A 53,764-nucleotide genomic window follows, 5' to 3' on the forward strand; every position below is an offset into this window, starting at 1 on the left:
AAAAGAAGGAGGGTGAAAATACAGCCTCTAATATGAAATTTTTTTGGCTTTAGAGAAAAATTATGTATTATCGTTCAAATTGTAGCACAGGTACAACATATCTATAATTTTTTGTTTATGCGTCCCTCTAATGCCTAATGATTTTAAATCCACTGTTTCATCAGCTATTTCAGATAAGAACTTTTTCATATCCTCTGCTATTTCCGAATTGAGAACTTGCCTTGTATTGACTGTGATTAACTGTGCTAATCGGAACACATCGTTTTTATGTTTCTTTATATTTTTGCTGTCAACCTGCTCTCCATTCAACTTGCGTTCTTTTAAATCCAGCCACGCTTTCGCCTTAAATGGTATCAGGCAAGTCGGACTTAATACCGGAATGCCTTCAACCATCATTTGTCCAGTTTTTAGCAATTCATAATACGCTTCATTTAGAAGGATTGCCGACAAGCTGGAGATTTCATCGTCTATCGGAAGCGGTGTGAGAACTGCATCATCTTCCAATATAATAAAATCTGGATTTCTGGAAAATATTTCTATCATATATGGATATTCTTTGCTTTTCGGAGATGTGAAACGATAAAACTGTGCATTTCCGGTACTTTTATTCAAATGCTCATATCCTGCTTCCTTGACATACTCCCAAAACTGCCTGCCGAACTCCGCTGTTATGGATTCGGCAATCAATACAATATCTACATCTTTTGTAGCACGAAATGGTAATTCTTCATTTTCCATAATCAAATCACAAGCTGTCCCACCGATGATGACATATTGATTTTCAAAACCCTGAAATCTTTCCTTAAATTTTGTAAATCCGCTGACCATTACTCCTTCAACCTTCTTTCCTGTAATTCATCTACTGCCTCTTCAATTCTCTCATCGTTTGTATCTGCAAAAGACAAAACAATGGAAATATCATCAGCACTGTTATCCTCTGAAAATTGTTTCGGGCTGTATGCCCATAATTCAAGTCTTACCTGCTTATTCGGGTCTATCAATTCATCAGTCAACAAGGTTTTATCATAATCTTTCTCACTAATTGCATAGGTAACAACTCGACTTGGATTTAGCATTGTTTTTTCAGAAAGTGCCGTTTCCCCTGCAAAGACCATATTTTCTGTAACTTGCGTCTTATCTATATATCCTGTTTTTCGAACAGGAGTCGTCAAATATACTTTTGCTTTTTCAAATAATTCATCTCGCTTATATTTTGACTCAATAAACTTATTGACACCGTCTTTTGCTACAAGAAATAAATCCGTCGCTTCTAACTGCTTTACTGCTCTGGTCAAGGTCATTGCTGTAAATGGAAGCACTTTTCCGGCTTCTGAAATATACAATCGCTTTTTCTTACTGTACAGATAAAATAAAAACAACTGCTGCGTGGAGTAAACAAACTTACCTGTCAGCTTTTGGGGTTCTTTCTCATCAGAAAGCATTGTCCCGATGAAAGGAAGAAAGACCTGCTTATCAGTAATAAACGGTATATTATTTTCTATAAGGCTTTTTCTTCGATAATTAGATACCGACGCAAGTTCAAATGCGACTGGTACATTATCAATCTGCTGTATTTTTGTAATCTGTTTTTTCAATGCCGGAAGTGTGGCAAGTTCTTCTGTCGGAGCAAGCATTATACAGCGTCTGTTTCCAATATATGCTGTGTGAAAATCATAACTCCCTGCAATATAAACAGGCAAAGAATCCTGATGATTCCATGCTTCATATTTTATAGAAATCCCGAATACGCTTGTAAGCATATTTCCAATTCTCCTTTTAACTTAATTTTTTTCATTTTAACTTGATCAATGTTAAAAGTCAAGTTTTTGAGTTATTTTAAGTTTATGCAGATAGTTGCACAAACTTTTTTCATAAGCAAAAAGGAGCTACGCACTATAATTGAACTGAACGTACCTGGACTACTGTGTCCAATCTTTTCTTTCAATCCCATTCACTCTCCCAATAATCATACGCATCATCATAACCATCATCGTAATTACCATCGCCGAATTCCTCAGCCCACTCTTCTGCGAAATCGTCTGGATCATCATAATCTGATACATCATATGGGTCAGATGGATATATGATGATGTACTCATAGTAATCGGATTCGCTGGCAAACAAGATATATCTGCCTTCTACAAATCCTATGTAACCATCACCTGTCGGAAATCCTTTCTTCATTGCCAGTTCCTCCATTTCTTTTAGAATTTAATTTTCTTCTTTGATGATTACAGTGTAAGTCAATAGATGGGGTATAAAAACACCACCTAACTATATGAGTTCTTCAAAAAATGCATGTGGAATCTATTTCAAATGTAAAAGAAGGCTCAGATGCCTCTCTCACCTGAGCCAATAATGTTACTCTCTTTGTCACTGCAATTTGTATTATCCTGAAAAATGTTATGCTACATTCTCATCATTACCGATCTGTGGTAAATCATCATCACTTCCGATTACTTTTAATCCAAGCAATGTAAGAGTCACGCCTAAAGTAACCGTTACCACTCCACCGATTGTTTTTATTATCCGCTCGTGAATTTTCTGCTGTTGCAAATACAATTCTGTAATTTTTTCAGCTTCTGCAATCATTTTATCTGAAAGATTTGCCCTTTCTTCCGCTGTTAAATTTTCGTTCTCTAGTTGTTTTGAAAAAGACTCTAGCACAAATTGATGAGCATCCACAGCCTTTTCATATTCCTCTTTATTTGTCGCCAAAATTGTTTCACATATTTGCGTATAATGCTCAATTACTGTTTTTGCAAAATCCACATATATAGGGAATTGTTTTATGACTTCCATTGCTACTTCCTTTTCCATATATGGAATCATAGAAGTAAATTCCATCACTTTTTCTTTACTCAGGTTTCGAAAAGAATCAATTTGCAATGCTTTCTTCACCGCTTCTTCTGAATAGTATTTTTTTCTGATTTTCTTTTCCATACTGTATTCTCCTACTTAGCTTCCTTACGGATGGTTCCTATTTTTTTATCACTCCTCGTGTCTCTTCCGTCTTTATTTCGAATAGTTCCTGGCGGAAGACCATGTTTCTTTTCAAATGTACCCACCCTACAATCGCTTCTTGTTTTTCTCATTTTCTTTTCCTCTCTTTCTATTGATTGTTGTTTGTTTTTCATGATTCAAGTATAATAAACTATATACAACAAATACACGTACAACATGCGGACTTACACATCGGTATTCCTCATGTTTTGTGACATACAGGGAGGTTATTCTCATGGGAAAGCAATCCACCAGGGAAAATAAGACAATTTACCAGATTTGCAGAGAAGAGGCAGGGCTTACAAGATCCGAAGCCAGTGAAAAAATGACTGCAGTCTCCGACTCTAAAATTGAAAAATTTGAATATGAAATGCAGGATCCTACACCTTACGATATCATTCAGATGGCTGACGCTATAAGCGTCCAGATCTTTGCAATTATTTCTGCTCTCATAAATGCGAGATCGGTCACCGATATGTTCCGGAAGTAGAAGTGTCCGATCTGTCAGATATCATTCTTGAGACAATCGCCAGTCTGAATGAGATCAACCCTCTCACCACACGCCTGATCCAGATTGCCCGGGACGGCAAGATCAGTGATGATGAGATGAAAGATTTCGCCTTCATCAGCAAAAAGCTGGATGAAATCTCTCTGGCTGTCGATTCCTTAAATCTCTGGGTAGATAAAACCGCCAACGAACAGGGTCTCAACATTGATCTGCTCAATGCAGAAAAAGAAAAATTGAAGTAAAGCAAAGGCAGCGAACCAACTTATCCATTGATTCACTGCCTGTCTTTTTACATACGCTGTAACTGATTCACGATGTATTCTGTTCTCCGGATTGCTTCATCCACCTGGCGTCTTGCCGTATTGATCCGATCCTGTACCATCCAGTCCACTACAAATCCATCAAAGAAATAGTCGGCAAACGAAAGGAAATCGCCGGTATCAATGTTCAGATTACATGCCATGTTGACATCATCCAATTCTTTACTGAAGTTGCGAAAGTCATATTTCGCCTGCTCCATATTCTGCTTTGCCTGATCCATCTTGGAATGTTTCAGCATCGTAGTAAAAAATCCACCGCCAAATATATCTGCCAGTCCCCAGTTCTTTGCACTGTTCAGGTTTTCTCTGGCTGTTCGCAGACTGTTCAAAGCCCTGTTTCCGGCATTGATTGCTTCTCTTTTTTCTTTTTCTATGTCATACATATGCTCTGATCTCCTTCATCTGATTTATGATTTCGATACGATAAGTCCAATAATCCCACCAATGAGCAGTAGCGGAAATGCGATATAAACCAAACCGCCTACCACCATTCCGATTAATATCACCGGGAAAAATACCACGGTACAAAGCAACTTCAAGATTCCCCAGGATGCTTTCAGTCCAAATATAAAAAACTTGCCTATAAACCAGATCATACAAATTGTAAATAATAACGTTAACATTCTTCTTCTTCTCCTTCTGCCATCTTCTTATACATGGCTATCTGTAGTTATTTTCTTTGATTTATCCGAAACGAAAGCCGATGTATTTCTAATACCTATTTTCTGGCTGAATTCCGGATTTTTATCTATTTTTTCTATCAATCGGATCATTTTTATTCTCTGTTCCGTATTCATCATGCCACCCCGTTTCTTTCTAGCTTCTATCTCTTAATGGTTGTTTTCATTATAACGGAATGATTTTCTTAAATATACATCAGACTTGTTGACTTTCGAATCTCTAATTCTCGAATTTTGAGAAATGCAAAAAGGCTCAGCAGAGACCTTTCTCCCCTGAACCTATACACTTATGGCATTATCTCCGCCTCCGTTCTATCTCCTGATCCAGATATTTCGGAATCGGCTTTCCGGATTTTACTGCAATGGCAATCTGTTTTTCACGCAGTCTCTTGATTACAGATCTTCGCTTCTTAAGTTTTACATTATGATCTGTTCTTACAGTTTCTTTTGCATTCGCCTGTTTTTTCTCATTATTTACCAGGCCATCTACCATATTATAATTGGCTTCTGTTCCGGACTCACGGCTTCTTTCAAAGGTTCCATTCTCATAGAATTTCTGATAATGTTCCAGACGCAGGGTATTCTGTCGTCTAAGCTGATGAACAGGATTTTGTGGAACATGCTGTTGTATATATTCATGGATTTTCTGCCTGGTTTCTTCATCGAATCCCTGTTTACATTCATCAACGATTGTTTTTCCATAAGCATCTAAGATAACACCTCTCGCCTGATTGCCATACTCCTGGTGTTCCATCAGATAGAACTGCTTCCCGTCAATGATCACCGTATCTGCAGCCGCCCAATTTCCTTTCTTCCCATCAATCTGATAATTCTTCGTATCGATCGTGACAAGAGCACCGGAAGTATTCAACCGGATAAATCCGGCAAGATACTGGGGAACGACTTCATCCAGATATCCATGACTTTTTCAGTTTCCTGCATAGACTGAATCGACATCTGCCTGTAATATTCCACACAAATCGGCACGTTTTGTCTGGATGCTTCCTGATACGGCAAGTGCCACAACACTTTTCCCTCTGTATTCTGATCCACACGATAAACTGCAAACTGATTAAGCTTCATAGACATCATCCTCCAGGTTATTCAGATAGTAATTCAGATCCAGCGAGTAGTAATATTTATCTTCGATGGGAAATCACTAAGGAACAGACTGCTTATCTGTATCATAGGATTATAACCTCTGCCGGGTACTCCGCCAGCTCCGTAGAGAAGTATCATTATCATTCTGATTGTCATCGCCATATCAGGGGCAACCTGATACTCATAGCCGGAGTTCTCGCTATTCTGAAATACAGAAATCACGGCATACCTGCTAAAGTAGCTATCATCAGAAATAAAGTCTTAGTGAATGACTTATTCAATTTTCAAGCGAAAAGGCTTCCGTTTTTGCTATCCGGAATGAACCCCTTCACTCATTTGGACAAAGGTGTATGAAATGCACACCCAAAATCGCCCCTTTTGCAAAAATTTCTTGAAAAATTTTTTTTGAACGAATCAGGACCACCCGTCCAACGGGTGGTTTGCTCTAGGGCTATAAGCCCTTGTTACTAGGCTAGCGTCTCAAGGCGCTAGCTTTCTCTTTAGGCTATGGGAATTCTGTTTTCACATTCTTCCCACAGCTCCGTTCAAGCCATATTGCTCTTGACTCGCGCTACCCCTTAAGGGGCATCTACTTAGCATTAACCCTTAAAAGGGTCTTCATATTCTTTTACACTTAACTTATCCATTGCAATATCATGCTTTTCCTGTTCTTGGATATACTTTTTTATTGTTGCTTCATTTAATCCTACTGTGCTAACATAATATCCTTCCGCCCAGAAATGACGATTTCCAAATTTATATTTTAAGTTTGCGTGTTTATCGAATATCATAAGTGCACTTTTTCCTTTTAAATATCCCATAAATGATGATACGCTTATCTTTGGTGGAATACTTACTAACATATGGATATGATCTGGCATTAGATGTCCTTCAATAATTTCAACACCTTTATAACTGCACAATTGCTTTATAATATCTCTAATATCCTCTTTGTATTGATTGTAAATTACTTTTCGTCTATACTTTGGTATGAAGATGATATGATATTTGCACATCCATTTTGTATGTGCGAGTGAATATTCTTTCTTCGCCATAAATTACCTTTCCTTTCTACAATATAGCCTGAACAACTTTATTGTACACGGAAAGGTAATTTTTTTGTATAACAATCAACGCGCACCCGCATAGCGGGTGGTTTATTGTTTCGTCCATCTACATTTTTCGGATCAACGAAAAACTCCAATGGACTCAACAGACTAAAGTCCATAATAGAAAAAGCCCTTTGAGAAAAGATTTCTCCTCTCTCAAAGGGCTTGATAAATGGGAATTTTCAAATTAGTCTTTGCAAATAACCTTTGAACCTTCACCATCAATTACAATTCCCTGACGGTTGTTAATCGGGCATAGATTCAAATCCGAAAACTCAGTCATTATTTTCTCGGTAACTTTCTTAAATGGTGCTGTAAGATAATGCGGAAGAACATAGAAATCAATCAAATCAAGCCCTGCATCATCTTCTTGTGAGTAGTCCTCTGGCTTTTCATCCATTTGCTCGATATATTGGATGCTTGGAGCGCATATAATTGCGCCTGCCGACTCGCCGATCATCAATTTTCCATTTGCCAATTCCTTTTTCAGTAGCCCATCAGTTCCCGTTTTACGGAGCTGGTCCATAAGAAAGAAAGAATTTCCGCCGGTAAAATATATCACATCTGCTTCTTCAAAAACAGACTGTATCGTTGAATAAGCCTCCGTTGAAATATCAATTTCAGTTACGATTGCTCCCAACTTTTTGAATAATTTTCGAGCCGAGCCGACATAACCGGTGTAGCCTTCACGCAGTGAAGCTGTTGGAATAAATGCGACTTTCTTATTTTCAATTTCTTCCTTTATCAGACTTCCCACACTTGAAAAGTGCGAACATAAAAATAGTTTCATCAATATTCTCCTTTATAAATACCAATTTATCTTTTTCTTTCTGAAAATGGGCAATTCCGCAATGGAACTGCCCATATATCTTTAAAATATGCGATTTTTAAGGCTCTGCACTGTTTCAAGCACCATTTGGTGTAAATTTGGTGTATTTGTGTATTTTCAGAGCTTTTTCACAAATGAAGTACATCCCGTTTTGTAAGGTAAAACGGTACTTCTTAATAGAGCTTTGCACCTGCCGGAATATGGTCATCTACCATAAGGAGATGAAGCTTTTCTTCGCCTTCTTCTTCGTGAATAGCGGAGAGGAGCATACCGCAAGAGTCAATACCCATCATAGCACGAGGAGGAAGATTTGTGATAGCGATAAGTGTCTTACCTACAAGCTCTTCCGGCTCGTAATATGCGTGAATACCGCTTAAAATGGTACGGTCTGTGTCTGTTCCGTCATCAAGGGTAAACTGCAACAGCTTCTTTGACTTCGGTACAGCAACGCATTCTTTAACCTTAACTGCTCTGAAATCTGACTTTGAAAATGTATCAAAATCAACATCTTCTTCAAACAAAGGCTTAACTTTCACCTTAGAAAAATCAATTTTCTCAGGCTCTGAATTTGGTGTAGAAACCTCTTTAGAACTTACACCATTTTCGGATTTTACACCACCGATGGACTTCATTGTCGGGAACAGCAGCACATCTCTGATTGCCTCTGCTCCTGTCAGCAACATACACATTCTGTCGATACCGAATCCGATACCACCTGTAGGTGGCATACCGATCTCCAGTGCATTCATGAAGTCTTCATCTGTTGTATTGGCTTCATCATCTCCCTGTGCAAGCAGTTCTTCCTGTGCTTTGAAACGCTCTCTCTGATCGATTGGGTCATTCAGCTCTGAGTAAGCATTCGCCATCTCCCATCCATTCATGAAGAACTCGAAACGCTCTACGTATTCCGGATTCTCCGGTTTCTTCTTTGTCAGTGGAGAGATCTCAACCGGGTGATCCATAACGAATGTCGGCTGAAGCAGGTGCTCCTCTACGAACTCCTCGAAGAAGAGGTTAAGGATATCACCTTTCTTATGTCTCTCTTCAAATTCTACATTATGCTCTTTTGCAAGCTCTCTTGCCTGCTCCAGAGTCTCAACTTCATTCCAGTCAACGCCTGCGTATTTCTTAACTGCATCAACCATTGTGATACGTTCGAACGGTTTACCAAGATCCATCGGGATTCCTTTGTAAACGATCTGTGTTGTTCCAAGGACTTCCTGCGCAACAAAGCGGTACATGTTCTCTGTCAGATCCATCATGCCGTGGTAATCTGTATATGCTTGGTAAAGCTCCATCAAAGTGAACTCTGGGTTATGTCTTGTGTCAAGACCTTCATTACGGAATACACGTCCGATCTCGTATACTTTCTCAAGTCCTCCAACGATCAGTCTCTTCAGGTAAAGCTCAAGAGAGATACGAAGCTTCAGATCCTCGTTCAGGGCGTTGAAATGTGTCTCGAACGGTCTTGCAGCTGCTCCACCTGCATTTGCTACAAGCATTGGTGTCTCAACTTCCATGAATCCTTCTCCGCTTAAGTATTTACGGATCGCTGCAAGGATCTTGGAGCGTTTGATAAATGTATCTTTAGAGTCTGCATTCATGATCAGGTCTACGTATCTCTGACGGTAACGTGTGTCTGTATCTGTCAGGCCGTGGAACTTCTCCGGAAGCATCTGTAAGCTCTTGGAGAGAAGTGTCATCTTCTCAGCGTGGATAGAGATTTCTCCTGTTCTTGTTCTGAAAGCGAATCCTTCAAGTCCGAAGATATCACCGATATCAGATTTCTTGAAATCAGCGTAAGCATCTGTTCCGATTGCATCTCTTGCTACGTATACCTGGATATTTCCCTGTAAATCCTGGATGTTACAGAAAGAAGCTTTTCCCATAACTCTCTTGAACATCATACGTCCTGCGATTGCTACGTGGATCGGACTTGCATCCATGATGCTTCTTCTCTCTTCGTAATCATTCTTAAGAGCCTCTTTTGCCTGCTCTTCATCCATACCTTCTACGTTCGGCTGCTGGTGATCTTTTAAAAGCTCTGCCTCATGTGCCTCATAGAGATCTTTCACTTCGAGTGAATGGTGTGTCTGGTTAAACTTTGTAATCTGGAAAGGGTCTCTTCCGTTCTGCTGCAGTTCTGCAAGTTTCTCACGGCGAACCTTTCTCAGCTGATTCATATCTGGTTCCTGTGTGTTCTTCTGATTCTGTCCCACTGTCTGTTCTCCTTCCGTTTCTATCTGCTCTTACATTGATTTTATATAAGTCAACTTTATACAAATCAACGTAAAACATTCTCTTTTTATATTGTCTTTTTAAGCGAATTCAGACCTCTTAATAGTAAGAGGTCTGTCCTAAGCTGATTATGAACGTTTGATATCAAGTACTTTGTACTGGATAACTCCTGCCTGTGTCTCAACATCAACGACATCATTGATTTTCTTTCCAATCAGTGCGTGACCTACCGGAGACTCGTTGGAGATCTTTCCTTCCAGACTGTTCGCCTCTGTAGAACCAACAATCTTGAACTCCATCTCTTCGTCAAATGTAATGTCGTAAACCTTTACTGCACATCCGACATTGATCTTATCAAGATCAACTTCATCCTCTACTACAACTTCTGCATTCTTCAGGATTGCCTCAAGCTCCTCGATACGGGCTTCGATATCTCTCTGCTCGTCTTTCGCTGCATCATACTCAGCGTTCTCTGAAAGGTCTCCCTGCTCTCTTGCCTCTTTGATCTTACCTGCAACTTCTTTTCTCTTTACTACTTTCAGATTCTCAAGTTCGTCCTCAATTGCCTTTAATCCGGCATAAGTAAGTAATCTTTTTTTTGCCTCTGCCATTGTTCCTGCTTCCTTTCTACTTCCTTACCGTCACTGTCTGCGGCAGTAACGTCTCGTTTCCTATAACATTTACAGATTCTCTGCAAATTATTTTCTGTCTATACTTTTCATGCATTCAAAGTTCCTTCTCTATATTTTGTCTACAGATCTTATCGGTTTCAAAATGCACGACTGCTGTCTTTTTTCACCGACGCCAATGCCCTCATCAGCGTCCGTCCGCAATTTCAATATTATACTCAAACTAGCGCTTTCTGTCAAGTTGAAAGAGCAGTTCTTCCAGTTCCTGATAGGACTCTACGCGGTTGATTTCTTCGCGTAATTTTGCAGAGCCTTTCAGTCCTTTTGTATACCATGCCACATGTTTTCTCATCTCGCGGATACCAATGAATTCACCTTTGTATCTCAGCTGTAATCTGGCATGGCGGAGCATCATATCACGAATCTCTTCCAGACTCGGACGTTCCGGCAGCACGCCTGTCTCTTCATATGTGATCATCTCGGAGAAAATCCATGGATTTCCCTGTGCTCCTCTTGCGATCATGATTCCGTCACATCCTGTCTGTTTCACCAGCTCTTCTGCTTTCTGCGGACTTGTCACATCTCCATTTCCAATTACCGGAATAGAGACCGCCTCTTTCACCTGACGGATGATATCCCAATCTGCCTGTCCGCTGTAATACTGTTCTCTTGTCCTTCCGTGCACGGCTACAGCTGCTGCCCCGGCCTCCTCAATGATCTTCGCGATCTCAACCGCATTAATGCAGCTGTCATCAAATCCTTTTCTTATCTTCACAGTGACCGGCTTATCAATCGCCTTCACCATTGCACTGACAATCTCATAAACCAGCTTCGGGTTCTTCATAAGTGCAGAGCCTTCCCCGTTACGCACAACCTTCGGCACCGGACATCCCATATTAATATCCATGATATCAAACGGACGCTCTTCCACACGTTTTGCCATCTCACTCATAATCTTCGGATCTGATCCAAAAAACTGAAGTGACACCGGCTGTTCATCCGGATGGATCTCCAAAAGTGACTCTGTATTCTTATTATTGTATAAAATCGCTTTTGCGCTGACCATCTCCATACACAAAAGACCTGCTCCCTGTTCTTTGCACAACACACGGAATGGAAGATCTGTCACTCCGGCCATCGGTCCTAAGATGTAGCGGTTTGGCAGCGTCACATTTCCTATTTTCAACTGTTTCATCATATTCTATTCTTTCTAATCTATAACTATTCTTCTTATTTGACTTTAGTATCATAGTAAATAACTGCCGAAAAGTCAACGTACATGATCTGTTCTTTCGCATTCATACAAAAAGTCTGAATAAATCCGGCAATCGCAAGGTTTTTGCAATCCTCCATTTATTCAGACTTTTTTATCTGTCTTTTAATATCTCTTGATTTTTCTTGAAGCTGTCTTCTCAAATTCTTTCTCGCGAATGATCAGACTATAAATCTTTTTATATGCCGGTGCTCCCTGATTATATTCATCAATCAGTTTTTGGAGTTCTGCACGGACTTCCTCTTCTCTTTCAAGTCCCTGCTTTTTTGCGTACTCCTCATCCGGATATATTTCTGCCTCGATCACTCCTTTTGCTTCTCTTACTACTACTTCCTGTACCAGTCTTGAAGAACTTAATTTATTCTCCACTTCTTCCGGTGAGACATTTTCTCCATTCTTTGTAATGATCAGGTTCTTCTTTCGTCCTGTCAAATAGATAAACCTGTCTTCATCTACATATCCAAGATCTCCTGTGCAAAGCCATCCATCTTTCAGTGCGGTTTTTGTTTCTTCCGGCATCTTGTAATATCCTTGCATTACACTGCTTCCACGAACCCACAGTTCTCCATCTACGGTCTTTGCCTCGCAGTTTGGAAGAAGTTGTCCTACTGAATTCTTTTTTACATTCCATGCAACATTTGTACTGATGACCGGTGAACATTCTGTCATTCCATATCCCTGGAGAATCTGGATTCCAAAACGTTCGAACAGCTCAATATACTCCGGATTCAGGTATGCCCCTCCACTGCAGATCGTATGGAACTGAGATCCAAATACTGCTTCTTTTACCACTTTTTCCGGAAGGTCTTTTACGTCTTCTAATTTTTTCGCAAAAGTTTCAATCATAAGCGGTACCATCAGGATCATATTCGGCTTAAATAATTTGATATTTTTCGCCACACGCATCAAAGAGTCGTTGATACAGATAATTGCACCGAGAGAAATTCCTTTCAGGATATCCATACTCAGGCAGTATGCGTGGTGAATCGGTAAAACTGACAGGAGCACATTTCTCTCTGGGAGCTTCATATCCAAACATGTCGCGTTCTCAACGAGATTTCTATGTGTCAGCATCACACCTTTGCTCTTTCCTGTTGTCCCTGATGTGAACATAATCGTACAAAGTTGATCCGGAGTAATCTCTGTTTTTTCTACTCCTGTATCCTCATCTATCGTTTGTTCCATCATTGATTTTTTAAGAGAAAGTATATTGCCCTCATTCGCTTCTTTCTGCATAGAAAGGATGTACTTCAGTTTTGGACACTTTTCTTTCGCTGCTTCGATCACATCTTTACGGATCTCATCCAGAATCAGGATTGTTACATCTGCACGGTCGATAAGTTCACACAGTTCTTCTGCCGGAAGTGACACATCCAACGGTACTGCAACATTTCCGCCGTCCACAATTCCAAAATAGGAAGCAATCCATAGATAAGAAGTCGCACCGATTAATGCGATATGACTTTTTGGATCTCCCAGTTTTTTCAATAATGCTGTTATTCTCTCACTGTCTTCTTTCAACTGTGTGTATGTCTTTGCCGCAATTTCATTTTTTCCTGTTTTGTAACGGATTGCGTCTTCATTTCCAAAACATTTTTCTGCATTTGTAAGAATATCGCGAATTGTTCTATATTCCATTTTCTTTTCCCTCTACTTCAAAGACTCAAGATACGCTACAGCTTCTCCGACTGTTCGGATACCTGCTGCCTTGTCCTGTTCAATTTCCACATCCATCTCATCTTCTATTTCCCCAAGCATGCTCATAAAATCAAAGGATGTGAATCCAAGATCTTCCATAAAACGTGATTCCGGCTTGATATTTTCCTGTTCAATTTCTACATAATTACAAATAATATCTACTAACTGCTCAAACATGATTTTTTCCTTTCCATTCTGTCCTGATCGTGATTCTCAACATGATCCGGATCATCTTTCTTTTATACAAGCTTTATAATTTCTCCAATTGTAAGTTCAGGATTTTCTGCTCCCTTGAACATAATTTTACATAAATAATAATACAGATATTCCAACTCTTCTCTTGAGATTGCTTTTTTCTGATGTTCAAAGTTGAAATCCAATCCATTATCCTCTGGTCGATGCATGACTGTCAGATACATTGCCTGTGTTGTCATTCCATTCGGATACCATTTTGTCTTATATTGAATTCCTCCAAGATCTTCCAGTCCTTTCTCCTGCAATGTCATCGGCTGGTAAGTCAAAGACATCGGCTCATACGTCAGTCCTTTCTGTGGCTGTGGATATGTCCTGGAGCGATATGCGAAATATTCTGTCGGGTCATAATTTGCATGACGGAATAATTCATTCTGCTTATCACGGATTTCATATACTGCATCAATAAACTTCACATCTTCTGAAAATACGGTACGAAACGGGAACGAATGAATTCTTGTTCCACCGGATTTCTTTTCCTTTAATGTAGCTCTTCTGGCAATCGCATTATTGATCGATACATCCTCCTGTCCATTCATTTTCTGGAAGTAAGTACGTAATCCCATCAACAAAAGACATGCCAGAGATACCCGGTACTTTTCACAAAAATCCATCAGACGTTTGGTCGGTTCTGCTTCCAAATGAAAGATATCCAATGCAGAACTCACATCATCTGTCGCATTAAATGCAGAACGAAGCTTTGGATTTTTAAACATTTCCCTCGCTGCATCCAACTTATCTGTTCCATTAACACCGTTATAAACCGGCTCTGATGCTTCAATCAGTTCCCTGAAAAATTCTCTGTCTCGCTGCTGTGCTTTACTTCCGGCTTCATATGCGAGATCCTTCTTTACCTGATCTATGTAAGAACACATATCCTTTGGATATGGGACACCTTCGTATTTTGCATTACAGTACAGCTCAATAATATCCTTCAGAAATGTGATCAGTGACTGGGCATCTACCACCATATGATGTCCGAGGAAATACACTCCGTTGAATCCATCTGAAGTGCGGATCATTTTAATCTTCGTCATCGGTGAATCCTCGAGTGGGAATGGAACTGTTGTCCATTTCTGCATCGTATCAGCTGCCTCTTCCATAGTCACATTGGAGAAATCAACGAACTCTATCTCCCGTTCTTGTCTGTCCTGCTCTGCACTTACAACATACTGATATACATTCCCCTCTTTGTCCTTTGCAAAGCGTATCCGCATCCCTTCATTTCTCTCATATGCTTTGTAAATGGACTCTCGGAGTACATCCCGATCCAGATCTGTGCCAATTGTCAGGCTTGTGCCAATATTCAGTACTGCCGCATTCGGACAAAATGGCAGATAATACAAATGAAATTTTTGCGCTACCGTCAGTGGGTATACAGGATATCCTTTTCTTGTTTTCATCATTCTATGATTCCTCCTATAAATGAATCCATTGCTCCTTCATAAGCTTCTCTGTCTTTATAATAACTTTCGCAGTGTCCTGCCCCGTGGATGATCAGCTTCTGTTTTGGAGATTTACAGTTTTTATAGATTTCTTCCGACATGCTGCACGGAACAAATGTATCTGCGTCTCCATGGATCAAAAGAACCGGAACCTTCGCTTTTCTGACTTCACGGGCAGAATTGCACTCATCCAGTCCGTATCCTGCCTGTCTTTTATTTACCGCATCCACAATCTGTATTATTGGAAACGCCGGAAGATGATACATACTGTGAAGTACATGTGTAAACACTGCCTTGGGCGAAGTAAACGGACAATCTGCAATAATTCCTTTTACCTGCTGCGGCAGATCAAGCCCGCTTGCCATCAATACTGTAGCGCCTCCCATAGAATTACCATGCAGGAGAATCTGAACATTTTCTCCTTCCTGTCCAATCACCCATTCAATCCATCGATATGCATCATAACGGTCCTTACATCCGAATCCAATGTATTTCCCTTCACTTTGCCCATGCGATCTCTGATCGACAAGAAGAACGTTATAACCACGCTTCAAATAATAATTTGAAATACTTCCATAATCTGCAAGCCCCTGACTCGTGTAGCCATGAAAACAGATCACTGCTTTTTTGCATTTCTTTTCTTCGACATTTCCTGCTCCCTGGAAATACGTTCCATGAAGCTTCAAACTGTCTTCCGACCGGATCCAGACATCTTCATGAGGCTGCTCCATCATCCACTCCCTGCATTCCTTCATCTTTGAGAAATACTGATCCCAGTCTACCCCGGACATCTTCATCGTGCGTTCTGTCTTTACGTTATAACGCATCATTGTTCTTCTGTAAAAGTATGCACTTCCACCTGCCTCTGCTGATACGATTCCCACCAGACCTGCAAGTGCAAGAAGTTTTCCGTAATGCATCATCTTTTTCACCTTTGCTTCCTTTTTACAGTTATTTCTGTTTCTGTGTTTTCTTTATTGCATTCTGTTCTGCTTTTCTGCTATCAATCAGTTTTTTCAGATACAAAGCTTTGTCAATGTTACCTTCTACTTTCAATTTTCCCAGTGTTACTGCCAGAACCGGATCCAGCTTTCCCTCGTTGATCTTAAATAATGTCTCTGCCGAACAAGTAAAAATCGCATCTCTGTCATAATACTCGTATGGTTCCACATACAGCTTTCCCTCTTTTACCTCTGCATAAAAGATTCCCTCTGCTTCTCCTGTTACATTGAACTGATATGCAAGATGTTCATTCACAGTACTTACGTCTGCTTCCATCATCATCCCTTTTACTTTTGAAAACATGTCTGCGTATGTCATTTTTCTCTCCCTTTCCTTTTCAGTCCTTCATTTTTCGACCGGTGGTCGATTTGCTATGTTTTTAATCTATCACTTTTTCGACTCACGGTCAATTATCTATTTCAGACAATCTTTTGTTTCAAAGTGTCCTTTTTTTGTCCTCTTTTTTATTTCTATTTTATTGGTTCTTCCGACTTTATTGTGCTATACTTAAAAGGATATCGGTCAATTCCCATAATCTGGAACTGGCCAAATATACTTACGAATATACGAGGCGGACTTCTATGCCAAAACAATTAAAATACGATAAGATTCTAGATGCTCTTCAAAAGCTTCTGGAAACCAAAGAACTTTCTAATATCTCTGTCAGTGAGATTGCTCAGACTGCTGAAATTGGAAAAGGAAGTATTTATTATTATTTTTCTTCCAAAGATGCAATTCTTGAAGCACTGGTAGAACGCAATTATGAAGCTCCAATAACAACAGCAAGACATCTTGCAGAGCAAAGAGAGATTTCACCTTTCACACGCATGGCTCTGATCTTTCAGGCTTGCCGAAATTCCTCTGCGGCTTTTTTAAAGACCCAGCCATCAACTACAAAGGCTGCACCGGAGCGGGCTTTTCTTCATCAAAAGTACATGAATCATCTCATCGTTTCACTCAAGCCGGTTCTTGCTTCCATTATTGAACAAGGGATTGCACAGGATTTAATCCGCTGTGCTGACCCTGTTTCTCTTGCTGAAATCGTACTGATTGTACTGACTGTTAAGATGGATAACACCTTAGTACCTTCAACAGCAGATGAGATTGAACAGACAATCTCTGCTCTTGTCTCTCTTTTGGAAAAAGGAACTGAGAATCCTGCGGGATCGCTAAACTTTCTGATGGCACAGCTGTAAGCAGTTTTCTGTTCGCGGCACCTGCATTACACAACATATCCCACCATTTTGAATCGCTGACGGTGATATGATAAATCATGAGACGAAAGGAGTGTTTTTATGATTATTCGTCCTGTTTTTAATATATTATTGCTCCCTGATATTACTTATTTTTTTAAACGTGATTTCTTTCCGGGGGCTGCTGCAGACCAGATTGAAGTCGGTACAGATATTCTGTTTCCATTTTTGAAAAATGAAGTGGATGAGACTACTGTTACTATAGATGATATTTACCCGGTCGGTATGTCTGCGAGAGTCGAATCCATCGGTGATGATGACAGCATCCAGATTCGTACATTAGAACGTGTCAGTCTTGACGATATTGAGCTGGATGAGAACGGACAGATTACAGCTACAGCTTCCATTCGCCCGGAAGTAGATGATCTTCCCTTAGAAGAAGAGAAGCAGACTTTCACAAACCTGCGGAACGCGCTTCTGAAATTTGTTCAGAATTATCAGTGGGGGATCTGGGCAAGAAGCTACATTATCCAGAGAAAGAATATCTATGACCTTGGTTCTGCTCTTTCAGATTATCTGAACATTACTTCCGAAGAAAAATATGCAATTGTTGAGACAGATTCCCGCCGTGAACGCTGTGAATTGATTGAGAATGCGATCAAGGAATTCATGGAAGTGGCCAAAGTTTCTTCTGAAGCACAGGAGGCACAGAAAGGTGACCAGGAGCAGCTGTACAGAGAGGCTGCAATTAAGAAGCAGATTGATTACCTTCAGAAAGAATTAGATGAGATGCACCCGGAAAACATTTCCGATGTCCGTGCTTTTGAAAAAAAGATCCAGGAATCCGGCATGAACGAAGATGCCCGTAAGGAAGCGGACAAAGTCCTGAATCGTATGAAGCAGGAAGGAAAAGACAGCCATGAATATGGGCTTCTCTATGACTATCTTGATTTTGTCACCAGTCTTTCCTGGAAGCATCCGGAATTTACACCGATTGATTTAAACCGGGCAGAAGAGATTCTTGATGAAGATCATTATGGACTTAAGAAAGTCAAAGAACGTATCATCCAGCAGATTGCTGTTATGGCACTGAACCGGAAACAGTATGGTTCCATCCTCCTTTTTGTCGGTGCGCCTGGCACCGGTAAGACAAGTATCGGACAGAGTATTGCCCGTGCGTTAAACCGCGAATATGTCCGCATCAGTCTCGGCGGTATCCGAGATGAAGCTGAGATCCGCGGTCACAGAAGGACTTATATCGGCGCTATGCCGGGACGGATCATGGAAGGGCTTAAACGCAGCGGCGTTTCCAATCCTGTTGTAGTTCTTGATGAAGTAGATAAGCTTGCGAAAGATTATGGCGGAGATCCGGCAAGTGCATTGCTTGAGGTGCTTGACCCGGAGCAGAACAGTACATTTACAGACCATTATATGAATGTTCCATATGACTTATCCAATGTTCTGTTCGTCTGCACAGCAAATTCTACAGATACGATTCCTGAACCGCTTCTGAACCGTATGGAAGTGATCGATTTTCCAGGATATACGGCGGTGGAAAAATTCCATATTGCCAGAAAGCACTTACTTCCAAAGGCCATGGACGCTATGGGAATCCAGAAGAAAATGTTAAAGATAACGGATGGTGCATTGCGCAAGGTCATTGAAGATTATACGATGGAATCCGGAGTCCGTGGACTTAAGAAACAGATTGATATGCTTTGTCGTTCCGCTGCTGTGCGTCTTGTAAAAGAAGAGGGGCAGACTCTGACAGTAAATAAATCGAATCTGAAAGACTATCTCGGCCGTAAGAAACTGCATCATGACCAGAAATTAACTTCCACACAGCCTGGTGTTGTCACCGGACTTGCATGGACACAGGCAGGCGGTGAGATTCTGTTTATAGAGACAAAGCTGACAGAAGGGAAAGGAAAGGTGATCATCACCGGACAGCTTGGAGATGTCATGAAAGAATCTGTACAGATTGCACTGACACTTGTGAAGTCTCTTTATCCTAAAGAAAGCAAGGTTTTCCAGGATCATGATCTGCACATTCATGTGCCAGAAGGAGCTGTTCCAAAAGATGGTCCATCTGCCGGCATTACATTAACCACAGCACTTGCTTCCCTTGTTACCGGAAAGGCTGTCAGCCCGGATTACGCCATGACCGGTGAAGTTTCCCTCCGCGGAGGTGTACTTCCGATCGGTGGGCTTCCTGAGAAACTGATGGCTGCCCAGAGGGCCGGTATTTCAAAAGTACTGATTCCTTTTGACAACGCAGATGATCTCGAAGATGTAGCTGCGGAAGTAAAGGATAAGCTGAAAATCACTCCGGTGAAAAAGGTAAGAGACGTTCTGAAGTTATTGCTCGGATAAAAAGTGATCTATCGTTAAACGGAAACTATGAGAAACAAAAGCCCATAGCAGGAATTCTGATAAGTTCAACAAACTTATCATTCAGATTCCGCCATGGGCTTTGTTCTAATTTAAAAATCCGACAGATAAACCATACTCTATTTATCTAACTATTTATTCCTCTGTCTCTTCTTCCATCTCTTCTCCGAGATAGAATACTTTGTAAAACATTTCAAGAGACTTGAAAAGCTCTTCCTTTGTGTTCTGCAGCTCTTTGATCTTCAGTACACTTCCAATCTCATCGAATGAGAAATCACCCTCGTTGTGCTCTACTTTCAACTCAAGGTTTCCATTCTCATCAAACACCAGCAGGAGAACTCCTCCAACATCCGCTGTATACAACACACACATGATCTGCAGTTCCTGTTTCACTGCTTCCGGAAGAGATTCAAATTCCGGGTTCAGATAATATTTCTGCTCATAGGAGCTGGCCGCACACAATACCATTTCTTCATCCATAATTTTTACACCTTATATCACTGCCCACAGTTTCTGTAAACAGTACTTACCTTTCCATATTTTCCACATTCACTGCATAATCCCGATGACTTATTCACATTCCGTAGGTCTTATCCACCTGGTTATACATATCCATATACGCCGCGCACCGAAACTTCTCCGGCATACACCGCCTCTTCGGTTCCATCTTCTTTCCGAACAATCAATTCCCCTGTCTGATTGATTCCAAGTGCGTAAGCATTGTACTGTTCTTTCGCGCCAAGAATCCGGACCTCACGATCTTTATTTACCAGCAATTCACTGTAACGTTCTTTCAGACCGGACAGATCTCCGTGTTCAAGGAAAACCGTGTAATCCTGTTCAAAGCGTTTCATCACTGCCGCAATCAACGGTGCTCTCTTTACCACATGTCCACATTCCAGTCTGAGTGATGTCGCTGTCTCACGGATTTCCTCAGGGAACTCTGTCAGGTTCACATTGATCCCTACACCAATCGTTACATGATTAATGTAATCGATCTGAGTGCTCATCTCTGTCAGGATTCCGACGAGCTTCTTTCCATTAATGATAATATCATTTGGCCACTTGATCTTTACATCCGGGTTTCCACAGGAATCTCCGCAATCCATGATTCCCTCTGCTACACTTAATGCCATCACAAGCGTCAGCATCGGCGCCTGATCCGGTTCAATCTCCGGACGAAGCAACAAGGACATGTAAATGCTTGAACCTGACGGTGAATCCCAGGAACGGCCCCTTCTCCCTCTTCCGGCTGTCTGCTTATCTGCTACCGCAAGTGTACCTTCCGGTGCACCTTCATCTCCCATCTGCTTGATTCTCAGATTTGTAGAATCTACCGAATCGTAATAAATGATGTTTCTTCCGGCCCACTGCGTATCCATCAGGCTATCAAGCTCTTCTTTCGTCATCACATCCGGACTATCTACAATATGATAACCTTTATTCCGCACAGCTTCAACCTGATATCCTTCTTCCTGCAGCTGACGGATCACCTTCCAGACTGCAGTTCTTGACACCCCGAACTTTTCACAAAGCTGCTGGCCTGACACATATCCGTCCGCTTCCCTCAATAATTTTAATATTTCAGCTTTCATTCTAATTCCACCTCTCATCAGACCTTTATACAAAAGAAAGGTGTCTGTCCCATCTCTGGAATAACAGACACCTTCTGCTCATTCTTATTTTCCACAGAAGCCGGTCTGATCTTCAACTCATTTATCATACCAAACTTCTGCTGATTTCTCAAGTTCATCAAATACATTGCGCGTTACTGTTCACACGATGTGCGATTACGTTCTCTTAGAACTCACCAAGTGTTGCAACCATTACCGCCTTGATCGTATGCATTCTGTTCTCTGCCTCATCGAATACTTTGGACTGTGCAGACTCAAATACTTCGTCTGTTACTTCCATATCTTCGATTCCGAAACGCTGTCCCATCTCTGCTCCGATCTTTGTCTTCAGGTCATGGAATGCCGGCAGGCAATGCAGGAAAATAGCTGTATCTTTTGCATTTGCCATAACTTCTTTTGTTACCTTATATGGTGAAAGTTCTTTGATTCTCTTCTCCCATACTTCATCCGGCTCGCCCATGGATACCCATACATCTGTATAGATAACATCTGCGTCCTTTGTTCCTTCTTTTACATCTTCTGTCAGAGTAATTGTTGCTCCGGACTGTGCAGCATAACCTTTGCAAGTTTCAACAAGCTCTTCGTTCGGGAAATATTCTTTTGTTGTACATGCTACGAAATGCATTCCAAGCTTAGAGCATGCGATCATCAGGGAATTGCCCATGTTAAATCTTGCATCTCCCATGTATACAAGCTTGCGGCCTTTGAGTTCTCCGAAATTCTCACGGATTGTCAGCATATCTGCCAGCATCTGTGTCGGATGATATTCGTTTGTCAGACCGTTCCATACCGGTACTCCTGCATATTTCGCAAGGTCTTCTACAATTTCCTGACCGAATCCACGATATTCGATTCCGTCATACATTCTTCCAAGTACACGGGCTGTATCTTCGATGCTCTCTTTCTTTCCAATCTGAGAACCTGATGGATCAAGATAAGTTGTTCCCATTCCCATATCATGCGCTGCCACTTCGAATGCACAACGTGTTCTTGTACTTGTCTTCTCAAAGATCAGTGCAATGTTCTTGCCATGATAATGATCCACCGGTACTCCGTTTTTCTTCTTCTCTTTGAGGTCTGCTGCCAGGTCAAGCAGGTATGTAATCTCCTCTGGTGTAAAATCCTTCAGTGTCAGAAAATTTCTTCCTTTTAAATCCATTGTTCTCGTCCTTTCTATTCTATAACTATATGAATCAGAACCCTCTCTGTCCTTCTCTTCTTCATATCTTTGAATCTACATTGTAACCGATGAATTTAGTATACTACATCCATGTATAAAAATGCAACTAAAACTTTATTTTACTCTGTTTTATACATATTTATTCAGTACTTATACATTCTTTTATGCATTTTTATTATTTCTTTCTTCTTTGTCTTCCTGCTTCGAACATCAGAACCGCCGCTGCCACTGCCGCATTTAAGGATTCTGCCTCGCCTTCCATTGGGATACGGATGAGACAATCCGCGCAGTCTGCAACTTCATCACGAAGTCCGTTCCCCTCATTTCCGATCAGAAATGCACAACCAGTTGTATAATCTTCCTCGTCGTATGCATTTTCTCCACGCAAATGTGCTGCGTAAGTTTTAATGCCCTCCTTCTGCAGATCTTTGATCTTCTCCGGAAGATCTTCCACATAGAGGAACGGCATGCGGAATACAGCCCCCATCGTGGAACGAATCACCTTTGGATTGTAGACGTCCACGCAATCTTTGCTCAATAAGATTCCGGTTACACCTGCTGCCTCAGCTGTTCTGAAAATAGTTCCGAGATTTCCCGGATCCTGCAGATTATCCAACACAACCAAGTGCGGTGCCTTCTGATTTTTCACCTGCATCAGGTCATTCATCGTATAATTGAGTCTCTTCACAATCGCCAGAATTCCCTGCGGTGTCTTTGTATCTGACACGTAAGCGAACACAGTATCCGTCAGAAGCTCGACCGGCGCCTGTAATTTCTCTAAAAATTCTTTATTCTTCTTTGCAAAGCTTTCTGAAGCATATACTTTCTCAATTCGTTCCGCCGGAATCTCTTCTGTCATTCTTGGTCCTTCCACGAGAAAGATTCCTTTTTCATCTCTTAAGCGGCTCTTCTTCTGCAGCTTCGCCAGTTCTTTGATCTGTGCATTCGATGTACTTGTTATCATAATCTATTTCTCCAATTTTCCAATCTTTTCGAGTACTTTATTTGCTCCAACCAAAATCAATAGTGCATTCTCCGGAAGCGGCATCTGTGGATTAAACTCTACATTAACATTTCCGTCCTGCATGATTCCTACAACTGTAACTCCATATTTCGTACGTATACCCAGTTCTGCCATACTGTGATTGATCCACGGTTTTGGAACAGCGATCTCAACCATACTGTAATCATTTGACAGTTCAATCCAGTCTGTGAATTCTGTTGCCAGAAGGCTTTTGGCAACCCGGCTGCCCATCTCAATCTCAGGATATACAACAGTATCTGCCCCTACTTTCTTCAATATAGTTCCCTGTAACTTATTCTTTGCTTTGGCAACAACCATTGGAATTCCTATTTCTTTACAAAGCAGAGTCGCCATGATCCCTGCTTCAAGATTCTCCGCAACTCCAATAATTGCTCCGTCCAAATTCCTTGTTCCAAGTGTACTCAATGCCTCTTTCTCTGTAATATCTGCTGTGATTGCATAGGTCACCCTATCCGCGATTTCCTGGATCGTCTCCCGTGATTTATCTACAACGATCACATCGCATCCCATATTCTCAAGTGTCAAGGCCACACTCCGGCCAAAGCTACCAAGCCCCAGAACTGCAAACTGCTTTCTCATCGTTTTCTCCTTCTCATATACTGTTCCTTGTTTTTATCGCGTATCTCTTGTTTTCTCTTTTATCTTTTCTTAGCCAACCATAATCTTCGCTTCCGGCAAAGTACGGAACTGATTCTTCTTATCCACATGACCGGAAAATATAAGTGCCATCGTCATTGGTCCGATTCGTCCAATATACATCATGAGCATCAGAACGACATGACTGATATCACTAAGCACTGGCGTCAGATCCGCTGTCAGACCAACCGTTGCCATCGCAGATGTCGCCTCAAACATCAGATCAAGGACTTTCTGCTGTGGCTCGATCACTGTCATCACCGTCACCCCAAACAGCCAGAAGACAAATGTCACAAGTGTGATTGTTATCCCTACTCTTATAATTTCGAATGTAATTTTTCTTCCATAACATTCCGTATCTTTGTTTCCTCTCAAGACAGAAATTGCTGTAAGCAAGAGAACAGCAACTGTTGTTGTCTTGATACCACCTGCAGTTCCTGCCGGTGAACCACCGATGATCATCAGCATGCTGGCCAGTAGCTTCGAACCATTCGTAAGGCCTGACTGAGATACGCTGGCAAATCCTGCCGTTCTCGTCGTCACAGACTGGAAAAAAGCCGCCTGGAATTTCCCTGCAGCGTTCAATGTTCCCATCGTTGCCGGATTATGATGTTCTAACAAATAGAATCCCACAGTTCCCAAAGTAAGAAGGAACAACGTCATTGTCAAGACGATTTTACTCTGCAGACTCAGTCTTGTGATCGTTCTTCCGACTGGCCGTTTTCCCTTGGACTGTATTGTCATCTTTATATTCTTCGCAAGATCGATCCATACCGGATAACCAAGACCGCTGAGAATGACAAGCATTGTTGTCGTAATTGTGATCACCGGTGTATTGACATATCTCGTAAAGCTTGAATCTCCAAGAATATCTACACCCGCATTACAAAATGCAGAGATTGAGTGAAACACGGAATAGAAGATTCCTTTCGCAACACCATACTCTGGAATAAACTGAAATGAATATCCGATTGCGCCAATTCCTTCTACAAGAAATGTTCCCCACAATACTCTTTCAATAAACCGGATCATTCCTTGAAGTGTGGACAGACCATAGGCTTCTTGAATGACAACTCGTTCCTTCATATTTATTCTTTTTCCAACCAGAATTAAAAATGCAGTTGTACATGCAATGATTCCAAGTCCGCCGATCTGGATCAGAATAAGCAGGATCACTTTTCCTGCCACTGTAAATTGCGCAGCCGGCACAACTGTCACCAATCCTGTCACGCAGACACATGTTACAGCTGTGAACAGTGCATCGATATAACGAATCGGCTGATGATTTGAAAATGGAAGCCATAAGAGCAGACTGCCAAGCAGAATCACGCCAAAGAATCCGATTGATATGATCCTCACTGTATTCCATTTTGCTCTTCGTGCTTTTCTCCTGTCTTCATCTATATAAAATCCATACATGCCTATCTTTCCTCGCTCTCACATGACAATTATTAAACACCATGTTACCACTCCCTTTAATCATCTGCAAGTAAAAGCTGATAAAACGAAAGATACGCCGCTCTGATTCATCCTCAGAACAGCGTATCCTTCGTTTGGCGGTTTATTTAAAATTATTATATAGTTTGAATCATTTTTAGTGATCTGTAGACTCGATTTCTCCATCGAATCCCGCATCTTTTATCATTTTCATTGTGTCATCGATTCCCTGACCTCCGGCTGTCAGATAACCTGATGCAAAGATAGAATCAACAACTTTGAAAAGTTCCGGTTCCAATCCCTTGAAATAAACTTCTCTTCCTGCTGCACAGCGGATATCGGACTTTGGAATCATCAGTCTTGCCAGACAAAGAACTTTCAAGCAATACTCCGGTGTCAGCTCTGAGATATCACGATCTGCCAGTCTTGTTCCCGGAATCGGAAGTAAGAAATTGATCGGAACCGATTCCGGATTGATCTCGCGAAGATCCATCAGCATATCAACGATATCTTCCTTACTCTCACCCATTCCAACAATTCCACCACTGCAGATCTCGAATCCAAGACTCTGAAGCATCTTGATATTATTCACACGCTGATCATAAGTATGTGTTGTACAGATCTCCGGATAGAAAGAACGGCTGCTGTTCAGGTTATGGTTGATACGGTCCAATCCGGCATCTTTCAGGATTCTTGCCTGCTTCTCTGTCAGGAAGCCGATGGAGCAGCAGATCTGTGTATCTTTCTTCTTCATCTCGCGGATACGGTCTGCAAGATCTTCAATCTCCTCATCTGAGAATCCGATTCCACTCAATCCGATACAATGTCTTGCAAGATGTTTCTCATCTACCAGATCATTATCACCATAAAGCTTTTCATCTGATACTCTCTTATACTTCTCAATCTCTGCCTGAGAATCCTTGGACTGTGCACAGTAAGCACAGTTCTGTGTACAGTTTCCACTACGAACATTTGTCAGAAGCTGAACGCTTACTTTCTTCCCTTTGTATTTTGTACGAAGTGCATAAGCACACTCCATCAGACTGTCCATCTCCTCCTCTGGAAGATTCAGCACTTCAACTGCTTCTTCTCTTGTAAGCGGACATTCTTCATCCCAATTTTTCAGTAATGTATGAATTGATCTGTTTGACATGGTATATTTCCCTTTCTTCTGCTTCTATGATATGAGTCTCAAAAGTAATTTTTGTCATTCAACCGGATTACTCCATTGCTATGTAATTCCCGCAATCCTCAAATATCTCCAATGCATCTTCTGCATTATTATTCTGTTGATCTTATTTACAACATATGAAAATAGTATAGCCATGTCTTTTTCGATTGTCAACCTTTTCTTCATTCAAGTTGACATCTTTATTATTTCTAGAACAAAGAATGTGCCTTGCACATTCTTGCGCCTGCGGCGGTCGCTTGCGACATCTACATTGTACGCCGCAGTGCGCATCCTTAGCGGAGCGTTTTTTGTATATTAGGAAAGCACTTTCCTAATATACAAAAAAGAACCCCACCATTCACTGGCAGAGTCCTCTCTTTCTTCTTATACTTTAAATCTGTATCCCACACCCCAGATTGTCTCAATATACTGTGGATGTGAAGTATCATACTCAATCTTCTCACGGATCTTCTTAATATGTACTGTAACAGTTGCAATGTCTCCGATTGACTCCATATCCCAGATCTCACGGAAAAGCTCTTCTTTACTATACACATGATTCGGATGCCCTGCAAGGAAAGTTAAAAGGTCAAATTCTTTCGTTGTGAAAGACTTCTCTTCTCCATTCACCCAGACACGACGTGCTGTCTTATCGATCTTCAATCCACGGATCTCAATCACTTCATTCTGCTCTACAGTACTTCCGATCAGTCTCTCATATCTTGCAAGATGTGCTTTCACACGGGCTACAAGCTCACTTGGACTAAACGGCTTTGTCATATAATCATCTGCGCCAAGTCCAAGCCCACGAATCTTGTCAATATCATCTTTCTTCGCTGAAACCATAATGATCGGCGTATTCTTCTGGCTGCGGATCTGACGACAGATCTCAAATCCATCTACTCCCGGAAGCATCAGATCCAGAATAATCAGATCAAATTCTCCTTCGAGTCCTTTCTTAAGTCCTATCTCTCCATCATTTGCAACCTCGACTTCAAAGCCACTCAGTTCCAGATAATCTTTCTCAAGATCTGCAATGCTTTCTTCATCTTCTACGATTAAAATACGTTTACTCATCTTCTACGGGTACCTCCTGATATTTTCTTATTACAAAATACATCGTGGTTCCAACGCCCTCTTCGCTGGTTGCCCAGATCTTTCCTCCGTGCTCTTCCACAATCTTCTTCACGATAGAAAGACCGATGCCGCTTCCTCCCTTAGAAGAGTTTCTTGAAGCATCTGTCCGGTAGAAACGGTCAAAGATATTCGGCAGATCCTTTGCCGCAATGCCCTTTCCGTTATCTCCCAGTTCTACCTGAATAAAGTCTCCCACGTCCTTTACATCCATCGTAATCTTCACCTTCGGCTTATCTGTGTATTTGATAGAATTTGATACGATGTTATTGATGACTCTTCGAAGCTGCTCCGGATCTACGATCACCTTACTGTCCTCTTCCATAAAGTTCCTGTAGATAAATTCAGCTCCCTTTGATTCCAGTTCTACACTTAAATCCTCCGCACAATCTGCAAAATATCCCTTCGCAGAGATTGTTGTGAAATTATACGGAATTCGATTCGTATCGATCTTTGAATAAAGCGTCAGTTCATTGATCAGAAGATTCATCTCATTAGCTTTATTATAAATGGTTCTGATGTATCTGTCCATCTTTTCCGGCGTATCTGCTACGCCATCCATGATTCCTTCCACATAACCTTTGATCGCTGTGATCGGAGTCTTCAGGTCATGTGAAATGTTACTGATGAGTTCCTTATTCTCTCTGTCAAATGCGACCTTCTCTTCCGCCTGTGCTTTCAGTCTGAGACGCATTTCTTCAAAGTCCTGACAGAGTTGTCCAATCTCGTCATTTGATTCTGCCTTGATCTCAAAGTCAAGATTACCCTCTTTGATATTGCGTGCAGCTCTCTGAAGTTTCTCCAGCGGGACCGATACCGATCTGTAGATCCACAAGATTAGAAATGCTGTCGTAAGGACAACTGCGATCAGATACAGCTGCTGTATCTCTGCCCCTCTTCCCGGAACAAATGCATGCATTGCGATCAGTGCAAATGTTACAGGAAAGATCATAACGACTACAAAAGCAATAATCAGTTTGGTACGTAATTTCATAGAAGCATCTCCTTTCCGTATTGAAAAAGGTGCCTGACACTTTATGACGGGTGTCAGGCACCTTCCGGTGCTTGTATCAGATATTTCTATCTTACAGATATTTCTTTAAATCGTCAACCTTGTCCAGCTTCTCCCATGGAAGATCCAGGTCGTTGCGTCCAAAATGTCCGTAAGCTGCTGTCTGTTTGTAGATCGGTCTTCTCAGATCCAGCATCTTGATGATTCCTGCCGGACGGAAATCAAAGTTCTCACGAAGGATCTCAACCAGTTTTGTATCAGAAAGTTTTCCTGTTCCGAATGTATCAACTGCGATAGATGTCGGCTGTGCAACACCGATTGCATAAGAAAGCTGAATCTCACATTTCTTAGCAAGTCCTGCTGCTACAACATTCTTTGCTGCATAACGTGCTGCATAAGCTGCAGAACGGTCTACCTTTGTACAGTCCTTTCCGGAGAAAGCACCGCCACCGTGACGAGCCATTCCACCGTAAGTGTCAACGATGATCTTACGTCCTGTCAGTCCGCTGTCTCCGTGTGGTCCACCGATTACAAAACGTCCTGTCGGATTTATGAAGAACTTAGTCTCTTCGTCTACGAGTTCTGCCGGAATAATCTCATCGAATACATATTTCTTAATATCTTCATGAATCTGCTCCTGAGTCACATCCGGGTCATGCTGTGTAGAAAGAACAACTGCATCCAGACGCTTTACAGAACCGTCTTCGTTGTACTCTACTGTAACCTGTGTCTTTCCATCCGGACGAAGGTAAGTAAGCGTTCCGTCTTTACGAACCTTTGTCAGCTGAAGAGCAAGCTTATGAGCCATTGCAACCGGGTATGGCATATATTCTTCTGTCTCGTCAGAAGCATAACCGAACATCATACCCTGGTCTCCTGCTCCGATCGCTTCGATGTCTTCATCTGACATCTTGTTCTCTTTCGCCTCAAGTGCCTTGTCTACTCCGAGTGCGATATCTGCTGACTGCTCATCCAGTGTTGTGATCACGCCACATGTATCAGCGTCAAATCCATATTTTCCTCTTGTATATCCGATCTCGCGAACTGTGTCACGAACGATCTTCTGGATATCTACATATGCCTGTGTTGTAATCTCTCCCATAACCATTACAAGACCTGTTGTACAGCATGTCTCACATGCTACACGGCTCATCGGGTCCTGTCTCATCAGCTCATCAAGAATTGCATCTGAGATCTGGTCACACATCTTATCCGGATGTCCCTCAGTTACTGATTCTGATGTAAATAAAATCTTTTCTCTTTCCATATCTGTTCTGCTCCTTTCCGATTGCTGTCCCCACAGCAATATCTCACTTTCTCTCGCTTGTGCTGTCTTCATTTGCTTACCTTGCCAATAATGAAAACAGCCCGCATCAAGCGGACTGTCAGTTTATCTTAACAATCCTCTTATTGTTCGAAATAACTCGCTCAGGTTGGCACCTTCCTATTACGAGGGGTTGCCGCAGCTTCTTAGATCCTTTGTATCTCCACTGCTCTGAATAAGAGAAAGTATCATTTATTTAATTTTGTTTCGTATCAGACTATACAACACCTTGTTGATTATGTCAATACCGTTTTCTGAAGTTGATAAAACTTTTATATTTCTATGATTCTGCATCAACATCTTTCAACTCAGTGATCACACCTGTATCATCAATTGTAATATTCGGTGAAATCTCCTGCAAGTGATCAAAAAGTGCTCTCTGGGATTCTGCATTATTCAGATACTGTGTCTGGCTGTCTTTCTGCTCACACGGCATGAAAGACATCTGTTTCAGTCCTTCTGATGTAATCTCAAGATTCAGAAGTCCCGTATATTTTGTCTCATCATTAAACCAGAAATCTCCTAGACTGTATACAATAGGTCCATCCTCTGTGTACTCAATTCCCTGAAGTACGTGCGGATGACCTCCGATCACGATATCTGCTCCTGACTTCAGGAATTCTTTTCCATGCTCTGTCTGCGTCGAATTGTACATATCCTCATCTTCTGTTCCCCAATGAACATATGCGATCAGATAATCACATTCTTTTGATGCATCAGCGATCACCTGATTATACTCTGTTGTGTCGTAAGATGCAAGAATACCTGTCGTTGAATCTGTTGCTTCCGGTGTAAATTTATACTGTTCTCCCTCGGAAGCTGCCACAAATCCGATCTTAATTCCATTGATAATATAATAAGTCGGCTGCTTTGCCTCATCCAGATTCGTTCCGCCTCCTACATGATTGATCTTCGCCTGATCCAACAGATCAATCGTATCATCCATCGCATCTGCACCATAATCATAAATGTGATTATTCGCAATTGAAACAATATCTGTCCCCATCTGTTCCAGCAACTTCATACGTTCCGGTTTTGCACGGAATACATAATACTTATCCTCCAGCGGGGTTCCACGGTCACTGACACAATATTCATGATTCAGGAAGAAAAGATCTGCTGCATTTGTCTGATCCAGAATTGTCTTGGAAATGCATTTTGACAAGTCATTTACCGTATCATAATAATCAAGAACATATCCGTCTTCCTCCAGACAGAGGTCTCCTGCTGCCGTAATCTGCACAGTTCCGTTCTCTGCTGCCTTCTTCTCATAGATATGATTCTTCGCAGCGGTAGCTTCATCCTTTAATTTTCCTTCGTATGTATCTGACAGAACATGCAAAGTTGCTCCAAAGGAATCATAAATATCCTGCGCTGTTATCTTTTTATTCTTCTGATAGACCAGAAATAAATCATCCATCTCTTCAGAATGGTTCTTTTCCAGCCATTTCGTAAATGCTGTAACATCCGATTTTTCCGCTGACATTCCATTATCCGTCAGGAAAGTGTTGTAGCAATCATTCAGCGATTCATTCATCTGTGCAATTTCCTGTTCCAGCTGTTTTTTCTGTTCTGCTGCCAATTTCTTTTTCTTAGCCACATTGACTGCAAAGGCTGCCAGCGCTATGATTATGCACAACAAAATACAGCCGGAAATCGTCATTCTTCGTCTGAGCTGTCTGATCCTCTTTTGTTTGATTTCTTCTCTCTGTCTTTTTCTCCGTTCTTCTGCCTGTTCAAATTCATTCATCGTTTGTTGCTCCTGCTGTTTTCTTATTGATATCCCGCTACTGTTTCATTCGGCCTGCCTGATCATCCATTACGCCATAGTTCCTGACACATAAACTGAAAACAGGTATCAGACTTTCGTTCCGACACCTGCATACATTCTCACATCATATTTCTTCGGATTCTGTCTGTATCGGCTCGCTGCCGGCCGCAGCTTGTTGTAAACAGTAACCTCGGTTTAGCCAACTTTTAATTTGAATTTCTGAATCTCTTTTTCACTGGACACTTTCTCGATGATTCCACCCAGACTTCTGAGTTTCTCTTCAAAGCGTTCGTATCCTCTCTGGATATAAACAATATCATCTACGATCGTAATTCCTTCTGTTGCGAGTCCTGCGATGCAAAGCGCAGCTCCTGCACGAAGATCCGGCGCACTGACTCTTGCTGCCGTAAATTTCTCAACACCTTCGATTGTTGCTGAATTACCTTCAACTTTGATATTCGCACCCATACGTGCCAGCTCATCTAAATATTTAAAACGATTCTCAAAGATACTTTCTGTGATCGTACTTGTTCCCTTTGCAAGTGCAAGCACAACACCGATCTGTGGCTGCATATCTGTCGGATATCCCGGATATGGTAATGTCTTCACCTGTGTACTTGTCAGACGTCCCTTAGCCACTACGCGGACTGCATCATCAAATTCTTCTACTTCACATCCGATATCTACCAACTTGGAGATCGTTGCATCTAAATGCTTCGGAATCACATTGAGCACTGTCACATCTCCGCGTGTTGCCGCAGCGGCAAACATAAATGTTCCTGCTTCGATCTGATCCGGAATAATGGAGTACTCTGCCTTGTGCAGGGACTTCACTCCACGGATCTTGATCACGTCTGTTCCTGCACCACGGATATTTGCTCCCATGCTGTTCAGGAAGTTCGCTACATCTACAACGTGTGGCTCTTTCGCTACATTCTCCATGATCGTGAGACCGTCAGCCATAGCTGCTGCCATCATCACATTGATCGTCGCACCTACAGTTACAACATCAAAATAAAGATGTGTTCCCTTCAGCTCTTCCGCCTCTGCAACAATCTTACCATACTCAATGTCTACATCTGCTCCAAGTGCACGGAATCCTTTCAGATGCTGATCGATCGGTCTGCTTCCGATATTGCATCCTCCCGGAAGTGCTACTTCTGCTCTCTTGTATTTTCCAAGAAGTGCACCTAACAAATAATAAGACGCTCTGATCTTCTTGATGTAGTCATAATCAATACTGAAATCTCCGATTGTATTTCCATTGATCTTTACTGTATGTCTGTCAATTCTCTGTACCATTGCACCGATTCCCTCGATTGCCTCCAGCATGACATTAATGTCATTCACATCCGGAAGATTCTCAATCAAAACCGGTTCATCTGCCATGATTGCAGCTGCAAGAATTCCAAGTGCCGCATTCTTAGCTCCGCCGATTTCAACTTCCCCAACCAGCGGATTACCACCCTTAATAATATATTGCTCCATTTTGCACCTCAATTGTCCGATTCTGTATTACTTCCCACAGATTCTGTGTTCAGTAACGATTTATTCTTGTGTCTTTGTCTATACGAAAAGAATTTTCTACCTTAATTACAATATAATCCATACATAACTATAACACAAAATCTTTCATTGTGGAATCCCCTTTTTCTATGACGGTAATATTCACGCTTTATTTTGAGAGTAATCCTCAATAACATCAAGTACATTTTCTATTGTTTCTTCAATCTGACAGCCTTCTTCACTGATTGTCACATCTGCATACTTCTCAAAAAGGACTTTTCGCTCGTCATACAGGTCTTTTAATGTCTGACCGTCCTTCAAAACAACTCCTCTTCTTTGAGGATTCCTGATCCTTCTCTTTATTGTCTGATAAGAAGCATGAAGATATACAACAATTCCGATTTCTTTGAAATGTTTCATTGCTTCCTCGCAATAGACGACACTTCCGCCCGGAGAAATAACCGCATTTTCTGCCTTTATATCACGATTTACCTGATTTTCGATTTTTAAAAACCCATCATCACCGACTTCTGCTATAATTTCACGCAGAAGCTTTCCTTCTTGTTCCTGAATCAGAAGATCTGAATCTATGAAACCTTTTCCAAGTCTTTTTGCTACTACAATACCAACTGTACTTTTTCCGACAGCCGGCATACCGATAAATATAAGATTACTTTTCATTTGTATCTGTTCCCTTCTTCTGAATCCGTTTCTTTCGTTGTAATCTGAATGATTATATCACAGATTTTCCTGGCAATGAACAATAACTGTAAATTTTTTGTTTCCTTTTTCTCTGTTCGCCCCTGCGTCGGTAGATTTCCTGATACAACAGGACTTCCGCCAGATTTCTTAACATCCGTTCTTCCCCGGCAAACATTTTCTCCTGTTTTTTTACATTTTCGCAAATTCTGTTGCACATGATGCGTAGCTGCAATTTATCCGGATAAACATCAAACATCACACTCCCCGTGTATTCCATCCTGTCACATTCCTCTTCGACATAAGGCAGTATTCTCTTTGGAAGATCCGGATATAGGCTTTTCATATACTCCAGGTCTGTCCTTTCCGCTTTCTCATCATATTCTGTCTGTATCGGATAGGCCATATAATAAGGCAATTTCTGGTACATGTTGCTCACTCCCACTGACAGTAACTATATAACTACTATATGATCTTCCTTACTCAACTGTTACTTTCACACAGATTCTTCATTTTACGATCAAAAAGAAAAAGAAGTCCTGACTTTTCCGCCGGACTTCCTTGCCTGTAATTTCATTATTCACTTTCTCTTAAGATTCTGAGAATCTCCAGTCTGGTCTCCCCAACGCCGATCACATCTTCTCTCTGAATCTCTGTCGGACGATCTACCAGAATTCCGTTCAGGTATGTTCCGTTCTTGGAACCATCATCCATCAGATACAAACAGTCACCTCTCTGTATGATCACACAATGCTGCTTGGATACTCTTCCATCCTCATGCAGTGGCAGATACTTCTCATAATTGTCATTCCGCTTTGCTCTTCCGATTCCTACTTCGTCATAGAATATGAAGCTATACTTCTGCCATGTATCCAGATCTTCCAGGATAATCTTCCACTGTCTTCTCTTTTTAGAAGAACGCTTCGCTGAATCCATAGAACCGTTCTGCCCTGAACTGCGTCTCTTCTTTCCCTGCGGCTGATCCTCTTCTGGATCATATCCCTGATCTGCCTTGTTACGCTTTCCTTTCTTGGACTGCTTTCTCCGCTCTGCGTCCTGTGCCTTATTCTTTTTTACACTTATAAATGTACTGCAAAGAAGTGCGATACTCCCTAAAATCAGCAGTACCATAATCGCCCAATACCACATATACATTATCACTCCTATCTGAATCTTAATCGTACTATATTTTTACGTTCTCGGCAAGCATAACATGTATCTTTTTGTCGAATTTTGTGATAAAATAAGTAGAAACCGAGAAAATAAGTGATTTTTAGAAGAGGTAATATCATGGAAAGAAATGAATTGTGCTGGTGCGGCAGCGGCAAAAAATATAAGAAATGCCATATGCCGATTGAAGAAAAGATAATGATGCATGCTGAACGTGGTGAGATTGTTCCGACACGTAAGATTTTAAAAACTCCATTCCAGATTGAAAAGATCAGAAAAAGTGCTGAGCTTAATACAGCGATCCTGGATGAAGTAGCAAGACAGATCCACATTGGAATGAGCACGCAGGAGATCGATGACATCGTATATCGTTTCACAAAAGAACACGGTGGTATCCCGGCTCCGCTTAATTATCAGGGATTCCCAAAGAGCGTGTGTACTTCTATTAACAACGAGATCTGCCATGGTATCCCGGATGAGAATATCATTCTGGAAGAAGGCGATATTATCAATGTTGACGTATCCACTATTCTTGACGGATATTTTTCTGATGCATCCCGTATGTTCAAGATGGGAAAAGTATCTGAACGTGCAGAGCGCATCGTCCGCGTCACAGAAGAGTGTGTGAAGCTTGGACTTGAGGCTGCGAAGCCTTGGGGACATTTAGGTGATATCGCAGATGCGATCAATACACATGCCCGTGCAAATGGATACTCTGTCGTAGAAGATATCGGTGGACATGGAGTCGGACTGGAATTCCATGAGGATCCTTTTGTCAGCTATGTGACACCAAAGGGAAGTGAGATGCTTCTCGTTCCAGGGATGATGTTCACAATCGAACCTATGATCAACGAAGGTAGTCCTGACTTTTTCGTAGATGAGGATAATGACTGGACTGTTTATACAATGGATGATGGTCTTTCTGCTCAGATTGAGTATATGGTGCTTATCACTGAAAATGGTGCAGAAGTTCTTACAAAATAATAATAGTAACAACCAGGGGATGAACAGATGTTAAAACTGCTCATCCCCTGGTTTTATTATTCTCGTATAATACTCTTTCTTTATCTGCAAGATACCGTTTCATTTCTTACGGCATCAGTCTCAATGCTTCTGCCGGCTTTAATATGATTGCTGAATGAGATCCCATATTCAGGACAATCTCTCCATCTTGTACGATATACTCGTCATATTCTGTCGTATAACCGTTTTCATAAGAGTAGATCAGTCGTTTCATCCGTCCTTCCATCTCTACCCCCGCATACCATACCGGTACGGTCACTGTACGAAGTTCATCACTGTTATTCACAACAACGACAATCTGTTCATCCGCTTCAAATCTTCCATAGGCCAGCAGATTTTCATCCGAAGCCAATAGCTTGATAGAACCCTTTTTCAATGGCTTCTCTTCCTTGTGGATACGGATCACTTCTTTGTGGAATGCCTGAAGTTCTTTGTCTTCGTTCCCCCATGGGAAAGTTCTCCGGTTATCCGGATCAGTGAATCCACAAAGTCCTGCCTCATCACCATAATAAATTGTCGGCGCACCGATCCAGGTCATCTGCATAATAACCGCTTCTCGTAAGATTGCCTTATTCACATCCTTTTCAGCTGCTTCTGTTCCAAGCTGTGCCACGCGTCCTGCCTTGTGGTTCGTACGTGTCAGGAAACGAGAATGGTCATGGTTGGAAAGTTCATTCATTGCCACCTGAAGAGATGGTGTCAGCATACTTGCCATAAAATGACGCATCGCTCCGACAAAGTTATCAGCATTTCCACACAGATCCTGACGATATTCATCACTATGCTTCTCCATACCAGTCAAAAACCAGGTCAGCGGTTCCATAAATGCGTCATAATTCATAACGCTGTCCCACTCATCTCCCTGGAGCCAGTCCTGCGGATCTCCATAATGTTCTGCTAATATAATTGCATCCGGATTCGCATCCTTAACTTCCTTTCGGAATCGCTTCCAGAAGATATGGTTGTATTCATTACTGAATCCAAGGTCCGCCGCAACATCAAGACGCCATCCGTCTACGTTATACGGCGGTGATACCCATTTTCTTCCGATATCCATAATGTACTGCTCAAGCTGTGGTGAATCCTCATAATCGAGCTTTGGCAGTGTATCATGTCCCCACCAGCCATCATATGTTCCGTTATAAGGCCAGAGCTCATTTCTCGCATCATGGAACAGGAAAAAGCTGTTATATGGACTTTCTTTACTTACATATGCTCCCTTCGGATAGTCCGGCTGCGGCTCATAGATACGTTCTCTGTCCATCCATTTATTAAAAGAACCACAATGATTGAATACACCATCCAGAATTACACGCATTCCACGCTTATGCATCTCTTCTACCAGTTTGATAAACAGCTGATTACTTGCCTCAAGGTTACGGATATCTCCTGTGCGTTGCTGATACTTTGTCGCATGGATATTATCCTTTGCACCTACCGGAAGTACTTCTCCGTCATCCACAACAATCTTTCCATAATGCGGATCTATGTAATCATAATCCTGAATATCATACTTATGATTCGACGGAGAAACAAACAACGGATTGAAGTAAATAACTTCAACTCCAAGATCCTGCAGATAATCCAGCTTATCTAAAACACCCTGTAAATCCCCGCCGTAAAAATTACGGATATCCATTGCTTCCGGTGCCTGATTCCAGTCCTTCACCTTGCGGCTCGGTGCCCCAATATAAATATATTCATTATCCTCTACATCATTTGTCGGATCTCCATTACAAAAACGATCAACGAAGATCTGGTACATCACAGCACCTTTCGCCCACTCTGGTGTCTTAAATCCCGGCGAAATAATAAAATCGTAATAGTTTTCTTTTTTCCCTGTTATTCCATACCTACTATAAAAACAGATCTCTGCTCCCTGCTTGATTTCAAAACAATATCTTAAGATATCCTTACCAAGCTGATACTCGATCTCGTAAAAGTCAAATTCACCATCCGTACGTGTCTTCCACATAGGATACTCCTGTTCTCCGATGTGCAGTTTCACTTCATCAACATCATTGTGTGCCGTACGAAATCGCAACACTACTTTTTCATTTATCTCAGGCTCTGCCGGACAGACATAATCACCTGTACCGTCACAAAACAGTGCTTCTCTATTCACCTGTTTAGCCTCCTTTAACTCAATTCTTAAAACTATCTAAAATAAGAACACCCCCGGCCAACACGGGATTGCCCGCCGGCAGAGGGTATCTTATCCTAAATACATATAATGACTACTATCCTTCAACCTCACTGTCTGCAAACAGTGCTTCGAATTCACTTCTTGTTATCTTTTCCTTCTCAAGAAGCAGTTGTGCACACTTCTCGAGTACCGGATGATACTCCTGAATAAGTGTACGCGCTTTCAAATAACACTCATCAATAATACGTTTCACTTCTTCATCAATCGTTCCGGCCACTTTTTCGCCATACCCTCTTGATGTATGACCGAAATCACGTCCAATGAATACTTCATCGCTGTCATTATCATAATTGATCAGTCCCAGTCTTTCAGACATACCGAACTTCGTGATCATTGATTTTGCAATTGCTGTCGCCTGCTTGATATCCTGGGAAGCTCCCGTTGTGATATCATCAAAAATCTCTTCTTCTGCAACACGTCCGCCAAGGGAAACTGTAATTTCCTGAAGCATATGTCCCTTTGTATTGAACATATCATCCTTCTCCGGAAGCGGCATCGTATATCCGCCGGCTCCACCTGTCGGAATGATAGATACGCTGTAAACCGGTCCCACATCCGGAAGCAGATGGAACAAGATCGCGTGTCCGGCTTCATGATAAGCCGTGATCCTGCGTTCCTTCTCAGAAACGATACGGCTCTTCTTCTCCGGACCGATTCCGACCTTCACAAATGCATGACGGATATCAGACTGTTGAATGTACACCCGGTTCTCCTTCGCCGCCAGAATTGCAGCCTCATTGAGAAGATTCTCAAGATCTGCTCCTGAAAATCCTGCCGTTGTCTGGGCAATCTGCTTCAGATCCACATCATCTCCAAGCGGCTTATTTCTCGCATGAACTTTCAGAATCTCTTCTCTGCCGCCTACATCCGGACGTCCGACAATAACATCACGGTCAAATCTTCCCGGTCTTAAGATTGCAGGATCCAGAATATCCTTACGGTTTGTCGCTGCCATTACGATAATGCCTTCATTTACACCAAATCCATCCATCTCTACAAGGAGCTGGTTCAGGGTCTGCTCGCGCTCATCATGTCCACCTCCAAGACCGCTTCCACGGCGTCTTGCAACTGCATCGATCTCATCAATAAATATGATACATGGTGCGTTCTTTTTCGCATCCTGGAACAGATCACGGACACGGGAAGCACCCACGCCAACAAACATCTCAACAAAATCTGAACCCGAAATGCTGAAAAATGGTACTCCTGCCTCACCGGCCACAGCCTTTGCAAGAAGTGTCTTACCGGTTCCCGGAGGTCCTTCTAAAAGAACACCTTTCGGGATACGTGCTCCAACCTGGATGTATTTCTTCGGATCTTTCAGAAATCTACGATTTCTTCCAGTTCTTCCTTCTCTTCTCTCAATCCTGCAACATCACGAAATGTAACCTTGATCTCATTCTTCGTGCTCATCTTTGCGCGGCTCTTTCCAAAGTTCATCGCCTTTGAATTCCCCCCGCCATTCTGACGGCTCATCAGGAAAAAGATCAGAAATACTCCACCAAGTGTGATCAGCATCGGAACTACAACTGTTGTCAACATGGAATCCTTCGGTACATCCGAAAGCCTGTACTCCACCTGATTCTCTGTCAGAAGCTTCTCTACCTGCTCAACATCTGACACATTCACTTTCCTTGTATTACCATCATCTTTCAATGTAACAGAGACAGTTCCTGTCGGAACTGCACTGTTCTGATTGATGTAGACATCAGAAACATTTTTTTCCTGTACTGCAGAGACAAAGGAGGTATATGTCATCTCCTGCTGATGCATCTGAAGCTGGTTCGCCATCCACAGAACCACAACAAGGATCACAACAAAACTGATGATCGTTGCCCCACTCAGACCTCTGCTTTTTCTGTCATTATTCAATTTATTATTGCTTCCTTTCTATTCTGCGACTTCTACTACTCCGATGTATGGAAGATTTCTATACTTCTGTGCATAATCCAGTCCGTATCCAACTACGAACTCATCCGGAATCTCAAATCCTGTCCAGTCTACGTGCACATCTTTCACGCGGCGGTCTGGTTTATCAAGTAAGGTGCAAAGACGGAGACTTGCCGGTTTTCTCTGACGAAGTACATCCATCAGATAATACAGTGTATTACCGGAATCAATGATATCCTCCACGATCAATACTTCCTTATTCTCAATAGACTCATCCAGATCTTTCGCAAGTCTTACAACACCACTGGATTTTGTTCCGTCTCCATAGCTTCCAACACACATAAAGTCCATAGATACCGGAACTGTGATTCTCTTTGCAAGTTCACACATAAAGAATACTCCACCTTTCAGAACACAGATCAGATGGATCTGCTTTCCTTCATACTCTTTACTGATCTTTTCTCCGAGTTCACGGATTCTTGCATCTACTTCTTCCTCTGTAATTAACACTTTAATCTTCTCAGCCATTGTTCTATTCCTCCATAATCTTTATCTTAAGAATCTTTTTCGTCTGGTCTCCCACCTGGTAGTACGAACTCATCCTTCTGCCCGGAATCCATACGATGTGGCTTCCCTCTGCGATCAGAAGCTGTCTGTCCCGTTCTTCTTGCGGAATCTTCTCATCAATAAAGTAACTCTTCAGCTTCTTTTTCTTTCCTTCCCCATCAATTGTAAAATAATCTCCGGGTCGTCTGTATCTCACACAGAGACTGCTTTTTATTATATCATAATCAAAGCATTTCGTGTAGCTTTTTTGTGGTATCTCTTTTGCTGAATTCTTCTCATTTTCACCGCTGATTGTACAGCAGATTTTCAAATTTGTTCCCGGGATCTGTGTTTCTCCCGGAATCTGAAGCTGTAGAACAAAATCACTCTCTTCTTTTCTTTTCTCTTTCTGATGTACAGATGTAACTTTTTTATCACCTTTTGTAAGCAGAACTCCCTCATACATTCTTTTGGCTGTAACACTATACGGAAGATCAATCTGCCGTCCTGTCTGCCGTTCAAACAGTTGCAGTACCGCCAGGATATGCCTGCTTTCAATATCTTTCTGTGCCCCTGCCACTTCACTTACTGATCTTTGGATCAGTAATTTCTTTATCACAGGATCAAGCTGTTTCATTTCCTCTGCCTTGAGAAATATTTCTTTCCTGCTTTGAAGTCCGTCTGTCTGTTCTGCACAGATATTCCATGCCTGATCTGTCTGTTTTTCCAGATATTCATAGATTTCTTCTGCCTGTTCACTGAGCTTCACAAAATGTTCTATCGTCCTTGTATTAACCTGTTCTTCTAATGTTGGAATCACATGATGACGAATCCGGTTCCTTGTGTATTCATCTTCCTGATTCGTTTCGTCAACACAATATCTGATATCACAATCTTTCAACCACTGTTCAATCTCTTCCCTGGACAAGTCCAGAAGTGGGCGGATCCATTTTCCATACACTGGTCTTATCCCACACAATCCACGAAGCCCGGTTCCTCTTGCCATATTAAGAAGCATTGTTTCTGCATTGTCATTACTATGATGCGCTGTTGCAATCTTTGTCCCGCCCTGTTCTCTACAGAGTTGTTCAAATGCCTGTCTTCGCACATATCTGCCTGCTTCCTCCAATGATTCTTTCCGCTTTTTTGCAATTAATTCCACATTTTCATGAAATGCAAAAAAAGGAACCTGCATTTTATGACAAAGCATTTCCACATATGCCTCATCCTGTGCAGCCTCCTCTCCGCGCAGTTCATGATTCACATGGCAGACAAGCACCTGGAATCCCAGCTTTTCCTGCAATGAACAAAGTGCCATCAGCAGACATACAGAGTCTGCGCCACCCGATACACCTATGACAATCCTGTCTCCTTTTTCTATCATATGATATTGTCTGATATAGCTTTCAATCTTTTCTAATCTTTTATCCATCATACCTCAACTATACGTTAACGGTTACTTCTATGTCAATGGCTACTTTCTGCATTTCCACAAAGCTGCAACCAAAACTGACATATCATCCTCCGGTTCTTTTCCTGTCCAGTTAAGTACCTGCTGTAAAATGTGTCTGGCCAGTTCCTTTGGATTTCGTATTTCCGTTCCTTTTATGATTGTTTCAAGAAGGAAGTCCTGCTCTCCTACCGGAAGTGCATCCAGCACTCCGTCTGTCAGCATGATCACATACGTCCCATCCGTCAACTGCCGTTTCACTGAATCTATTTCAAGTGAATTCATCACTCCGATTGGCAGGCTTGTCGATGTCAGATGCTCAATCTGATCCTTCTTCGAATAAAAGTTGAGGATGCGCCTGCCTTGATCAATTCGCATTCCCCTGTATACAGATCAAACACTGTAAGGTCGATCGTAGAGTAATGGATTTCTTCTCTTCCGCAGACCAGTGTTGTATTGATCATCTGGATCGCAGTCTTTTCCGGGAATCCCGCTTCCAGAAGTTCTTCGAGAAGTTCTATCACAAGTGTGCTTTCCCGACAGGCAGCCTGCCCACATCCCATGCCATCTGACAATGCAACTCCCCTTTTACCACCCGGAAGATCCATCATCGTGAAACTGTCCCCTGAAATATTACTGCAGCCTTTTCCGATTCTTGCTATCCCGGACATTGTGTAATAGGATGGTCCTTCTCGGAAGACCACTGTTGTATAATCCGTTCCGATCAGCTGCGCTCCCTCTTTTCCCGGAATCAATCTTCTTCCTGTCAGATTACTCAGAGTCCCTGCCAGACTTTTCACCGGAATCTTTTCCGATTTCCAGGTACGCATCGTCAGATGCAATTCATATTTTCCTTCTCCATTCACAAGAAAATGCATGGAAAGTACACGTATTCCTTTTCTCTTTAATTGAGATAAGATCCGTTTCCCCAACCTTTCATCTGTAAATATGCTGTCTTCCAGATTTTTCGCCACATTTTGTAGCATATCTGCAAATAGATCAAGCTGGGCTGCACATCCTTCCCGGCTTCTTGCGATACGATTGATCCAGATCATATTTTGTCTTGCTTCGTGAAAACTGTCAAGCATCCCCCGATAAAACCGCGGAGCCATAATGCAGCGCTGCATCAGTTTTCTTTTTGTCTCTGCATCCAGTTCATTTCCATACTGATCCACTGCTGCAAGAATCTCGTATCCCATCTGATACATCTGAATATAGTTTTCACCCCAGCACCAACTGTTTTTCTCACATTTTTCACACACTTCTTCTCTTACGCAGGCAAACATTTCATCAATCTCTTCTTCTGAGAATGTCTGCTTTTTTTCTTCTAACTTCAAAAATGTTTTCGCTAACTGTTTTAATGAAACTGCAAACTTATCAATCTGTTCCACATACGGACTGCTATGTAATACCTGTCCATTTTCCATTTCCATCCCCCCTCGTTACTCAAACTGTGAGAAACACGCTCCGCAAGTTTCTCAAGTTATCACGACAGTCTCCAAGGTCTCGTGCAGGCACGGACTTTGGCTCGTTGTTCGCGTAAAAAAAGAAAAACTCCAGGAGAACTTTCTCTCCCGGAGTTATCTTTCGTAAAATTCTGTATCCGTCTTTCACTGGCTTTGCAGATTCGGTTACTATTCACTTGATTGGTTTAAACACAATTTCATTCGGATCAACAAGATTCAGCTTATCTTCTGCGATCTCTTTCATGTAATCATCTGTCTGTACATACTGCTCGTATTCTTTGATCTCTTCTGCTCTTGCCTGCTCACTTTTAATCCGTGTCTTCAGTTCTGCTTCCTGCTGTTTATACGCTGTATTCTTTGCATGAAGCTTTACTGCATTCACTCCCAGCACACCGGAAAGAAGACACAATACTGACAAAATCATAAGAACGCTTCTTTTGTACGGACTCGGACGTCTCTGCTTTGTATGGCTGCGCCGTCCAGTCACTCTTTTTTTCTTTGCCATCTAAAATTCACCCTAAAATAATACACTCTTAACGTTACCGGGAAATCCATCCTGCCTTCACTGACGGAGTCTTCCCTATAAACTTCCCAATTATCAACATTCTATCTGTTTTTTCTAATAATTTCAAGGTTTTTCCTTGTTTTTTTGTGTATTTTTTCTCCAGACGCAATCAGTTTCTGAATAACGGCAACGCCAAATACAAGACCTAGTAGAAAATACCATCTGATACTACCATACATAGTTGCATATATCTGTGAGAAAATATATGCACTCATAAATATCCAGTAGAACAGATCCTCAATTCCTTTCACCAGATTATTATGTATTATCATTTTCCTTAAGAAAATCAGGATCTCGTACCCAGCCCGGACATTCACACCTGTGAGACAGGCACAGAAGAAAACAAGCAGTTCTTTTTTTATATTTAGCATCTTCTTTCTTCCTCACTTGAACATCTTTGTCCAAAAGCTTTCTTCCTGTTTCTTTGCCTGTGAAATATTAGAATATGAAACACTGTCTATTGTTCCCGACAAATCTACTTCTCCCTTTTCCACACTGAGGCGGTTCACATGCAAGTCTGTTCCTTTTACTAACAGCATTCCCTGCTCTGTTTCCAGAAGAATCTCATTCAGATCAAAAGACAATACATCCAGAACACCTGTCACCATACTTGTCTTCCGGTTATTAACCACCAGCTTATGAGCCTTTACAGTCTTTTGCTGTTCCTCCATCCGCTGCACCTCCCTCTTCTCTGGCATACTCCACAGTATATTACTGGAATCAGATAACAGTTCCCTGTACTTTTCTATATATATGTCAGAGCTTTTATACTTATTCCTGACAGATAAGGGTTTTATATATGTGCGTCCAAAGATGCTTTATCGTATAGCATACAGAAAGGCAGGGAATATCTCACTTTTTAAAATATTCCCTGCCTTTCTAAGATTACTGAAAACAATAACCATTGATCGACTTATACATTCCTGTTGTCTGACAGACTTTACAGGTATTTAAATAAGTCCTTTGCTTCTTCTTTTTTTGTTGTCTCCTGCAGTTCAAGAACCTCAACCTTAACGGTTCTCGTTCCAAACTGAATCTCGATCACATCTCCCGGCTTTACCTTCACAGATGCTTTCGCCGTCTTTCCATTCACCAGCACACGTCCTGCATCACAGGCTTCGTTTGCTACAGTTCTTCGCTTGATCAGACGGGAGACTTTTAAAAACTTATCCAGTCTCATATATTCTTCTACAAAATCCCCTGAACTAGTTGATAGCGTCCTTTAATGCTTTTCCAGCTTTGAATTTAGGAGCCTTGCAAGCTGCAATTGTCATAGTTTTTCCTGTCTGTGGGTTTCTTCCTTCTCTTGCTGCTCTCTCGCTGACTTCAAATGTACCAAATCCAACAAGCTGTACTTTATCTCCTGCTTTCAGCTGCTCTGTTACAACATCAACAAATGCCTTTAATGCTTTCTCGGAATCTTTCTTGGAAATCTCTGCCTTTTCAGCTACTGCTGCAATAAATTCTGTTTTGTTCATGGATTATGTCCTCCTTTATTGTACTCAAATACAATTCTATTCCTAGTTTTATTTATTCAGGTTACAAGTCTGCACGATAACTTGCCTCAAACCCTTATGTACTGTTATAACGGTTTCCCTGTTGTTTGTCAAGATAAATCCACATTTTCCGCGGTTTGCGGAGCTTTTTTTATTCGAAGACCTCTCTCAAAAATACTTCTTTCTCCTTCGTCTGCTCTACTGCTGTCTGCAGCTTCTCTACACTCTTTTCCGGAAGCCATGCTTTATTTGATCTGGAATAAGCACTTGCTGTCTTCCAGAACTTTTCCGGATAGGCCAGTCGAAGGCAAAGATACTCTCTTTCATCTGGTTTTAATTGCCGTACGCTTTCATATGCTTCTAATATATTTTGTCCTGTTTTTTGTTTCCAATGGTATTTTTCCATTACTTTTCTCAAAAGGTAATATAGATCATCTACTTGTATTCCGATTCTCATCCGCTCAAAGTTTGTTATCACCTCATTTTCCGGAAGGATCATGACATTATGATAATTATAATCTCCATGAAGCATTTTCCTTTCCCGTATACTTCTTTCATATAGATTCCGACAACCAGACCGTTCTATCTGCTCTGTCACCTTTTCTGCCTGCCATGCAATTTCTTCATAATGCTTCAGATAATAGGATTCGAATTCATTTTTTGCAACCCGTTTTCTGATAAATGACCGCACTTTTTTCATTTCCCTGTTACGACGTTTCATTTCTTCCAATGGATTTTTACTTAACAATGGTGACAACTTTGTCCAGTCAATTTTCTTTTCTTCACAAACTGACTGCGGTGTATTCTGTGGGATTTCCTGCACCTCTTCTTTCTGGAATTTCTGAAATATTTCTTTCTCCTGCAAGTCCGGCTCATACCACTGAAATCCCAGATGAAGCTCTCCCAGTTTTCTTGCTGCCCGGAAAATATCTTCCTCTCTCTTCAGATTGCACTCTTCCCCCGGATACCATTTTTTCATCAAATATCTTGTTCCATCTCTGGAATTCTGAACTAGATTCCCTTCTTTACTGAACACAGGTGTATCCACCAGATATCCCTGCTTTTCTAATCGGTTTAAAATAAGATACAATAAAGGGACGCGCCTCTCCGAGATCTTTGTCTCTTTCAGAAGCATCGTCCCTTCTTTTGTATCGCAATAAAATGCACCTCTGATCCGCCGGGTGCTATTCACTTCAAGTTCGTACTTTTCCAGTACTTCCATCTCATATTCTCTCATGGCTGCCCCCTGTCCCATTGACCTGGATTGTTATTCTTTTCCAGTTACCAGACTTTTTACTGTCGGTTTTAACAGCAACCGACAACGATTTCTTTCTAATGTATGAAAGGGACAACCTGAGTATTCTCTTTTTCTTCCGGCATTTCCTACTTTTCTTTTTCCATTTTTTCTTTCACGTACTTACAGAGATTCTCTTTCGTATTCCGTTCCGGATCATCCAGCACATATTCCAGCAGTTCACTGAGCATTGCACCGAGTTCGCGTCCCGGCTTCATCCCCAGTTCCATCAATTCTCTTCCACTCACTGCAAGCTGTCGAAGAGTCACGCACTGATTCTCCATCAGGATCTGTTTGTAAAGATTTCTTATCTCTACGATATTTTCAATCTTTTCCCTTCTCATGTAAGTGCTTTGTGATTTTGCATCTGCAAGACGCACTGCGAGATAGTATGGGAATAATTCGACACCAATCCGATTCATTGCACGACGTACATTCGCCGGTGTTGCTTCCATCCGGTAATCATGATAGCAGACCAGCTTCGTTACAATGCGAATCGTCTCATTGTCAAATTTTAACCGCTTCAAAACTGTACGGGCAATTTTCTCGCTTTCCAGAGCATGTCCTTTGAAATGATCGTTTCCTTTCTCATCTGTTGTCTTCATTGCCGGTTTTCCCATATCATGGAACAACATTGTAAGACGAAGGTATTTATCTCTCTTCACATGCTTCAATGTATGAAGTGTATGCTCTGCCACATCGTACTTATGATGTATTGTATTCTGTTTTACTCCTACCATGGCATCCCATTCTGGAAGAACCACCTTTGTAATTCCAAGTTCACAGGCATCCTGAATGCGTTCCGGATGTGGAGACGTCAGAAGTTTCACAAGCTCTGTCTGAATACGTTCTGCACTGATATTCTTAAGGTTTGGTGCAAGCTCCTTCACTGCTTTGGCAGTATCAGGTTCAATCGGGAAATCCAGCTGTGCTGAGAAGCGTACCGCACGAAGGATACGAAGTGCATCTTCTGAAAATCTTTCCCTCGGATCTCCAACGCAACGGATCAGATGATGATTCAAATCCTGCATTCCACCAAACACATCTACCAGCCGGACATCATCATTATATGCCATCGCATTGATCGTAAAATCTCTTCTGCGAAGATCTTCTTCCAGACAATTGGTAAAGCGGACTTCCTTCGGATGACGGCTATCCTCATAAGCACCGTCAATTCTGTAAGTCGTCACCTCATAACTGTCTTTGCCAATCATTACTGTAACTGTTCCGTGTTCTATTCCTGTATCAACCGTCCGGCGAAATATTTCCTTGATTGCTTCTGGTTTTGCCGACGTTGTGATATCCCAGTCCTGCGGTTTTCTCGCCAAAATAGAATCTCTCACGCAGCCACCTACTGCAAATGCATCATATCCTGCAAGTTGCAGATTATTAATGATAAATAATACCTTCTTTGGTAATTCTATCTTCATTTACTACTTCCTTCCTATATTAGTAAAAGTTACCTTTTTCTCTCTATCAACAGATTAATATTATAACTGTTCTTTCTTGTTGTCTCAACTATTTTAGCACAGTTTTTCTTCTTTTATCAGCATAAAATCAAAAGGATTTCCATGAAATAGAAAACAGGCAAACTCTCTTCTATTGAAAGTTTGCCTGCTCATAATAAAGTTCTCTACTCCATCTCTCTTAAAAATGTGCTGAATCTCACTCCGTCCTCTGCCGCATCTGCCAGATTCACACAGCTGTTTCCGATTCTCTCCACGTTATGTAGAATCTCATTAAATGCAGCCGTAAGTCCTGCCTTACATTTTCCTTTGTGTACACGTTTAATATGTCCTTTTCGAATATCTCCGTCCATCTTACGGATCTTTTCTTTCATCTTGACAAGATTTTCAGCCTCATTTGCCTCTTCGTTATTAACCATTTTCATGACCATATTGTACATTTCACTGACAAGTTCCATGCTCTTCTGTATATCCTTTGATGCTTCTTGTGAGAACTGTACTCTTTCTTCTTTTGCACTCTTCTTGTCCTTTTTCACAAGCTTTTCTGTCTGCATGGAAACAGCGACATTTTTCGTAAGTTCACTGATTCTGTCAATATCGATCAATACATACTGAGCTCTGCAGCTCTTGCTGCCTGCTGCTCTGTCATAACTCCAGCCGCTGCCATTTCTGCAAGATAATCTGTGATTTTTCCTGTAAGCTCAGTTGTCACTTCTCTGCTCTTTACAAATTCTTCAACAGAAGCACCATCTCCACTATCAATCTTTTCTGCTGCCTTTTTCAGCATCAACCCAACCTGTTCTCCACAATTCATCACCTCTCTTACAGCCATCTGTAATGCTACTGTCGGCTGACTGATCAGTTTGTTATCAAGAAATTTTGGCTGCACTGCATTGACTTCTTTCACTTCTCCGTCCGGGATCAGACGCATTACGATTTTCACCATAACTCCAATAAGCGGTACCCAGATCAGCGTCATCACAAGGTTGAAAAATGTATGCGTATTCGCAATCTGTCTCGAAATCACTTCAATCTCCGGTCCCTTAGGGGAAATATACTGGATAAACGCTGCCAGTGGTTTTACGAACCAGATAAACAGGAAGCATCCTGAAATATTAAAGATACAGTGTGCAAGTGCTGTTCTCTTCGCATCCTTTGGCTGACCGATACTTGCCAGAAGCGCTGTGATCGTTGTTCCGATATTGTCACCGAAAAGAATCGGAATTGCACCGGCCAGACCAATAATACTTGTCACGCCATCTGCACCCGGCTGAGCTGCAAAGTTCTGGAGTACTGCGATTGTTGCACTAGAGCTCTGCACCACAACAGTCATTAATGCACCAACAGCAACTCCAAGGATTGGAATATCTGCCACTTTGCCGATCAGCTCTGTGAAAATAGGGCTTGATGCTAATGGTTTCATAACAGATCCCATTGTCTCGATTCCAAGGAACAATAAACCAAATGCAAAAATAGTCATTCCGACATTTTTCACACGTTCTGATTTAGAAATAAAATATACGATAAATCCAATAAAAATGATTGCATAAATGTAGTCACTCAACTTAAATGCAATCAGCTGTGCTGTCATTGTTGTACCGATATTGGCACCAAAAATAATAGAAATTGCCTGTGGCAGTGTCATCAGTCCTGCACTTACAAAACCAATCGCCATAACCGTCGTTGCACTTGAACTTTGCAGTACGGCTGTAACAAGCATTCCCGCAAGTGCTCCCATTACAGGATTTCTCGTTAAAAGTGACAGGATTTTCTTCATTTTTTCTCCTGCCGCTTTCTGAAGACATTCACTCATCATGTTCATTCCATAGATAAAAACCGCCAGGCCACCAAGCAGCCCGAAAACAATCTGTATGTTTTCCTTCATTTTTCTTCCTCCAGATCCTCTCTCATGTCTGTTTTCAATTACAAATCACTGTCTTGCATCTGTTTTTCAAACGCAGTGTTTTTTTCTTCTTTACATATCCGAGATTATCATGGCTTTATAAAAAACTCTGTGAAGTTATGTTAAATCTATGTTAAATAGCGAATATTTTATTAAAGTTCCATTTAATTTAATGGATGAAATGTTAAATTTTCTATTTGGCATGAAAGGTTATTCACATAACAGGCAGAAAAAAAGAGTGTTATCCACACATTTTGCTTTCATGTGTGGATAACACTCTAAAACTTCTTTAATATTATTACAGTTCGCAGTTGTTTACTGTTCTTGGGAACGGAATGACGTCACGGATATTGGACATTCCTGTCAGATACATTACGCATCTCTCGAATCCAAGTCCGAATCCTGCATGTCTTGTAGAACCATATTTTCTCAGATCCAAGTAGAATCCATAATCTTCTTCCTTAAGTCCAAGTTCCTTCATTCTTCCAAGAAGCTTGTCATAATCATCCTCTCTCTGGCTTCCTCCGATGATCTCTCCGATTCCCGGTACAAGACAGTCTACAGCTGCTACTGTCTTGCCATCTTCGTTCATCTTCATATAGAAAGCTTTGATCTCCTTCGGATAATCTGTAACGAATACAGGACGTTTGTATACCTGCTCTGTCAGATAGCGCTCATGCTCTGTCTGAAGGTCGCATCCCCAGGATACTTTATAATCAAACTTATCATTGTTTTTCTCAAGGATCTTTACTGCCTCTGTGTATGTTACACGTGCAAAGTCAGAGTTCACTACATTATGAAGTCTGTCAAGAAGTCCTTTATCAACGAAAGAGTTGAAGAAGTTCATCTCTTCCGGTGCATTCTCAAGTACATAGTTGATCACATACTTCAACATAGCCTCAGCCAGTTCCATATCATCTTCAAGATCTGCAAATGCGATCTCCGGCTCGATCATCCAGAACTCTGCCGCATGTCTTGTTGTATTAGAATTCTCTGCACGGAATGTTGGTCCAAATGTATAAATATTGCGGAATGCCTGTGCATAAGTCTCACCATTAAGCTGACCGCTTACTGTAAGGCTTGTCTCTTTCCCAAAGAAATCCTGTGTATAATCTACAGTTCCATCCTCATTCTTCGGAACGTTGTCCATATCCAGTGTTGTAACACGGAACATCTCTCCTGCACCCTCACAGTCACTTCCTGTGATCAGCGGAGTGTGTACATATACAAATCCTCTGTCCTGGAAGAACTGGTGAATCGCATATGCTGCCAGAGAACGAACTCTGAATACAGCCTGGAATGTATTTGTTCTCGGACGGAGATGAGAAATTGTTCTAAGATACTCAAAGCTGTGACGCTTCTTCTGCAGTGGATAATCCGGTGCGGATGCTCCTTCGATCACAACCTCTTCTGCCTGGATCTCAAATGGCTGCTTAGCCTGTGGTGTTGCTACCAGTGTACCCTTAACAATGATTGCTGCTCCTACATTCAGCTTGGAAACCTCAGCGAAGTTCTCCATCTTATCATGATATACAATCTGTAATGTATCAAAATAAGATCCATCATTCAATACGATAAATCCGAATGTCTTAGAATCTCGAATACTTCGAATCCAGCCCCCAACTGTTACCTCTTTGTCCAGATATGCCTCTCTGTTCTTAAATAACTCACGAATTGTTGTCAGTTCCATACCATTTACTCCTTCAAATAATTCTTCTATCTTTTTCTATTATCAGAATCTTCAAACAGATGCCTCCCGGCAGTCTTAACAGTTATTATAACACTCCAGGAGCGCAGAGTAAATAAGAAACAACTGATATCGCTTTGTATTTCATCTATTTTCTCAGTTTTTCCAGTTCTGCCCTCAACCGGATCAGTTCCTTTTCTGCCTCCTCAGCACGTTTTCTTTCAGCTCCATCTCTGCTTTCAGCGATTCTTTCTCCGCTTTCGCCTCCTGCATCTCTGCTTTCAGTGTTTCCCTTTCCTGCTTTATTGCTTTTACTTTTTCCCTTTCCTCTCCAAGTGCCTCGTCCAACTCATCAATCATTAGTTTTACTGTATTACGATCCAATATTTCCAGTTCTTTTGAAAACATCCCCATCATCCTTTCGCTGTTCCGGCAGATGTTATAGATTTCTTCATAAATGTCTCTGAATTCAGAATTTTGTTCCAATAATTTTATAATCATATCGGGATCATCCTCTTTAAGAAATACGAGCCATTCTTCTAATCTACCGTCTATTTTTCTGCCTTCATTGTGAATGATGTTATCAAAAATGTCAAGGCAAATAAACGTGTACTCCTGCAAAAGATTCAGTTCTATTCCTGAATCACTTTGTTGCTGAAACCGATGAATATAAATGTCCTTTGAAAAACTTTTGAAAACACTATTACTTTTTTCAAATAGAACTATCGTATATACCTTTTTTATGTCTCGATAATGAAATTTTTTTCCTAATTCTCTTCTTACTCTTTTATATTGTCTTAATAACATATCAGCTGAATAACATGCGCTACGCTCCCCTGGAAAAAGATATCCGATTTTTTGCACTTCGACATTTGCAATACTTCCATCTTCAAATTGTACAACTATATCCATTACAAGCAATGAACTTTCAGCTGCAATTCTTGCCGATTCATTTGGCAATACTTTTAGAATTTTCACTGTCCTTCCGAGAACTGTTGAGAGAAAATCATTTAATCGTTCTGGTCGCGTATCCGGATTCATGACTGCCTTAAAGAATGTATCATAAAGTACCTTTACTCCCTTTACACCTGTACAAATATCAAGATATTCTTCTTGATTCTCTTCTTCCCAGCTTTCAAATTGACTCCATAATTCATCGTTATCACGCAATTCATTTAAAATTTCTTTTCTTGTTCTGATTATAGGAAAATAGCGTTGAAGTTTATTTTTCATATAGTGTTTCTCCTTCTGTTTTTTACTCCCGGCCAGAAGTAGATATAGAATAATTTGATGCACTTGAAATTTCAATGTGTTTTTTTGTTCGTAACTCATCTTTTTTTGTTGATAAAATGAGGATATCTTTTTTCTACACAAAACTAATA

56 protein-coding genes, 1 pseudogene and 1 riboswitch are annotated in these 53,764 nt (G+C 41.4%); of the genes and pseudogenes, 5 read left to right on the forward strand and 52 right to left on the reverse strand.

Annotated features, from left to right (window positions below; genetic code table 11):
* Window positions 1-60: 60 nt before the first annotated feature.
* From DXB52_RS07170 to DXB52_RS07185, 4 genes are all read right to left on the reverse strand, one after another.
* Window positions 61-828: a hypothetical protein gene (locus DXB52_RS07170; protein ID WP_118106851.1), complete on the reverse strand. Its 768-nt coding sequence runs from the start codon at window positions 826-828 to the stop codon at window positions 61-63.
* Window positions 828-1,760, reverse strand: coding sequence for a MarR family transcriptional regulator (locus DXB52_RS07175; protein WP_117542036.1), 933 nt, complete (start codon window positions 1,758-1,760; stop codon window positions 828-830). The genes DXB52_RS07170 and DXB52_RS07175 overlap by 1 nt, the downstream gene beginning before the upstream one ends.
* 181 nt (window positions 1,761-1,941) lie before the next feature.
* Window positions 1,942-2,184, reverse strand: a complete 243-nt coding sequence (locus tag DXB52_RS07180; protein WP_118106852.1) for a hypothetical protein — start codon at window positions 2,182-2,184, stop codon at window positions 1,942-1,944.
* Window positions 2,185-2,403: 219 nt separating this feature from the next.
* Window positions 2,404-2,943: a hypothetical protein gene (locus DXB52_RS07185; protein ID WP_118106853.1), complete on the reverse strand. Its 540-nt coding sequence runs from the start codon at window positions 2,941-2,943 to the stop codon at window positions 2,404-2,406.
* Window positions 2,944-3,238: 295 nt separating this feature from the next.
* On the opposite strand from DXB52_RS07185, the gene DXB52_RS16895 reads away from it, so the two are divergent.
* A complete protein-coding gene (locus tag DXB52_RS16895; protein ID WP_472520020.1) occupies window positions 3,239-3,493 on the forward strand; it encodes a hypothetical protein in 255 nt (84 codons plus the stop codon).
* A 2-nt stretch (window positions 3,494-3,495) separates the two neighbouring features.
* Window positions 3,496-3,753: a hypothetical protein gene (locus DXB52_RS16900; RefSeq protein WP_472520021.1), complete on the forward strand. Its 258-nt coding sequence runs from the start codon at window positions 3,496-3,498 to the stop codon at window positions 3,751-3,753.
* A gap of 47 nt (window positions 3,754-3,800) precedes the next feature.
* Here the strand turns inward: DXB52_RS16900 and DXB52_RS07200 are convergent, their stop codons facing one another.
* From DXB52_RS07200 to DXB52_RS07265, 16 genes are all read right to left on the reverse strand, one after another.
* Entirely contained in the window at window positions 3,801-4,214 is a 414-nt protein-coding gene (locus DXB52_RS07200) for a hypothetical protein (protein ID WP_118106854.1), read from the reverse strand.
* A 24-nt stretch (window positions 4,215-4,238) separates the two neighbouring features.
* The gene (locus tag DXB52_RS07205) at window positions 4,239-4,454 is read right to left on the reverse strand and encodes a hypothetical protein (RefSeq protein WP_117542031.1); all 216 of its coding nucleotides are present in this window, start codon (window positions 4,452-4,454) and stop codon (window positions 4,239-4,241) included.
* A 352-nt stretch (window positions 4,455-4,806) separates the two neighbouring features.
* A complete protein-coding gene (locus tag DXB52_RS07210) occupies window positions 4,807-5,382 on the reverse strand; it encodes a DUF4316 domain-containing protein (protein ID WP_242987791.1) in 576 nt (191 codons plus the stop codon).
* Entirely contained in the window at window positions 5,379-5,594 is a 216-nt protein-coding gene (locus DXB52_RS16905; RefSeq protein WP_242987789.1) for a hypothetical protein, read from the reverse strand. The genes DXB52_RS07210 and DXB52_RS16905 overlap by 4 nt, the downstream gene beginning before the upstream one ends.
* Window positions 5,595-5,627: 33 nt before the next feature.
* Window positions 5,628-5,834, reverse strand: coding sequence for a hypothetical protein (locus DXB52_RS07215; protein ID WP_117570131.1), 207 nt, complete (start codon window positions 5,832-5,834; stop codon window positions 5,628-5,630).
* Between the two features lie 377 nt (window positions 5,835-6,211).
* Window positions 6,212-6,667 carry an IS200/IS605 family transposase gene (gene tnpA, locus DXB52_RS07220; protein ID WP_117541486.1) on the reverse strand — a complete coding sequence of 152 codons (456 nt, stop codon included), beginning with the start codon at window positions 6,665-6,667 and terminating at the stop codon, window positions 6,212-6,214.
* Between the two features lie 241 nt (window positions 6,668-6,908).
* Entirely contained in the window at window positions 6,909-7,511 is a 603-nt protein-coding gene (locus tag DXB52_RS07225) for a Type 1 glutamine amidotransferase-like domain-containing protein (protein ID WP_055271744.1), read from the reverse strand.
* Between the two features lie 212 nt (window positions 7,512-7,723).
* Window positions 7,724-9,733, reverse strand: coding sequence for a lysine--tRNA ligase (gene lysS, locus DXB52_RS07230; RefSeq protein ID WP_472520025.1), 2,010 nt, complete (start codon window positions 9,731-9,733; stop codon window positions 7,724-7,726).
* A 183-nt stretch (window positions 9,734-9,916) separates the two neighbouring features.
* Complete coding sequence (greA, locus tag DXB52_RS07235) at window positions 9,917-10,399, reverse strand: transcription elongation factor GreA (RefSeq protein ID WP_117541483.1); 483 nt, start codon at window positions 10,397-10,399, stop codon at window positions 9,917-9,919.
* A gap of 241 nt (window positions 10,400-10,640) precedes the next feature.
* Window positions 10,641-11,612, reverse strand: a complete 972-nt coding sequence (gene dusB / locus DXB52_RS07240; RefSeq protein ID WP_118106867.1) for a tRNA dihydrouridine synthase DusB — start codon at window positions 11,610-11,612, stop codon at window positions 10,641-10,643.
* Between the two features lie 35 nt (window positions 11,613-11,647).
* Window positions 11,648-11,770 (reverse strand): hypothetical protein, encoded by a 123-nt coding sequence (locus tag DXB52_RS16910; protein WP_264466804.1) that lies wholly within the window; start codon window positions 11,768-11,770, stop codon window positions 11,648-11,650.
* 25 nt (window positions 11,771-11,795) lie between these two features.
* Window positions 11,796-13,328 carry an AMP-binding protein gene (locus DXB52_RS07245; protein ID WP_118106856.1) on the reverse strand — a complete coding sequence of 511 codons (1,533 nt, stop codon included), beginning with the start codon at window positions 13,326-13,328 and terminating at the stop codon, window positions 11,796-11,798.
* Window positions 13,329-13,340: 12 nt separating this feature from the next.
* The gene (locus tag DXB52_RS07250; protein ID WP_117961486.1) at window positions 13,341-13,565 is read right to left on the reverse strand and encodes an acyl carrier protein; all 225 of its coding nucleotides are present in this window, start codon (window positions 13,563-13,565) and stop codon (window positions 13,341-13,343) included.
* Between the two features lie 62 nt (window positions 13,566-13,627).
* Entirely contained in the window at window positions 13,628-15,046 is a 1,419-nt protein-coding gene (locus DXB52_RS07255) for a condensation domain-containing protein (protein ID WP_330580973.1), read from the reverse strand.
* Window positions 15,043-16,008, reverse strand: coding sequence for an alpha/beta hydrolase (locus tag DXB52_RS07260; RefSeq protein ID WP_270370545.1), 966 nt, complete (start codon window positions 16,006-16,008; stop codon window positions 15,043-15,045). The genes DXB52_RS07255 and DXB52_RS07260 overlap by 4 nt, the downstream gene beginning before the upstream one ends.
* 28 nt (window positions 16,009-16,036) lie before the next feature.
* A complete protein-coding gene (locus tag DXB52_RS07265; protein WP_015530007.1) occupies window positions 16,037-16,405 on the reverse strand; it encodes an SCP2 sterol-binding domain-containing protein in 369 nt (122 codons plus the stop codon).
* A gap of 263 nt (window positions 16,406-16,668) precedes the next feature.
* Between DXB52_RS07265 and DXB52_RS07270 the strand changes: the two genes are divergently transcribed.
* Window positions 16,669-17,283, forward strand: coding sequence for a TetR/AcrR family transcriptional regulator (locus DXB52_RS07270; protein ID WP_117579232.1), 615 nt, complete (start codon window positions 16,669-16,671; stop codon window positions 17,281-17,283).
* A 99-nt stretch (window positions 17,284-17,382) separates the two neighbouring features.
* Window positions 17,383-19,653, forward strand: coding sequence for an endopeptidase La (gene lon / locus DXB52_RS07275; protein ID WP_118106857.1), 2,271 nt, complete (start codon window positions 17,383-17,385; stop codon window positions 19,651-19,653).
* A 153-nt stretch (window positions 19,654-19,806) separates the two neighbouring features.
* On the opposite strand, the gene DXB52_RS07280 is transcribed toward lon, so the two are convergent.
* The 15 genes from DXB52_RS07280 to DXB52_RS07350 form a co-directional block, all read right to left on the reverse strand.
* Window positions 19,807-20,151, reverse strand: coding sequence for a DUF6145 family protein (locus DXB52_RS07280; RefSeq protein ID WP_117541476.1), 345 nt, complete (start codon window positions 20,149-20,151; stop codon window positions 19,807-19,809).
* Between the two features lie 122 nt (window positions 20,152-20,273).
* Window positions 20,274-21,266 (reverse strand): biotin--[acetyl-CoA-carboxylase] ligase, encoded by a 993-nt coding sequence (locus tag DXB52_RS07285; protein ID WP_118106858.1) that lies wholly within the window; start codon window positions 21,264-21,266, stop codon window positions 20,274-20,276.
* 205 nt (window positions 21,267-21,471) lie between these two features.
* Window positions 21,472-22,464 carry an ornithine carbamoyltransferase gene (gene argF, locus DXB52_RS07290; protein ID WP_015530001.1) on the reverse strand — a complete coding sequence of 331 codons (993 nt, stop codon included), beginning with the start codon at window positions 22,462-22,464 and terminating at the stop codon, window positions 21,472-21,474.
* 196 nt (window positions 22,465-22,660) lie between these two features.
* Window positions 22,661-23,449: a 23S rRNA (guanosine(2251)-2'-O)-methyltransferase RlmB gene (rlmB, locus tag DXB52_RS07295; RefSeq protein ID WP_118106859.1), complete on the reverse strand. Its 789-nt coding sequence runs from the start codon at window positions 23,447-23,449 to the stop codon at window positions 22,661-22,663.
* A 3-nt stretch (window positions 23,450-23,452) separates the two neighbouring features.
* Window positions 23,453-24,109 carry a potassium channel family protein gene (locus tag DXB52_RS07300; protein WP_117825193.1) on the reverse strand — a complete coding sequence of 219 codons (657 nt, stop codon included), beginning with the start codon at window positions 24,107-24,109 and terminating at the stop codon, window positions 23,453-23,455.
* A 69-nt stretch (window positions 24,110-24,178) separates the two neighbouring features.
* Window positions 24,179-25,585, reverse strand: coding sequence for a TrkH family potassium uptake protein (locus tag DXB52_RS07305; protein ID WP_117825191.1), 1,407 nt, complete (start codon window positions 25,583-25,585; stop codon window positions 24,179-24,181).
* Between the two features lie 175 nt (window positions 25,586-25,760).
* Entirely contained in the window at window positions 25,761-26,756 is a 996-nt protein-coding gene (gene bioB / locus DXB52_RS07310; RefSeq protein ID WP_118106860.1) for a biotin synthase BioB, read from the reverse strand.
* A 402-nt stretch (window positions 26,757-27,158) separates the two neighbouring features.
* Window positions 27,159-27,851: a response regulator transcription factor gene (locus DXB52_RS07315; protein ID WP_118106861.1), complete on the reverse strand. Its 693-nt coding sequence runs from the start codon at window positions 27,849-27,851 to the stop codon at window positions 27,159-27,161.
* Window positions 27,844-28,902: a sensor histidine kinase gene (locus DXB52_RS07320; protein ID WP_117579227.1), complete on the reverse strand. Its 1,059-nt coding sequence runs from the start codon at window positions 28,900-28,902 to the stop codon at window positions 27,844-27,846. The genes DXB52_RS07315 and DXB52_RS07320 overlap by 8 nt, the downstream gene beginning before the upstream one ends.
* Window positions 28,903-28,993: 91 nt before the next feature.
* On the reverse strand, window positions 28,994-30,187 hold the full coding sequence (gene metK / locus DXB52_RS07325; RefSeq protein WP_117541490.1) for a methionine adenosyltransferase: 1,194 nt from the start codon (window positions 30,185-30,187) through the stop codon (window positions 28,994-28,996).
* Between the two features lie 137 nt (window positions 30,188-30,324).
* Window positions 30,325-30,426: riboswitch (SAM riboswitch) on the reverse strand.
* Window positions 30,427-30,524: 98 nt separating this feature from the next.
* A complete protein-coding gene (locus tag DXB52_RS07330) occupies window positions 30,525-31,994 on the reverse strand; it encodes a CapA family protein (RefSeq protein WP_117568797.1) in 1,470 nt (489 codons plus the stop codon).
* Between the two features lie 216 nt (window positions 31,995-32,210).
* Window positions 32,211-33,503, reverse strand: coding sequence for a UDP-N-acetylglucosamine 1-carboxyvinyltransferase (locus DXB52_RS07335; RefSeq protein WP_054752850.1), 1,293 nt, complete (start codon window positions 33,501-33,503; stop codon window positions 32,211-32,213).
* A 180-nt stretch (window positions 33,504-33,683) separates the two neighbouring features.
* Window positions 33,684-34,202, reverse strand: coding sequence for a shikimate kinase (locus tag DXB52_RS07340; protein ID WP_118106862.1), 519 nt, complete (start codon window positions 34,200-34,202; stop codon window positions 33,684-33,686).
* A 52-nt stretch (window positions 34,203-34,254) separates the two neighbouring features.
* Window positions 34,255-34,650, reverse strand: coding sequence for a hypothetical protein (locus DXB52_RS07345; RefSeq protein WP_117541458.1), 396 nt, complete (start codon window positions 34,648-34,650; stop codon window positions 34,255-34,257).
* A gap of 146 nt (window positions 34,651-34,796) precedes the next feature.
* The gene (locus tag DXB52_RS07350; protein ID WP_117568795.1) at window positions 34,797-35,369 is read right to left on the reverse strand and encodes an FHA domain-containing protein; all 573 of its coding nucleotides are present in this window, start codon (window positions 35,367-35,369) and stop codon (window positions 34,797-34,799) included.
* Window positions 35,370-35,510: 141 nt separating this feature from the next.
* Between DXB52_RS07350 and DXB52_RS07355 the strand changes: the two genes are divergently transcribed.
* Window positions 35,511-36,374, forward strand: a complete 864-nt coding sequence (locus tag DXB52_RS07355; protein ID WP_117579224.1) for a methionyl aminopeptidase — start codon at window positions 35,511-35,513, stop codon at window positions 36,372-36,374.
* Window positions 36,375-36,480: 106 nt separating this feature from the next.
* On the opposite strand, the gene DXB52_RS07360 is transcribed toward DXB52_RS07355, so the two are convergent.
* From DXB52_RS07360 to DXB52_RS07430, 17 genes and pseudogenes are all read right to left on the reverse strand, one after another.
* Window positions 36,481-38,538 carry a glycoside hydrolase family 13 protein gene (locus tag DXB52_RS07360; RefSeq protein ID WP_118106863.1) on the reverse strand — a complete coding sequence of 686 codons (2,058 nt, stop codon included), beginning with the start codon at window positions 38,536-38,538 and terminating at the stop codon, window positions 36,481-36,483.
* Between the two features lie 115 nt (window positions 38,539-38,653).
* A complete protein-coding gene (ftsH, locus tag DXB52_RS07365) occupies window positions 38,654-39,985 on the reverse strand; it encodes an ATP-dependent zinc metalloprotease FtsH (RefSeq protein WP_472520026.1) in 1,332 nt (443 codons plus the stop codon).
* A complete protein-coding gene (locus tag DXB52_RS16915; RefSeq protein WP_472520022.1) occupies window positions 39,940-40,491 on the reverse strand; it encodes an ATP-dependent metallopeptidase FtsH/Yme1/Tma family protein in 552 nt (183 codons plus the stop codon). Before DXB52_RS16915 ends, ftsH begins: the two co-directional genes overlap by 46 nt.
* Before the next feature lie 18 nt (window positions 40,492-40,509).
* A complete protein-coding gene (gene hpt / locus DXB52_RS07370) occupies window positions 40,510-41,037 on the reverse strand; it encodes a hypoxanthine phosphoribosyltransferase (RefSeq protein WP_117498539.1) in 528 nt (175 codons plus the stop codon).
* A gap of 4 nt (window positions 41,038-41,041) precedes the next feature.
* Window positions 41,042-42,490 carry a tRNA lysidine(34) synthetase TilS gene (gene tilS / locus DXB52_RS07375; protein WP_118106864.1) on the reverse strand — a complete coding sequence of 483 codons (1,449 nt, stop codon included), beginning with the start codon at window positions 42,488-42,490 and terminating at the stop codon, window positions 41,042-41,044.
* A gap of 39 nt (window positions 42,491-42,529) precedes the next feature.
* A pseudogene (locus DXB52_RS07380) lies at window positions 42,530-43,938 on the reverse strand (SpoIIE family protein phosphatase).
* A gap of 205 nt (window positions 43,939-44,143) precedes the next feature.
* Window positions 44,144-44,476, reverse strand: coding sequence for a septum formation initiator family protein (locus DXB52_RS07385; RefSeq protein WP_117498533.1), 333 nt, complete (start codon window positions 44,474-44,476; stop codon window positions 44,144-44,146).
* 101 nt (window positions 44,477-44,577) lie between these two features.
* Window positions 44,578-44,907 (reverse strand): spore cortex biosynthesis protein YabQ, encoded by a 330-nt coding sequence (gene yabQ, locus DXB52_RS07390; RefSeq protein WP_117541446.1) that lies wholly within the window; start codon window positions 44,905-44,907, stop codon window positions 44,578-44,580.
* Between the two features lie 12 nt (window positions 44,908-44,919).
* A complete protein-coding gene (gene yabP, locus DXB52_RS07395; protein ID WP_015529981.1) occupies window positions 44,920-45,207 on the reverse strand; it encodes a sporulation protein YabP in 288 nt (95 codons plus the stop codon).
* A 269-nt stretch (window positions 45,208-45,476) separates the two neighbouring features.
* Window positions 45,477-45,716, reverse strand: coding sequence for an RNA-binding S4 domain-containing protein (locus DXB52_RS07400; RefSeq protein WP_015529980.1), 240 nt, complete (start codon window positions 45,714-45,716; stop codon window positions 45,477-45,479).
* A gap of 25 nt (window positions 45,717-45,741) precedes the next feature.
* On the reverse strand, window positions 45,742-46,014 hold the full coding sequence (locus DXB52_RS07405; RefSeq protein WP_015529979.1) for an HU family DNA-binding protein: 273 nt from the start codon (window positions 46,012-46,014) through the stop codon (window positions 45,742-45,744).
* A 169-nt stretch (window positions 46,015-46,183) separates the two neighbouring features.
* Window positions 46,184-47,287 (reverse strand): hypothetical protein, encoded by a 1,104-nt coding sequence (locus tag DXB52_RS07410; RefSeq protein ID WP_330580503.1) that lies wholly within the window; start codon window positions 47,285-47,287, stop codon window positions 46,184-46,186.
* Window positions 47,288-47,415: 128 nt separating this feature from the next.
* Window positions 47,416-48,756 carry a CCA tRNA nucleotidyltransferase gene (locus DXB52_RS07415; protein WP_015529977.1) on the reverse strand — a complete coding sequence of 447 codons (1,341 nt, stop codon included), beginning with the start codon at window positions 48,754-48,756 and terminating at the stop codon, window positions 47,416-47,418.
* 203 nt (window positions 48,757-48,959) lie between these two features.
* Window positions 48,960-49,397: a PhoU domain-containing protein gene (locus DXB52_RS16920; protein WP_472520023.1), complete on the reverse strand. Its 438-nt coding sequence runs from the start codon at window positions 49,395-49,397 to the stop codon at window positions 48,960-48,962.
* The gene (locus DXB52_RS07420) at window positions 49,394-50,677 is read right to left on the reverse strand and encodes a Na/Pi cotransporter family protein (protein WP_472520024.1); all 1,284 of its coding nucleotides are present in this window, start codon (window positions 50,675-50,677) and stop codon (window positions 49,394-49,396) included. Before DXB52_RS07420 ends, DXB52_RS16920 begins: the two co-directional genes overlap by 4 nt.
* 316 nt (window positions 50,678-50,993) lie before the next feature.
* Entirely contained in the window at window positions 50,994-52,385 is a 1,392-nt protein-coding gene (gene asnS / locus DXB52_RS07425) for an asparagine--tRNA ligase (RefSeq protein ID WP_118106865.1), read from the reverse strand.
* Between the two features lie 183 nt (window positions 52,386-52,568).
* Window positions 52,569-53,615 (reverse strand): PD-(D/E)XK nuclease family transposase, encoded by a 1,047-nt coding sequence (locus DXB52_RS07430; RefSeq protein WP_118106866.1) that lies wholly within the window; start codon window positions 53,613-53,615, stop codon window positions 52,569-52,571.
* Window positions 53,616-53,764 lie beyond the last annotated feature (149 nt).

The organism is Ruminococcus sp. OM04-4AA, assembly GCF_003462585.1.
Taxonomy (GTDB): domain Bacteria; phylum Bacillota; class Clostridia; order Lachnospirales; family Lachnospiraceae; genus Mediterraneibacter; species Mediterraneibacter faecis.

Bases quoted from the DNA above. Each gene is read 5' to 3' on its own strand.
- DXB52_RS07170 (WP_118106851.1), bottom strand. From the start codon at position 828: ATGGTCAGCGGATTTACAAAATTTAAGGAAAGATTTCAGGGTTTTGAA.
- DXB52_RS07175 (WP_117542036.1), bottom strand. From the start codon at position 1,760: ATGCTTACAAGCGTATTCGGGATTTCTATAAAATATGAAGCATGGAAT.
- DXB52_RS07180 (WP_118106852.1), bottom strand. From the start codon at position 2,184: ATGAAGAAAGGATTTCCGACAGGTGATGGTTACATAGGATTTGTAGAA.
- DXB52_RS07185 (WP_118106853.1), bottom strand. From the start codon at position 2,943: ATGGAAAAGAAAATCAGAAAAAAATACTATTCAGAAGAAGCGGTGAAG.
- DXB52_RS16895 (WP_472520020.1), top strand. From the start codon at position 3,239: ATGGGAAAGCAATCCACCAGGGAAAATAAGACAATTTACCAGATTTGC.
- DXB52_RS07200 (WP_118106854.1), bottom strand. From the start codon at position 4,214: ATGTATGACATAGAAAAAGAAAAAAGAGAAGCAATCAATGCCGGAAAC.
- DXB52_RS07205 (WP_117542031.1), bottom strand. From the start codon at position 4,454: ATGTTAACGTTATTATTTACAATTTGTATGATCTGGTTTATAGGCAAG.
- DXB52_RS16905 (WP_242987789.1), bottom strand. From the start codon at position 5,594: ATGAAGCTTAATCAGTTTGCAGTTTATCGTGTGGATCAGAATACAGAG.
- tnpA (WP_117541486.1), bottom strand. From the start codon at position 6,667: ATGGCGAAGAAAGAATATTCACTCGCACATACAAAATGGATGTGCAAA.
- DXB52_RS07225 (WP_055271744.1), bottom strand. From the start codon at position 7,511: ATGAAACTATTTTTATGTTCGCACTTTTCAAGTGTGGGAAGTCTGATA.
- lysS (WP_472520025.1), bottom strand. From the start codon at position 9,733: ATGAATCAGCTGAGAAAGGTTCGCCGTGAGAAACTTGCAGAACTGCAG.
- greA (WP_117541483.1), bottom strand. From the start codon at position 10,399: ATGGCAGAGGCAAAAAAAAGATTACTTACTTATGCCGGATTAAAGGCA.
- dusB (WP_118106867.1), bottom strand. From the start codon at position 11,612: ATGAAACAGTTGAAAATAGGAAATGTGACGCTGCCAAACCGCTACATC.
- DXB52_RS16910 (WP_264466804.1), bottom strand. From the start codon at position 11,770: ATGGAGGATTGCAAAAACCTTGCGATTGCCGGATTTATTCAGACTTTT.
- DXB52_RS07245 (WP_118106856.1), bottom strand. From the start codon at position 13,328: ATGGAATATAGAACAATTCGCGATATTCTTACAAATGCAGAAAAATGT.
- DXB52_RS07250 (WP_117961486.1), bottom strand. From the start codon at position 13,565: ATGTTTGAGCAGTTAGTAGATATTATTTGTAATTATGTAGAAATTGAA.
- DXB52_RS07255 (WP_330580973.1), bottom strand. From the start codon at position 15,046: ATGATGAAAACAAGAAAAGGATATCCTGTATACCCACTGACGGTAGCG.
- DXB52_RS07260 (WP_270370545.1), bottom strand. From the start codon at position 16,008: ATGATGCATTACGGAAAACTTCTTGCACTTGCAGGTCTGGTGGGAATC.
- DXB52_RS07265 (WP_015530007.1), bottom strand. From the start codon at position 16,405: ATGACATACGCAGACATGTTTTCAAAAGTAAAAGGGATGATGATGGAA.
- DXB52_RS07270 (WP_117579232.1), top strand. From the start codon at position 16,669: ATGCCAAAACAATTAAAATACGATAAGATTCTAGATGCTCTTCAAAAG.
- lon (WP_118106857.1), top strand. From the start codon at position 17,383: ATGATTATTCGTCCTGTTTTTAATATATTATTGCTCCCTGATATTACT.
- DXB52_RS07280 (WP_117541476.1), bottom strand. From the start codon at position 20,151: ATGGATGAAGAAATGGTATTGTGTGCGGCCAGCTCCTATGAGCAGAAA.
- DXB52_RS07285 (WP_118106858.1), bottom strand. From the start codon at position 21,266: ATGAAAGCTGAAATATTAAAATTATTGAGGGAAGCGGACGGATATGTG.
- argF (WP_015530001.1), bottom strand. From the start codon at position 22,464: ATGGATTTAAAAGGAAGAAATTTTCTGACACTGAAGGATTTTACACCA.
- rlmB (WP_118106859.1), bottom strand. From the start codon at position 23,449: ATGATAACAAGTACATCGAATGCACAGATCAAAGAACTGGCGAAGCTG.
- DXB52_RS07300 (WP_117825193.1), bottom strand. From the start codon at position 24,109: ATGAGAAAGCAGTTTGCAGTTCTGGGGCTTGGTAGCTTTGGCCGGAGT.
- DXB52_RS07305 (WP_117825191.1), bottom strand. From the start codon at position 25,585: ATGTATGGATTTTATATAGATGAAGACAGGAGAAAAGCACGAAGAGCA.
- bioB (WP_118106860.1), bottom strand. From the start codon at position 26,756: ATGTCAAACAGATCAATTCATACATTACTGAAAAATTGGGATGAAGAA.
- DXB52_RS07315 (WP_118106861.1), bottom strand. From the start codon at position 27,851: ATGAGTAAACGTATTTTAATCGTAGAAGATGAAGAAAGCATTGCAGAT.
- DXB52_RS07320 (WP_117579227.1), bottom strand. From the start codon at position 28,902: ATGAAATTACGTACCAAACTGATTATTGCTTTTGTAGTCGTTATGATC.
- metK (WP_117541490.1), bottom strand. From the start codon at position 30,187: ATGGAAAGAGAAAAGATTTTATTTACATCAGAATCAGTAACTGAGGGA.
- DXB52_RS07330 (WP_117568797.1), bottom strand. From the start codon at position 31,994: ATGAATGAATTTGAACAGGCAGAAGAACGGAGAAAAAGACAGAGAGAA.
- DXB52_RS07335 (WP_054752850.1), bottom strand. From the start codon at position 33,503: ATGGAGCAATATATTATTAAGGGTGGTAATCCGCTGGTTGGGGAAGTT.
- DXB52_RS07340 (WP_118106862.1), bottom strand. From the start codon at position 34,202: ATGAAAAGTAATCTTATATTTATCGGTATGCCGGCTGTCGGAAAAAGT.
- DXB52_RS07345 (WP_117541458.1), bottom strand. From the start codon at position 34,650: ATGTACCAGAAATTGCCTTATTATATGGCCTATCCGATACAGACAGAA.
- DXB52_RS07350 (WP_117568795.1), bottom strand. From the start codon at position 35,369: ATGTGGTATTGGGCGATTATGGTACTGCTGATTTTAGGGAGTATCGCA.
- DXB52_RS07355 (WP_117579224.1), top strand. From the start codon at position 35,511: ATGGAAAGAAATGAATTGTGCTGGTGCGGCAGCGGCAAAAAATATAAG.
- hpt (WP_117498539.1), bottom strand. From the start codon at position 41,037: ATGGCTGAGAAGATTAAAGTGTTAATTACAGAGGAAGAAGTAGATGCA.
- tilS (WP_118106864.1), bottom strand. From the start codon at position 42,490: ATGATGGATAAAAGATTAGAAAAGATTGAAAGCTATATCAGACAATAT.
- DXB52_RS07385 (WP_117498533.1), bottom strand. From the start codon at position 44,476: ATGGCAAAGAAAAAAAGAGTGACTGGACGGCGCAGCCATACAAAGCAG.
- yabQ (WP_117541446.1), bottom strand. From the start codon at position 44,907: ATGCTAAATATAAAAAAAGAACTGCTTGTTTTCTTCTGTGCCTGTCTC.
- yabP (WP_015529981.1), bottom strand. From the start codon at position 45,207: ATGGAGGAACAGCAAAAGACTGTAAAGGCTCATAAGCTGGTGGTTAAT.
- DXB52_RS07400 (WP_015529980.1), bottom strand. From the start codon at position 45,716: ATGAGACTGGATAAGTTTTTAAAAGTCTCCCGTCTGATCAAGCGAAGA.
- DXB52_RS07405 (WP_015529979.1), bottom strand. From the start codon at position 46,014: ATGAACAAAACAGAATTTATTGCAGCAGTAGCTGAAAAGGCAGAGATT.
- DXB52_RS07410 (WP_330580503.1), bottom strand. From the start codon at position 47,287: ATGGGACAGGGGGCAGCCATGAGAGAATATGAGATGGAAGTACTGGAA.
- DXB52_RS07415 (WP_015529977.1), bottom strand. From the start codon at position 48,756: ATGAAGATAGAATTACCAAAGAAGGTATTATTTATCATTAATAATCTG.
- DXB52_RS07420 (WP_472520024.1), bottom strand. From the start codon at position 50,677: ATGAAGGAAAACATACAGATTGTTTTCGGGCTGCTTGGTGGCCTGGCG.
- asnS (WP_118106865.1), bottom strand. From the start codon at position 52,385: ATGGAACTGACAACAATTCGTGAGTTATTTAAGAACAGAGAGGCATAT.
- DXB52_RS07430 (WP_118106866.1), bottom strand. From the start codon at position 53,615: ATGAAAAATAAACTTCAACGCTATTTTCCTATAATCAGAACAAGAAAA.